We start from the raw sequence: 56739 nt of genomic DNA, 5'->3' as shown, positions 1-56739 counted from the left end.
CCACCCCGATGAAAGGGCAGGTTGGACAGGGTTGTGCTTCATGCACTGGCTTTTAACACACTGTTGAGTTCTCAAGAAACGGACGCGTACACCGTTGCCCGCAGACCCGCGTTCGCGGTGTCTCAGACTTCGGGGCGTTCCATTCCGTGTCACCATCTTATCGGATCTGCCGGGTTTGTGTCAACTTGTCGGCTTCCCGACCATCGACCCAGCCCCGCCGAATCCGCTAGGATTGCGGCCACCCTGTCTCCAGGGCAACCCCTCTAACTTACTCCAACATCCGACCGGTGTCCAATTCGTGCAGACACGCCCGATTTGCCAGATTTTCAGAGGGGGCTGCAGGACTTTGCCCTGCCTGAAGAACTCTAGCAGCCTCCTAGGGCCACCATGACCAACTTCCTGGTAACAACTAGGTCTTCCCTGGGACTCAAGCTCCCAAACACGAGAACCCGGAGTCAAAAGACTCCGGGTTCTCGGCTCGCCCCAACTTCCTGACCTGGGCTGTTCCCCTCCCAGCCACCGGCTGGAACTCCGGGTCAGGACTCTCGCACTGCTCTCGAACTCAGGCCATCGGCCAGTCAGCTCGCCGGCAACGCCGCCAGCTGAGCGAGCAACCGCGCGATGTCCTGGTCGGCCTGTGCGGCACGGGACCGCACCTTGGTCACCACATCGTCCGGCGCCTTGGCCATGAACTGCTCATTGCCGAGCTTGGCCGCGACCTGGGCCGCCTCCTTACGCGCCACCGCGAGATCCTTCTCCAGGCGCTTACGCTCGGCAGCCACATCGATCGTCCCCGCCGTGTCGATCTCCACGACAACCCCGCTCACATCGAGACGGGCGGTCGCGGCGAACGAATCGGACGGCTGGTCGAGCCGGAGCAACGACCGGATCGCCCCTTCGTGAGAGGCCAGAGCCGTACCGGCGAGCGAGAGCCGCGCGGCGACCCGCTGCCCTGGCTTGAGGCCCTGATCGGAACGGAACCTGCGCACCTCGGTGATCAGCCCCTGCACCGCGATGATCTCCTCCTCCGCCGAGGGATCACGCAATGACTCCTGGACCGTCGGCCATGGCGCGACCACGATCGACTCGTGCCCGGTGACCGCTCGCCACAGTTCCTCGGTGACGAACGGAACCAGCGGGTGGAGCAGACGGAGCAGCGAGTCGAAGACATGGCCCAGCACGAGCCGGGTGTGCTCCTGCCCGGAGGCGATCTGGATCTTGGCGAGTTCCACGTACCAGTCGCAGACCTCATCCCACGCGAAGTGGTAGAGCAGGTCAGAGACCTTGGCGAACTCGAAGTCCTCGAACGCGGCGTCCACCGACGCGACGATCTCCTGGAGTCTGGACAGGATCCACCTGTCGGCGGCGGTCAGTTCCTCAACCGGAAGCTCACCCGTCACGGCACCGTTCATCAGCGCGAAGCGAGTGGCGTTCCAGATCTTGTTACAGAAGTTGCGCGACCCTCCTGCCCATTCCTCGCTGATCGCCACGTCGGAGCCGGGGTTGGCTCCGCGTAGCAGCGTGAAACGGGTGGCGTCGGCGCCGAAGCGCTCGATCCAGTCAAGCGGGTCGACGACGTTGCCGAACGACTTCGACATCTTCTTGCCGTACTGGTCCCGGACCATGCCGTGCAGGGCCACGGTCCGGAACGGCGGCTCGCCGTCCATCGCGTAGATGCCGAACATCATCATCCGGGCGACCCAGAAGAACAGGATGTCGTAGCCGGTCACCAGGACGGAGGTCGGGTAGAACTTCGCCAGTTCAGGCGTCCTGTCCGGCCAGCCGAGAGTGGAGAACGGCCACAACCCGGAGGAGAACCAGGTGTCGAGGACATCGGGGTCCTGGACGTAGCCATCGGGTGCCTGCTCGTCGGGGCCGACGCAGACGACCTCACCATCGGGGCCGTACCAGACCGGGATGCGGTGCCCCCACCACAGCTGCCGGGAGATGCACCAGTCGTGCATGTCGTCGACCCAGTCGAAGTAGCGCTTGGCCAGCTCCGGCGGGTGGATCTTCGTCCGGCCGTCACGGACCGCGTCGCCCGCCGCCTTCGCCAGGGGCGAGACGTTGACGAACCACTGGAGTGAGAGCCGCGGCTCGACCACGGTCTTGCAGCGCGAGCAGTGCCCGACGGAGTGCAGGTAGGGGCGCTTCTCCGCCACGATCCGGCCATCGGCGCGTAGTGCGGCCACCACTGCGGGCCTGGCCTCGAAGCGGTCGAGCCCCTGGAACGGGCCGTGGGCCGTGACCACACCGCGCTCGTCCATGATCGTCAGGGACGGCAGCGAGTGGCGGCGTCCGATCTCGAAGTCGTTCGGGTCGTGCGCCGGGGTGACCTTGACCGCTCCGGTGCCGAAGGCCGGGTCGACGTGCTCGTCGGCGACGATCGGGATGAGGCGCCCGGTGAGCGGTAGCTCCACTTCCCTTCCGATCAGGTGCGCGTAGCGCTCGTCGGAGGGATGCACGGCCACGGCGGTGTCACCGAGCATCGTCTCGGCCCGGGTCGTGGCGACCACGATGGAGTCGTCGCCGTCGCCGTAGCGGATCGAGACGAGCTCGCCCTCGTCCTCGCTGTGCTCGACCTCGATGTCCGAGAGCGCGGTCAGGCAGCGCGGGCACCAGTTGATGATGCGCTCGGCGCGGTAGATGAGCCCGTCGTCGAAGAGCCTCTTGAAGATCGTCTGAACGGCGTGGGAGAGTCCGGGGTCCATCGTGAAGCGCTCGCGTGACCAGTCGACGCCATCGCCGAGCTTCTTCATCTGGCCGAGGATCCGGCCACCGGACTCCTCCTTCCACTGCCAGACCCGTTCGACGAACGCCTCTCGGCCGAGGTCGTGCCGGGACAGGCCCTCCTTGGCGAGCTCGCGTTCGACGACGTTCTGGGTGGCGATGCCGGCGTGGTCCATGCCTGGCAGCCAGAGCGTCTCCTGGCCGCGCATGCGAGCGCGCCTGGTCAGCGCGTCCTGGATCGAGTGGTCGAGTGCGTGGCCGATGTGCAGGACACCGGTCACGTTCGGCGGAGGCAGGACGATGCTGTAAGGCTCGCGCTCGCCGCTCGGATCAGCGGTGAAGTATCCCTCCGATACCCAGCGCTCGTAGCTCCGGGTCTCCACGTCGGCAGGTGTGTACTGGGTGGGCAGCTCTGGCGTCGTCACGATGCCCAAGTCTAGGGATGTCCGCGCACTCGATGTTCCCCAGCCGAAGAGTTGCGACATGTTCCCCCATCTCGCGAGCCCCGCCATGCCATCGGCCCCGCGGACCGGCTGCGGAAATCGTCCGGCGAATGCGCCACCGGCCGGCCCGGCGGAAACCGCCGGAAACGGCGACGCCCCCGCAGGATCTCCCTGCGGGGGCGTCAGCCGTGAAAACCGGTTTGTCCAGGCTGGATCACGCGGACTTCTCGCGCGGCGGCCGCTGCTGCTTGTTGAGCTGGTCACGCGGCACGAGCGTGGGGTTGACGTGTTCGAGAACCGACTCGCGGGTGATGACGACGCGCGCCACATCCTGCCGCGACGGCACCTCGTACATCACCGAGAGGAGAACCTCCTCCAGGATCGCTCGCAGGCCACGGGCGCCGGTGCCGCGCAGGATCGCCTGGTCCGCGATCGCCTCAAGTGCGTCGTCTGTGAACTCGAGTTCGACATTGTCCAGCTCGAACAGGCGCCGGTACTGCTTGACCAGGGCGTTGCGCGGCTCGGTGAGGATCTGGATGAGCGCCTCACGGTCAAGGTTGTGAACGCTCGTGATGACCGGAAGCCGGCCGACGAACTCGGGGATCATGCCGAACTTCAGCAGGTCCTCGGGCATGACGTCCCCGAAGATGTCGGAGCTGTCGATGTCTTCCTTGGAACGGATGATGGCGTTGAAACCGATGCCCTTGCGGCCGATCCGGGACTCGATGATCTTTTCGAGACCGGCGAAGGCCCCACCGCAGATGAACAGCACGTTGGTGGTGTCGATCTGGATGAACTCCTGGTGCGGGTGCTTACGGCCGCCCTGCGGCGGCACACTCGCGGTCGTGCCCTCCAGGATCTTCAGCAGGGCCTGCTGCACGCCCTCACCGGAGACGTCCCTGGTGATCGACGGGTTCTCGCTCTTACGAGCGATCTTGTCGACCTCGTCGATGTAGATGATGCCGGTCTCGGCCTTCTTGACGTCGTAGTCGGCGGCCTGGATCAGCTTGAGCAGTATGTTCTCGACGTCCTCGCCCACGTAGCCCGCCTCTGTCAGGGCTGTGGCGTCGGCGATGGCGAACGGAACGTTCAGCATCTTCGCCAACGTCTGGGCGAGCAGCGTCTTACCGGAACCGGTCGGGCCCAGGAGCAGGATGTTGGACTTGGCCAGTTCGATGCCGTCGTCACGCCCGCGCTCGCCGGACTGCACCCGCTTGTAGTGGTTGTAGACCGCTACGGAGAGAGCCTTCTTCGCCTGGTCCTGACCGATGACGTAGGCGTCGAGGAATTCGTAGATCTCCCTCGGCTTGGGAAGGCTGTCCCACTTGAGCTCAGAGGACTCGCTGAGCTCCTCCTCGATGATCTCGTTGCAGAGGTCGATGCACTCATCGCAGATGTATACGCCGGGTCCGGCGATGAGCTTTTTGACTTGCTTCTGGCTCTTTCCACAGAAAGAGCACTTCAGCAGGTCTCCCCCGTCGCCGATGCGTGCCACCCCAGATACTCCTTTGCGTGGGACCGCCCTGGCTGCCGCGGTCCGTTTCTTCCGACCGGCCCGATACCCGATCGAAAAGTCATCCCGCTTAGGTTTCGACGTTACCGTCTTCTGAGCCCTCAGTGAGCCCCCTAGCGGCGAGTCGCACCGGAACGTGCCCGATTCGGCACGGTTCCGGTGCGATATGCCTCGTTAGGAGGCTACGGCCTTCGCGAGCTTCTTGCGGGACGGGATGATGTCGTCGATCAGCCCGTATTCCTTGGCCTCCACGGCGTCAAGGATCTTGTCCCGCTCGATGTCCTTGCGGACCGCCTCCGGCGCCCTGCCCGAGTGCTGAGCGATGATGCTCTCCATCTGCGCGCGCATCCTGAGGATCTCACGCGCCTGGATCTCGATGTCGCTTCCCTGGCCACCCCCCTCGGTGGAGGGCTGGTGGATCAGCATGCGGGCGTTCGGCAGGGCGAAGCGCTTGCCGGGCGTGCCGCCCGCCAGCAGGACCGCCGCCGCCGATGCCGCCTGGCCCAGACAGACCGTCTGGATCTCCGGCCGGACGAACTGCATCGTGTCGTAGATCGCCGTCATGGCGGTGAAGGAACCGCCCGGCGAGTTGATGTAGATGCTGATGTCACGGTCGGGGTCGAGCGACTCCAGGGTCAGCAACTGCGCCATGACGTCATTGGCCGACGCGTCGTCCACCTGCACGCCGAGGAAGATGATGCGGTCCTCGAAGAGCTTGGCGTACGGGTTCATCTCCCGCACGCCGTAGGACGTGCGCTCACTGAAGGACGGAAGAACGTAACGGCCGTTGATGTCTCCCGGCCGGATCAACTCACTCACCTTGTGCCCCTTCAGGAGACGGCGCCCGTGGAGGGCACCTGTCGAGCGCTGCGCACGACCTGGTCGATGAAGCCGTAGTCCTTGGCCTCCTCGGCCGTGAACCAGCGGTCACGGTCGGAGTCGGCCTCGATCTGCTCCAGATTCTGACCGGTGTGGAACGCGATGCGCTCGGCGAGGGTCTTCTTGACATATAGCATCTGCTCAGCCTGGATGGCGATGTCGGCTGCGGTGCCGCCGATGCCGCCGGACGGCTGGTGCATCATGATGCGAGCGTGCGGCAGGGCGTAACGCTTGCCCCGCTCGCCGGCGCAGAGCAGGAACTGGCCCATGGAAGCGGCCAGACCCATCGCGACCGTGCACACATTGTTAGGCACGTATTCCATCATGTCGTAAATCGCCATCCCAGCGGTCACGGAACCGCCTGGCGAGTTGATGTAGAGCCAGATGTCGCGCTCTGAGTCGTCTGCGGCGAGCAGCAGCAGCTCTGCGCAGATTCGGTTGGCGATCTCGTCGTTGACCTGGGTGCCCAGCACGATGATGCGCTCACGCAGCAGCCGCTGGTAGAGCTGGTCTTCGAGCCTGAACGAGCCATTCGGCTGGCTCATCGACTCGGGCCCGGAGCCGGTCGGCTGGTAGAAGGTCGGCGGGCTGGTCACAGCGTCACCTTCCGATGCGTCGTAATCGATTGGCTTTGCTTGTGACCTTAACGCGCGTGGCCTACCGGACATGCCCCCTCAACGCACTGTTCGCTGACGGCGCATGCTGCCCGCCGCCTCCGCGCCGTGCCTGGAACCTCCCGCCGCGCGCCTCGGTAAAGGCTCGGAAACCAGAGCCTGTACGGCGTGTCGGAGCTCGCGGGATACGTGTGCGGACGCCGGAAGCGGCTCGCGGAGGACCGCTGAGAGGACTTCCGGCGCGAAAGAGCGGAGGATCGCGGCTCTCAGAGGGTCCAGGAGCCCGCGAACCCCTTGGAAGCCGGGGAGGAACCGGAGGGGTCCAGGAGAGCGCCAGGGCAGCGCTCTGCGGCGCGCTCACCCCCACATCGCCCTCGGTTCGGCCCCGGAGGAGCGGCCGAAGGCCCTGACCGGGACCCGGAGAGCGCGGACGCCCCCGTCACGCTGAGCGCGGCGGGGGCGTCCGGGGCACTCGACGGCACCCCCTCGCTTCTGCCTGGGGCTACTTCGCGGCGTCAGCCTCGGGAGCCTCGGTGGCCTCGGTGGCCTCCTCGGTCTCGGCGGACTCCTCACCGTTGATCTCGGTGTAGATGGCCTTGAGGTCGACCTCGTTGCCCGCCTCGTCGGTCACCTTCGCGGCATCGCCGATGACACTCTTGGCCTTGTCACGAACGATCTCGACCATGGCCAGCGTGAGCTGGTCGTTGTCGGCCAGGTGCTGGGCCAGCGTGTTGGGCGCGACGTTCATCTGCATGGCGCGGCGCACCACGAAGTTGGTCAGCTCCTGCTCGCTGACGCCGAGCTCCTCGCTCTTGACGATCTTGTCGAGGACGAAGCCCGTCTTGAGCGCCTTCGCGGCGCTCTCGTCGAACTCGGCGAGGCGCTCCTCCTCGGTGGTCTGGTAGAGGCGGAAGAACGCCTCCTTGCTCAGGCCACTGTCGGCGATCTGGTGCTCGAGGTTGTGCTTGCGGTTGTCGACCTCGACCTTGAGCGCGCTCTCCGGCAGCGGAATGTCGATCTTGCCGAGCAGGGCGTCGAGCGCGTTCTCACGGGCCTGGACGACCTGGTCGATCAGCTTGTTACGGCGGGCCTGCTCGCTGATGCTCGCCTTGAGCTCGTCAAGGGTGTCGAACTCGCTGGCGAGCTGGGCGAACTCGTCGTCGAGCTCGGGGAGGACCTTCTCCTTGACGCTCTTGACGGTGATGGTGACCACGGCCTCCTCGCCGGCGTTCTCGCCGCCGACCAGGTTGGTGGTGAACTCCTTGGTCTCCCCGGCGGACAGGCCGACCAGAGCGTCGTCCAGGCCCTGCAGCACCGAGCCGGCGCCGACCTCGTAGGAGACGTCGTTGGCCTGCTGCTCCTCGATGTTGACACCGTCGATCGAGGCGGCCAGGTCCATGACGACGAAGTCGCCTGCGGCGGCCGCGCGCTCGACGCCGGTCAGCGTGGCGAAACGCTGGCGCAGGCCGTCCAGCTGGGTGTCGATGTCGGAGTCGGAGACCTCGGAGACCGGGACGGTCACCTCGATGCCCTGGTAGTCGGGGACGTCGAACTCGGGACGGATGTCCACCTCGGCGGTGAACTCGACCTGCTGACCGTCCTCGATCTTGGTGACCTCGATCTCCGGCTGGCTGACCGGGAAGATCTCGCTCTCGTCGACGGCCTGGCCGTACAGCTTGGGCACCGCGTCATTGAGGGTCTCCTCCAGCACCACAGCGCGGCCGAACCGCTGCTCGATGATGCGGGCCGGAACCTTGCCGGGGCGGAACCCGGGGACGCGCACCTGCTGCGCGACCTTCTTGTACGCCGCCTGCAGGCTCTCACCGAGCTCCTCGAACGGCACCTCGACGGTAAGCCTTACCCGGGTCGGGCTGAGCTCCTCCACAGCGGTCTTCACGGGGTCGTCTCCTTGATCAAACTTCGAGTGATCGCGGGCGCGCCAAGTCGTAGCGGCTATCGCGGCAAGCTCTCGCGCCGCGCCCACATGAGTGGCACCTGGCACAGCCATCGAGACGCGCGAGATTAGGGCACGCTCCACTGCGGCGGGTGTTCAGCGCCGCAGGCCAGTCTAGGGCAGAGCGGCACCTTGGAGCGACCAATGGCCGCTCAGTCCTCCTTGATGATCCGCCTCAGGATGTCGTTCGTCTCACCGGGGGTGGTACTGACCGCGCACAGCCGTTCCATGACCTCGCTGTAGCGGTCGACATCCTCGCGCTTGTCCAGGTAGAGGGCGCTGGCCAGCTGCTCGACGTAGACCACGTCCGGGAGCTCGCTGTCGTTGAAGCGGAGCACGCTGAAGGCACCGCCCTCCGCGCTGTGACCGCCGAAGCTGAAGGGCATCACCTGGATTGTGATGTTCGGCTGCCGCATGAGGTCGAGCAGGTGCTCCAGCTGTGCCCGCATGACGTCCGCACCACCGATGGGACGTCGCAGCGCGGCCTCGTCGATGACGGCCCAGAAGAACGGGCCGTCGGGCCGCCTGAGCACCTGCTGGCGCTCCATCCGCAGGTCGACCCGGCGGGTGATCTCGTCGGGCGCTATGCCGGCGCTCCCCGCGGTGATGACCGCCCTGGCGTACTCCTTCGTCTGCAGCAGGCCCGGCACGAACTGCACCTCGTACGTACGGATCCGGGAGGCTGCCTCCTCCAGGCCGACGTACGTCTGGAACCATGAGGGCAGCAGGTCGTTGAACCGGTGCCACCAGCCGGGTTCGTTGGCTCTGAGCAGCAGATCCATGATCGCCGACCGGGCGCGATCGTCCTCCACCCCGTAGAAGGTGAGCAGATCCGCCACATCGCGCTCTCTCAGGCCAACCCGGCCGAGCTCCATCCTACTGATCTTGGATTCGGATCCGCGGATCAGATGGCCTGCCTCCTCTCGCGAGAGCCCCTTGGCCTCGCGCAGACGACGCAGTTGGGAGCCTAAGAGGATACGCAGAGCTGTGGGACCTGATCCCGGTTGAACCTGCGCCACTTCGCCTCCCTCTCTACTTGGGCCAGCGCACACAGTGTCACTACTTCCGGCCGCTATGACAAGGTCTCAAGTCACTGCCCAATTCGCCAAGTCGCCGACCTAACCGTCCATGCTGCTGCACATTGCAACTGCACGTGCATTTGGGTCTTGCAGCAGACGTTCCAGTGACCCATGATGGCTTAGTGCATATTGGGCTTATGGTGCACAAGCTCTGAAAACTCTCACGTGGTACGGAGACTCACGATGACAGCGGGAGGTACCGGCAGGATGGTGGAGGAGCCAAAATCGGCTGCCGACTACCTGCAGGCGACCCGCGAGGTGAGCTTTGACGAGCTGCTCGAGGCCAACCAGTCCGACGCCACTGCATGCCCTCTGCCCAGCCAGGCCGACTCGGTGAAGACCGCCCGGGACGTGACACGCTCGACCCTCCGCGACTGGGGACTGGCGGAGCTCAGCGATGACGCAGCGCTAGTGGTTTCGGAACTCGTCACCAACGCGGTCCGTTACGCGCTGTGTCCGCCCGGCCAGCCGGGAATCACCCCGATCACGCTCGTCCTGCTGCGTCTCTCGCCCCACGTGCTCCTGGCCGTGATGGACCCCAGCAACGAGGTTCCGACCCCCAAGGAGCCGGACTTCATCTCGGAGAACGGCCGGGGCCTCTACATCGTGGAGACCTACAGCCAGGGCTGGGGCTGGGACTACCTCAACTGCGGCGGCAAGGCCGTCTGGGCCCTCTTCAGCGCCCACCGCTGACGTTCCGCACCGCGCTCCCACGCCCACGAGGCGATCTTCCAGACATGCGTCATCCACGTGCCCTGCCTGCCTCGCCTGGCCGAGAACTCGCACCCCTGTACAACGAGAAACCGGGCACCGGTCGGAACCGATGCCCGGCATGCGTCGGGGTGACAGGATTTGAACCTGCGGCCCCCTGCTCCCAAAGCAGGTGCGCTACCAAACTGCGCCACACCCCGGTAGGTCGAGTGCGCGCACGCTCCGGAACTCCGGTACGCTTACGCCCTGACGAACGGATGAAGTCTAGACCAGACTGAAGCCGCTTCGCGCGGACGTAGCTCAATGGTAGAGCCCCAGTCTTCCAAACTGGCTACGCGGGTTCGATTCCCGTCGTCCGCTCCGAATGGCTTAGGGCCAGCTCAGACCCCTTGTGGGCGAGCTGGCCCTACCGCTTTCCCGGGGCTTTTTCCCGCTTTCAGAGTCGTTATATGAATGATGGTTTCTCCGCGTGGCGGGCGTGTTCAGGGGCGCGGATTCGCTCGCCGGAAACCGATCGGGCCGTCGCGGCCTCGGTGGCGCGGGTGTCGCGAGGAACCGGGACGTCGCGCGCGGGCTGAACTACGGTGGGTGATGAGAACGGCACTGAGTGGATCCGACACGTGGAGGCACCCGATGACCGAAGCCACCCGAATCCTGCTCGACGAGTCCCGTATCCCCCACAACTGGTACAACATCGTGGCCGACCTCCCGGTCCCGCCGCCACCGATCCTGCATCCGGCCACCTCGCGGCCCGTCGAGCCGGACGATCTCATGCCGCTGTTCCCGGTGGAGCTGATCGACCAGGAGGCGAGCGCCGAACGGTTCGTCCCGATCCCGGCGAGCGTCCGCGACGTCTACCGGCTCTGGCGGCCCACCCCGCTGATCCGGGCCCGCAGGCTCGAACGTGCCCTCGGCACCCCCGCGAGGATCTACTACAAGTACGAGGGCGGCTCACCCGCCGGCTCGCACAAGCCGAACACCGCCGTCCCGCAGGCCTACTACAACGCGCGCCAGGGGGTCGGGAAGCTGGTCACGGAGACCGGGGCGGGCCAGTGGGGCTCGGCACTGGCGTTCGCCTGCGCGCAGTACGGCCTGGAGTGCGAGGTGTGGATGGTCCGCGTCTCGTACGACGGGAAACCCGGCCGCAGGAGCCTGATGCGGGCCTACGGCGCGACCGTGCACCCGAGCCCGTCCCCGCTGACGGCGTACGGCGCCGAGGCGCTGGCCCACGACCCCGACTCGCCGGGCAGCCTCGGCATCGCGATCAGTGAGGCCGTCGAGGCCGCGGGGGCCGAACCGGGCACCCGGTACGCGCTGGGCAGCCTGCTGAACCATGTGCTGCTGCACCAGACGGTGATCGGCGAGGAGGCGATCGAGCAGATGGCCGCGTTCGGCGAGGCACCGGACATGGTCGTGGGGTGCACCGGAGGCGGTTCCAACTTCTCCGGGCTGGCCTTTCCGTTCCTGCGGGAGAAGCTGGCCGGGCGGATGGCCCCGGTGATCCGGGCGGTCGAGCCGGCGGCCTGCCCGTCCCTCACCAGGGGCGTCTACGCCTACGACTTCGGCGACGCCGCGGGGCTGACCCCGCTGCTGAAGATGCACACCCTGGGCCACGGCTTCGTCCCCGATCCCATCCACGCGGGCGGGCTGCGCTACCACGGCATGTCCCCGCTGCTGTCGCACCTGTACGAGTTGGGGATGTTCGAGGCGGTGGCCATGGGCCAGAACGACTGCTTCGAGGCGGGGCTGCGCTTCGCCAGGTCCGAGGGGGTCGTCCCCGCCCCCGAGGCGGCCCACGCGCTGGCCGAGGTCGTCGCCGAGGCACTGCGGTGCAGGGAGACGGGTGAGGAGAAGGTCCTGCTGACCGCGGTGTGCGGGCACGGGCACTTCGACCTGGACGGCTACGACCGCTATCTGTCGGGGCGGCTTGAGGATCTCTCGCTGCCGCAGGACCGGATCGACACGGCCCTGGCCGGGCTGCCCTCCCTGTAACCCGGCACGCACCGGGAACTCAGGGAGTTCCCGGTGCGGCCTGGTGTGGCCACTTCGTCGGCTAAGCCCCACTAAGTCCTAGTCCATGTGGAAATATCTACGAATCTCTGTTAAACACAGGGTTCGCATATAGATCATTCTTTACAATCCTCCATACCAGCAGTCAGAGTGCCCTGGAGGGAACGTGTCGGAGTTCGACGGCGTCATCGTGGGCGGAGGCCACAACGGCCTCACGTGTGCCGCCTACCTCGCGAAGGCGGGGTTGTCGGTCGCGGTCGTCGAGCGCAACGACGTCGCCGGTGGTGGTTGCAGCACCCAGGAGCTCACCCTCCCGGGGTTTCGGCACAACACCCACAGCAGCTACCACTTCCTGGAGGAGGGCCCGGTCCCCGCCGACCTGGAACTCCAGCGGTACGGCCTGAGCTACGTCTATCCCGAGACCCAGCACGCCACGATCTTCCGGGACGGCCGGGCGATCACCGTCTACACCGACCCCAAACGCACCGCCGACTCCTTCGCCCGGTTCTCCAAGGCCGACGCCGAGCGCTGGCTGGAGCTGCACGAGCGCTACGCCGAGGCGGCCAGGGAGCTGATGAACGGGTTCCTGTACTCCAGCCCGCTACCACCCCCTGTGCTCGCCGAGCGGCTCAAGGGCGACCTGGGCCGCGACCTGATGAGCTACATGCCGCTCTCGCTGTACGAGGCCGTCGACAGGAACTTCGAGAGCGACCAGGTCAGGGTCCTGTTCAAATCCTTCCTGCACGCCATCTCCATCGAGGACGTGCCGGGCACCGGCGGATTCTTCCCCCGGCTGCTGTCGCGCATCGCCCGGCTCGGCGTGCCCGTGGGCGGTGCCGGGAACGTCGCGAGCGCGCTGCGCGCCGTCATCGAGGAGCACGGCGGCACCGTGGTGACCGGCGCCCATGTCGAGCGGATCCTCGTCGGTGACGGGCGGGCCACCGGGGTGGAGCTGGCAGGCGGCGACGTTCTCACCGCCCGCCGGTTCGTGGCCAGCGCGGTGGACGCCCCGCAGACCGTCCGGCTGGCGGGCCCGGAGAACTTCGGCCCGGAGATCGCGGCCAAGGTCGAGGACTACAAGTGGGCCGGGCACAGCCTCGTCACCCTCCACCTGGCGCTCGACGAGGCGCCGCGCTATCGGGCCGCCGAGTTCGAGCCCGACGTGGACCGGGCCTTCCTCGTCGTGCTCGGCGCCGACGACAGCGAGCAGCTCGGCCGCACCTTCGACCAGATCCATCAGGGACAGCTGCCCGACCGGCTGGCCGGCAACGGCGCATGCCCCTCGCTGTTCGACCCCTCGTACGCGCCGGACGGTAAACACGTGGCCTTCTGGTGGCCATGGGCCCCGTACGACCTCGGTGGCGATGCGGCGAACTGGGACCGTCGGCGCGAGGAGGTCGGTGAGCGGCTGCTCGCCGAGTGGGCTGAGTACGCCCCCAACCTCGCGGGAGGCGCCGTCCTCGGCAGGCGGGTCTTCTCACCGCTCGACATCGAGCGGCACTGCGTCAACATGGTGCGAGGCAGCCACCACGTGGGGGCCTACGAGCCGTCCCAGCTGGGCGGCAACCGGCCGGTCCCCGAGATGGGCCGGTACCGCACCCCCATCGACGGCCTCTATCTCTGTGGCGCCAGCAGCCACCCCGGCGGCTCGGTCTCCGCGGCCCCCGGATACAACGGCGCCAACGCCATCGCAGAAGATCTCGAACTGGCAACCTGGTGGACGCCGGTTCCCGCACCCCGGTGGAGCGAGTGAAGTCCCGTTTCGTCACCAAAGATCCAGCGACGCCAGGGTTCAGGATGGGCAGTCCCGCATCCATGCACGAGCAGCTGTCCCTGCTCAACGCGGCCAGCAAACGCATCGGCAGCACACTGGACATGTTCGAGACCGGCAGGGAACTCATGGACGTCGCCGTGCCGCGCTTCGCGGACGCGGCCGGCATCCTGGTACAGGACCGGTTGGTGACCGAGGGGGAGTTCCCCCAGCAGACCACCGACGGCTCGGCGCTGGTGCGGCGGATCGCGGTCGGCGTGGCCGATCCCGCCCCCGGCGTGTACGCCACCGCGTTCCCGGTGGACGAGGTGGCCGTCTACGAGTCGTGGACCCCCTACGCCCGGTGCATGGCCACCGGCAACCCGATCCTCTACCCCCGCCTGGGGCGCCGGACCGCCGAGGAGATCGGGCGGTTCTGGAAGCGCGACTCGGTGTCGAAGGTGCTGGAGGACAGCTCGTTCCTGGTGGTGCCGCTGAAGGCGCGCGGCCGGGTACTCGGTTTCGTCATCTTCACCCGCCGTCCCACCAGCCAGCCCTTCGACGAGCAGGACGTCAACCTGGCCGAGGAACTGGCGGCCAGGACCGGGGTGTGCCTCGACAACTCCAGGCTCTACAACCGTGAGCGCCGTACCGCGCTGACCCTGCAGAGCAGTCTGCTGCCCGTCGACCTCACCCAGCCGCTGGGCCTGACGATCGCCTCCCGCTACCTGCCCGCCAGCGATCTGGTCGGGGTGGGCGGCGACTGGTACGACGTGATCCCGCTGCCCGGCTGCCGGGTCGCCCTCGTCGTCGGCGACGTGATGGGGCACGGCATCAGGGCCGCCGCCACCATGGGCCAGCTCCGCACGGCCGCCCGCACGCTGGCCAGCCTGGACCTGAGCCCGGCCGACGTGCTGTTCCGGCTCAACCTGATGAGCCAGGACCTGGACGCCAGCCAGATCGCCACGTGCGTGTACGCCACCTACGATCCGGTCACGCGGCGGTGCGCGATAGCCTGCGCGGGTCACGTTCCGCCGATCCTGGTGCGCCCTGGCGGCGAGACCGAGCTGCTGGAGCTGCCGCCGGGACTGCCCCTGGGCATCGGCAACGAGCCCGCCGAGATGCGGGAGTTCACGCTTCCCGACGGCAGCGTGCTCGCCTTCTACACCGATGGCCTGGTGGAGAGCCGCGACCGGGACATCGAGGAGGGCATCAGCGCGCTGCGCGGCCTGCTCTCCGGCCGGGACCAGGACCTGGAGGAGGTCTGCGACCTCACGATCGGCGCCCAGCGGCCGGGGCACGAGCGCGACGACATCGCCCTGCTGCTGGCCAGGGTGTCCGAGCTGACGGAGAAGGAGTTCGTCGAGACGTCGCTGCCCGCCGACCGCCGCTCCGCCGCGCAGGCCCGCCGCTTCGTCCGGGCCACACTCGGAGGCTGGGGACTCGACTCCCTGTGCGACAACACCGAACTGATGGTCAGCGAGCTGGTCGCCAACGCGGTCGAGCACGGCCAGGGCGAGGTCGAGCTACGCCTGCTGCGCGGGCCCACGCTGGTCTGCGAGGTGTCCGACAGCTCCGCGTCCGAGCCGGTGATGCGGGAGGCGTCCACCACCAGCGACACCGGTCGCGGCCTGCACCTCATCAACTGGCTCGCCCACCGCTGGGGCTCCCGCCTCACCCCGAAGGGCAAGATCGTCTGGATCGAGCAGCGGCTGCGTTGACATCCTCTCCACCCTGCCGCGGGTGCGGCTTCGGGTGGATCGCCGCTTCGCCGCACGGTGCCGGGATCACTCCCGGTCCTGCCCGCGCCCCACGGTCGTCCGGTCAGACCGGCAACGTCACCGGCCTGTTCCCGTGCCGTTGACGTGCTCGGCGTGGGAACAGGCCGGTCGGTGTGCGGCGTGTCTTCGCGGCCGCGCGGCTCAGCGAACCTCGTAGATCGCGGTGGTGCCGCTGACCTCGTTGCCCACCACCAGGAGCGCGTGGCGGGTCGGGCTGTCGGAGGCGGAGATGAACAGTACGCCCTCGGGGCCTACGTCCCCGGCGGTGCCGTCCGCGACCGAGCCGGCGAAGTCGCGGGTGTTGAGGTATCCGGCCAGGCTCGGCGCCCGGGGATTGTCGATGTCGTAGGCGACGATCCCGCCGACCCGCTCCAGCCCGGCGAAGGCGTAGGTGCGGCCGCGCACCTCACCGACCGTGACCCCCTCGGGCTCGGGGCCCTTGTTGTCGCTGCGGCTGTCGAAGGAGTCGTTCGCCTCGTGGTCGGCGTTGAACGCCTCGGGCAGTTCCTTGGCGACGAGCCGCTCCAGCTCGTCGCCGGAGTCCCAGACGAGCTCTCCGGAGGCGGACCTGATCGAGATCGAACGGGCGCCGAACGCGTGCAGCTCGGTGTAGGCGCCGCTCGCGTTCCTGGGCGAGTCGACGGCCACGTTCAGCCGGCCGAGCTCGCCGTCCTTCTTGAGGTTCTCCGCGTCGGGCATCGCGAGGTTCAGCGACTTCACCCTGACCTCGTCGGCGTGGCAGCCCCAGTCACGCCCGTCGCCCTCGTTCGCGGTGACCAGGTAGGTGCGCCCGCGGTCGCGGAAGTGCGCGATCCCGTCGGGCTGGTAGAGGCCCTTCACCGGCCTGGGCCTGATGTCGATCTTCCCGTCCCTGTCCGAGGCGTCGAAACCGCTCTTCGACCAGTCCTTCAGGCCCAGCGGGACGACGTCGCGGACCTCCACCCGCTTCAGGTCGACGATCGCGAGCGCGTTGTTCTCCTGGAGGGTGACGTAGGCGGTGTCACCGTCGACCGTGACGTACTCGGGTTCCAGGTCCTGGGCGGCGGTGGCCCCGGGACCGGTGATCCGCACCCCCTTGGCCCGCAGCCGCTCGGCGTCGAACTTCTGGAACCCCGCGGTCCGCACCGTCCAGCGCTTCAGATCGACGACGCTCACCGAGCCCTCGGGGTCGACCTTCTCCCCCTCGCAGTAGGAGGACGGCTCGCCCTCGTTGGCCACGACCACCCGGTGCCCGTCGGGGGTGAAGGTCACCATGTCGGGCAGCGCGCCGACGGTCACCTGCTTGAGCTTCTTCCCGCTCCGGGCGTCGAAGAAGGCGACGGTGCCCGGGTCGGTCTTGACCGCGGCCTGCTGGGCGACGGCGACCAGACCGTCGCGTACCGCGACGCTGTTGGCCCCGGGGGTGGCCAGGGTGGCGACCTTGCGAGGCTTGCGCGGGTCGCGGATGTCGAGCACGTCAACGGTGCCGGCCTGCGCGTTCACGACGAACACCCGGCGGGTCTTGGCGTCGTACGCGGTGATCTCCGAGGCACCGGCGGCGACGGTGCCGGTGGTGTAGCGGCCGAGGAAGGTCAGTTCGATGCCTCGGGGGCCGGATTCGGCGGCGGCCGGGGCCACGGCCGCGGGCAGCAGGATCAGGCCGGTGGCCGCGGCGACGGCCGCTCGGGTGAAGGTCGTGGTGCGCATAGGAGAGATCCTCACGACATACCGTGACTCTTCCCTGACGCCGAGATGACCGGGAGATGAAGCCGTCCGGTCGGATGCGCTCCCGGACGTGCCGGTCATGTCCATTGACGCGATGACTACTGGCGGGCCAGGGGTTACGGTCAAGATGAGGGCCGGGAGAGAACCCGGGAGGGCATCGGGAGGGCATGATGACCATCGACGTACCCGAGGCTTACCGTCGCGCGCTGGACGACTTCGGCGCTCTCGTCCACCGGATCGGCCCCGACCAGTGGGAGAATCCGACACCGTGCGTCGACTGGGACGTGCGCTCCCTCGTCAACCACGTGGTCGGCGAGAACCTGTGGGCTCCCGAGTTGCTGGCCGGGCGGGCCCACGCGGAGATCGGCGACGCCTTCGAGGGCGACCTGCTCGGCGACGACCCCATCAAGGCGTTCGACACCTCGGCCGTGCCCGCCATCCAGGCGGCGATCGATCACCGGGTCCTCGACCGCGTCGTCCACCTGCCCTTCGGCGACGTGCCCGGCCGGGAGTACATCACCGAACTGTTCGCCGACGCCCTCATCCACACCTGGGACCTGGCCCGCGCCATCGGCGCCGACGAGCGGCTCGACCCGGAGTTGGTCGCGGCCTGCGCCACCTGGTTCGCCGATGCGGAACCCGGCTACCGGCAGACCGCGGCGGTCGGGGAGCACCAGGCCGGAGAGCACCGGAAGGTGCCCTCCGACACCGACGCGCAGACCCGGCTGCTGGCCTCCTGGGGCCGCCGCGCGTGACCGCCCGTCCCCGTGTCCGCTCCCGTGTACTCGGCCTCTGTGATCCGTACGGCTAGCGAGCGGTCGGCCGCTTGCCGTGGTTGGCCTTGTGCTTCTTGCGGGCCTTGCCCTTACGCGATCTTCTGGCCATGCCGACCACCCCTTCCCTGAGGTCCTTCCAGGTCCCGCGAGTGCCGGCCTGCGTGATTCCGGACCCGTGATTCCTGAGGTCCTTCCAGGTCCCGCGAGTGCCGGTCTCCGTAATTCCGGACCCGTGATTCCGGACCCGTACGGGACTCGATGTCACCGGTTCAGACCTTCACGTTCCTCCTGCGACGCCCGGCGCACAAGGCCCGAACCGCGATCCGCCCCGCTCCGGTGGGTGCGTTGCCCCAACCTTGACGATCAGCGCCTCCCGCACCTGAGGGTCCTCTCCTCCGGCCAGGTTCTAGGCTCGCCCTCATGCGCGAGAAGCTGATGGCCCGCTGGCTGTCCCTGTCCGGCCTCGAGGCCGAACCCCTCGGCCGTGAACTGATCACCCGGTACGACGAGCCGCACCGCAGGTATCACACCACCACCCACCTGGAGGCCGTGCTCGCCCACATCGACACCCTGGCCTCTCATGCCGAGCATCCGGACCTGGTACGGCTGGCGGCCTGGTTCCACGACGCCGTCTATGACCCGCGGCGCGGCGACAACGAGGAGCGGAGCGCCATCCTGGCCGAGCGCGCACTGCCGGAGATGGGGCTCTCCCCCGAGGCGGTGGCCACGGTCGCCCGGCTGGTCAGGCTGACCGTCACACACGCCCCCGCACCGGGCGACGCGGACGGGGCCGTGCTGTCCGACGCCGACCTGGCGATCCTGGGCGCGTCGCCGGAGGTCTACGCCGCCTACGCGACCGCCGTGCGCGAGGAGTACGCCTTCGTGCCCGACGACGCTTTCAGGTCCGGCAGGGCCGCGGTGCTGCGCTCGCTGCTCGACCTTGCGGCGATCTTCCACATCGCCGATCTGGAGGAGGCGGCGCGGGCGAACATCATGGCGGAGCTTGAGCGGCTGTGAGCAGGTGACCACCATAATTCAACAGTATTTCCCGATACTCGCCGTGGTATTTTGGTGGAATCTGGTGAATTAAAGGGAGTGAGTCAATGCTCGCCCAGCAGCGGCAGCAGGCGATCCTGGAGAGGGTGCGGAGCAGGGGCGGGGTCAGGGTCGCCGATCTCGTCCGGGAGCTCGGCGTGTCCGACATGACGATCCGGCGCGACCTTGAGGTGCTCTCCGAGCGCGGGCTGGTGGAGAAGGTCCACGGTGGCGCCACCGCCACCGGGTCCGGCTCGACCGAGGAACCGGGCTTCGCCGCCAAGTCGGCGCGCCAGCAGGCGGAGAAGGAGACGATCGCCCAGCAGGCCGCCCGGCTCGTCCGGCCCGCCACCGCCATCGCACTCTCCGCGGGAACCACGACCTGGACACTCGCCCACCACGTGACCGACGTGCCCGAGCTGACCGTGATCACCAACTCGATCCGGATCGCCGATGTCTTCCACCGCTCCCCCAGGGCCGATCGCACGGTCGTGCTCACCGGCGGGGTCCGCACCCCCTCCGACGCGCTGGTCGGCCCGGTCGCGGTCACGGCGATCCGGGGACTCCACGTCGACACCCTCTTCCTCGGCGTGCACGGGATGAGCGCCCGAGCCGGGTTCACCACGCCCAACCTGCTGGAGGCCGAGACCAACCGCGAGCTGGTCGCCTCCGCGCACCGCCTGGTGGTGCTCGCCGACCACACCAAGTGGGGCACGGTCGGCATCAGCACGATCGCCGAGCTGGCCCAGGCCCACATCGTGGTCACCGACTCCGGCCTGACCGAGGAGGCCCGCGAGGAGCTCGCCGCCTCGGTGGGAGAGCTGATCATCACAGAGCCACAGCAGGAGAGCGAGAGCGTCGGCCGATGAAGCGTACGATCACCCACCTGGCCGACGGCCGGGAGCTGTTCTACTTCGACCGCCGCGACGACGCCGACCGCGGAGCGGTCGACAGCCGCGACCTGCCGCCCCGCCCCACCGCCTCCGAGTTGCGTTACGACCCGCTGACCGAGGAGTGGATCGCGGTGGCCGGACACCGCCAGGGCCGCACCTTCCTACCCCCGGCCAGCGAGTGCCCGCTCTGCCCTTCCACCTCCGGCAACCTCACCGAGATCCCCTCCGCGGCCTACGACGTGGCGGTCTTCGAGAACAGGTTCCCCTCGTTCTCCACCTATCTGGGCGACTATCAGCAGGTCGGCGGGTTGAGTGAGGTCCGCCCCGGGATCGGCCGCTGTGAGGTGGTCTGTTTCACCGCCGAGCACGACTCCTCATTCGCGATGCTCCCCCCCGAGCAGGTGGAGCTGGTCATGGAGGCCTGGATCGACCGTACGGCGGAGTTGTCGGCGATGCCGGGCGTGGAGCAGGTGTTCTGTTTCGAGAACCGGGGAGCCGAGATCGGCATCACCCTGGCCCACCCGCACGGCCAGATCTACGCGTACCCCTACGTGACCCCGCGCACCAAGCTGACCCTCGGGGCGGCCGGGCGCCACCGGGAGCGGACCGGCGGCAACCTGTTCGCCGACGTGCTCGCCGCGGAGCGGGAGGCCGGGGTCCGGGTGGTGGCCTCGAACGAGCACTGGACGGCGTTCGTCCCGGCCGCGGCGCGCTGGCCGGTGGAGGTTCACCTCTACCCCCACCGGCAGGTCCCCGACCTGGTCGGGCTGGAGCCCGCGGAGCGCGCGGCGTTCGGACCGCTCTACACCGACGTGCTCCGCCGCCTCGACGGGCTGTTCGGCGTGCCGATGCCCTACATCGCGGCCTGGCACCAGGCGCCGGTCAACACCGGTCGCGACCTGTCGTACGCGCACATGGAGCTGTTCAGCATCCGCCGCGCGCCGAACAAGCTGAAATATCTCGCCGGCTCCGAGTCGGCCATGGGTGCCTTCGTGAACGACGTGCTGCCCGAGGAGGCAGCACATCTTCTGCGCTCTGTTGTCACGAACTAATCACCAATTGGTCTCGTCTTGAAGTCGCGTGACCCTGTGTTTACCACTACTATCCTTCCCACATCGGCTGCAACAGCCGATATGCCTAATCCCAGGCGCATCGCCCGGGAGCCGGGGAACCACCGCACCTGGGGTGAAACCACTTCGGTGGAAGGGCGTTCTCCAGCCCGAACCCGTCAGCTAACCCGGTAGGCGGAAGGAGAGGAGAGTTCGTGGCGGCCCCGTCCCCCACGTTCCGTCGGCATGCGGCTCTGGCCCTTTGTTTGAGCCTGGTCGCCACGTTCACCCTCGGTGCCCCCACCGCGGGAAGCGCGGAGCCCAAGCCGACCGAGGCCAAGCTCCGCGCCGAGCTGGCCAAGCTCGGTAAGAAGGTCGACGGGCTGATCGAGGCATACGCGGCCAAGCGCGAGTCCCTCAAGAAGGCACAGAAGGCCGAGGCCGTCGCCAAGCAGAACCTGGCCAGGGCCTCCGACCTCTACGCCAGGGCGGAAAAGCAGGTCGACTCCATAGTCCAGCTCCGCTACCAGAGCAGCATCGGAGGGCTGCCCGCGCTGCTGTTCGCCGACGACATGGGTGGAGCAGCGGTGATGGAGCAGCTCACCGCCCAGCAGAGCGCGCACCTGCAGGGCTTCGCCGAGAGCTTCGAACGTAGGAAGAGGGCGACCGAGACGGCCGCCAGGCTCACCGACGAAATCGGTGAGGAGGCCAAGGAGATGCAGACCCAGCGTGACGAGGTCGAAGATCTGATCAAGGACATCAAGAACAGGCTCGACCAGCTCGCCCCCGTCGGCTCCGGGCGCCGCTCCGACGGCAGCTGGGCCCCGCAACTCCCCACCGGCGCCGACAACATCACCGACCGGACCCGGATCATGCGTGAGGCCGTCAAGAGACGCTTCGCCCTCCCGTACGCCGTCGGTTGCTACCGGTCCGCGAACGACGGCGGCGAGCACCCCCTCGGCCGCGCCTGCGACTTCATGATGAGCACCGGCGGCACGATGCCCTCAGCCGCCAACCTCGCGCTCGGCGACGAGATCGCCGCCTGGGCCATCAAGAACAAGGCCAAGCTCGGAGTGAAGTACGTGATCTGGCGCCAGCGCATCAACCACGGCTCCGGCTGGAGAACCATGTCCAACCGCGGCGGCATCACCGCCAACCACTACGACCACCCGCACATCTCGATGTACTAAAGGGATGCGTATTGCATCTGATGCCGCATGTCCACGAGCTGAAATGATGTTCGTGTCGGTAGGTGCTCACGCAGAGGCAGGCCGCCGGTTCGGGAAGGCCTGACCGCGGCCGGGGCCGGCGAGCTTGGTGATCATTGCGGCGACGGGTTGACGAGTCTGCCTTCGTAGGCGGCGATGACGAGCTGAGCCCGGTCCCGGGCGTGCAGTTTGGCCAGGATTCAGCCGATGTGGGTCTTGACCGTGCCGACGGTGAGGTGCAGGTGCTCGGCGATCTCGGAGTTGGACATTCCCCTGCCGATGAGGGTGAGCACCTCGCGCTCGCGCTGGGTGATGTCGTCGAGGTCTCGCACGGCCGGGGCGGGGTGGGGGCGTCGCAGGAATTCGGCGATGAGCCGACGGGTGACGGTGGGCGCGAACAGCGCTTTGCCGGCGACGACGACTTTGATGGCGGCCAGGAGCTCGGTCGCCGTGGCGTGCTTGAGGAGGAAGCCGCTCGCACCTGCCCGTAGCAACGCGTAGACGTATTCGTCCTGATCGAACGTGGTGAGAATCAGTACGCGGATGCCGACGCCGGACGGGTCTGCACAGATACGCCGTGTCGCCCCGATGCCATCCATGTCCGGCATCTTCACGTCCATGAGGACGGCGAGACGGGCACGCACTACCCCGGTGGGCGGCCGTAAGCAGGTCAGTTGCGGCCGGTGGAGTCCTCGGGTGGGGCGGGGGCGGTGGAACCGCGTACCACCAGTTCGGTGGCGAGTTCGACGTGGTGGGAGTCGACTCGTTCGCCTGCCGCCAGGCGCAGGGCCGTGCGTACGGCGACGCCGCCCATCTCTCGCAGCGGCTGGCGCACGGTGGTCAGCGGGGGCGAGGCCATGCAGGCGACCTGGGTGTCGTCGAAGCCGACGATGCTGAGGTCCTCGGGCACGCGCAACCCTCGCGCCCTGGCCGCCTCCAGCACGCCGAGCGCGATGTCGTCGCAGCCGGTGAAGATGGCAGTGGGGACCTCGGGCAGGTCGAACAGGGCCGCGCCGCCCGTCACACCCTCCTGGTAGCGGAAGTGCCCCGCCCGTACGTAACCCGGAGGAACCGAAGCGCCTGCGGCCTCCATGGCGGCGCGGTAGCCGTGTAGCCGAGCCTGGTTGCAGGCGGCGGTGGCCGGGCCGCCGAGGTAGGCGATGCGCCGATGTCCGAGCGCGAGCAGGTGCTGCGTCGCGGCCAGGCCTCCGGCGAAGTTCGTCGAGCCGACACTGGTGACCCCCCTGGTCTGCGGCAGGTTCAGCGGGTCGATCACGACCAGTGGCAACCGCACGCGGGACAGGGCGGCGAGCTGCCCGGCGGTCAACTCGCTGGTGATGGCGATCAGGGCCCGCCGTCCGGCCGTGACCAGGCCGCGCGCCCAGGCTCCGGCGCGGTCGGCGTTCGTCCGGATGCTCACCACGATCGCCGCGTCGACCTCGGCCCCGGCCTGCACAGCGCCCTGGACGATCTCGGTCGAGTACGCGTTGAGATCGGCGTCCAGCTCCACTTCGATCGTGTCCAGCACGGCCGCGTCGCCCCGGCGGCGCTGCGGCGGCGCGACGTAGTCGTGCTGCTCCAGCAACGACTCCACGAGGGAGCGGGTCACCGGGGAGACGTCACCTCGGCCGTTGAGCACCTTCGACACGGTCGCGACCGACACGCCCGCCGAGGCCGCGACCGTGGCCAGCGTGGCCCGTTTAGGACTGGCCGGCATCTGTTCCTCCCTGCTGTGTGGCGGAAGAGCCCGGTGTCGGTTCCACATCCACGCGGGTGACCAGTCGGCGGCCCAGGCCGACGTGACGCAGCGGGCCGGTCAATCGTATGTGACCCCGGCAGGGCAGGTCGGACGCCGACGTGCCCACGAGCACCTCAAGGTCCCCCGGTTCGACGATACGCCGCAGGTCGCGCCCGGTGAACGCGGTCCGGTCGGCGGGCACGGTGAAGGTCGCCAGAGCGCTCGCGCCGGGCTCCAGCCGGACCCGGGCGAACCCGGTGAGCTGCCGCACCGGTCGGGTGACCTGGGCGACCACATCGTACAGGAAGAGCTGGACGACCTCCTCGCCCGCCCGGCCCCCGGTGTTGCGTACCCGCACCGACACGGTGAACTCGCCGTCGGTGGGCACCTCGGCGTCGCTGATCCTCAAGGAGTCGATCTCGAAGGTGGTGTACGAGGCGCCGTACCCGAACGGGAACAGCGGGGTCGGGTCGAGATTGCTGATGCCTTGGCTGTTGGAGCCCAGCGGCGGCTGCAGGTAGGTGCCCGGCTGCCCGCCCGGGCCGCGTGGGATCTGCACCGGCAGCTTTCCGCTGGGCTGCACCCTGCCGGACAGGACCCCGGCGACGGCCGCCCCGCCCTCCTCGCCGGGCATGAACGCCTGGACGAGCGCGGCGGCCGTCCCGGACACCCGGCCCAGCGCGTATGGACGGCCCGAGACGACGACCACCACGACCGGCGTGCCGGTGGCGGCCAGCTCGGCCAGCAGGTCCTCCTGCACGCCGGGCAGCCGCAGGTCTTCGGCGTCGCAGCCTTCGCCCGACGTACCCAGCCCGAACATCCCCGCCAGGTCGCCGACGACGGCCACGCACACGTCGGACTCACGGGCCGCCTGGAGTGCGGCGGCGAAGCCGGAGCGGTCGTCGCCCCGCACGTCGCAGCCTGGCTCGTGGATCAGCTCGGCATCGGGCAGCTCGGCCCGCAGCGCGTCGAGCAGGCTGGGTGCGGCCACGCCGAGCCCGAGCCCCGGATGACGGGGCAGCACGTGGTTGGGGAAGGCGTAGCAGCCCATGAACGTGTGCGGGTCGTCGGCGCAGGGGCCGACCACGGCCACCCGGCGCGGCCCCGGACGCCCCTCGCCGAGCAACGGCAGCGCGGTGCCCGCGTCGAGCAGCACGATCGACCGCTCGGCCAGTTCCCGGGCCAGTGCCCGGTTGGCCGGCGAGTCCAGGTCCACGGCCCGTGCCCCGGCCACCGACTTCTCCGGCGTCCAGTCCGGGTCCAGCAGTCCGAGCTGCACCTTCTGCGTGAGCAGGCGCCGGGCGGCCCGGTCGACCAGGGACTCCGGCAGCTCGCCCCGCCGCACCCGCCCGGCGAGGTGCTGGCCGAAGCCGAGCGTGTCGGGCAGCTCGACGTCGATGCCCGCGGTCAGCGCCTGCACCCCGGCCTCGTCGGTGTCCGCGGCGACCTGGTGCGTCGTCGCGAGGAACGGGATCGCCCAGTAGTCCGACACCACCGTCCCGGTGAACCCCCACTCGTCGCGCAGCAGGTCGGTCAGCAGCCACGAGTCGGCCGCGGCGGGAACGCCGTCCACGTCGGAGTACGAGTTCATGACCGAACGCGCGCCGCCCTCGACGATGGCGGTCTCGAACGTCGGCAGGATCATGTCCATCAGCTCGCGCCGGCCCATCGGCACCGGGCCGTGGTTGCGGGCCGCCCGGGAGGCGGAGTAGCCGGCGAAGTGCTTGAGCGTGGCGATGATCCCGGCGCTCTCGAGGCCGCGCACGTAGGCCGCGCCGAGCATCGCGACGAGGTACGGATCTTCACCCATGGTCTCCTCGACCCGGCCCCAGCGGTAGTCGCGCACCACGTCCAGCACCGGCGACAGGCCCTGGTGGACGCCCACGGCGCGCATGTCCCGCCCGATGGCGGCGGCCATCCGCTCTACCAGGTCCGGGTCGAACGTCGCGCCCCAGGCGATGGCCGCCGGGTAGACGGTCGCGCCGTAAGTGGTGAAACCGGTCAGGCACTCCTCGTGGACCAGCGCCGGGATGCCGAGCCGGGAATGCTTCACCACCTCGGACTGCAGCCGTACCACCTCCGCGGCGCCCTCCGCCGCGGTCACCGGAGCACTGCCGAACACCCGCGTCAGGTGGCCGAGCCCGTGGCGGATCGCCTCCTCGAAGGGCACCCTCCCCGAGGCCGCGAAGACGTCCTGCATCGGGGCCACGTTCGCCGGGCCTTCGGCCTCCTCCTCGTGCTCCCCGCCCTGGTCGGCCTGCATGTCGTTGCCGAGCCACCGGCTGCCGAGCTGGCCGATCTTCTCCTCCAGGGTCATCTCCTCAAGGAGGGCGTCGACCCGGTCGGCCACGGGGAGTGCCGGGTCCTGCCACGGACGGAGGATCCGGCCCGCCGCGGAGGCCCCATCTAGCGCCGTCATCTGCTCTCTCCTCAAGAAAAACTCATCCGCACAACTTTCCGAAACTTTTCGGTGTGTTGCGGTAGCCCTGCTCGAATCCTGGCGCATCTGAGATGACCAGGAAAAGCCCCAGATGAGAGTACCTTACGTACCTTACATACGAAGCTCATGCCGATATGAGGCCACCCCTTGACAGGCAAGTATCGGAAATCTAAATTTGCGTGCCACGCGGCCTGTTTCGGAAATGTTTCGACATGCTGGGCTCAAGAAGAGCGGATGCCTGGCAGCGGAGGTGCTGATCCACGACCGACGACCACCGCCACTGATGTTTCACATGGAGCCGCGCCCAGCTCGGCATTCGACATACGGAGATCAGCGTGGAGTCAACGACACCATCTCGCCGCACCTTCCTCACCCTCTCCATGGGCATCCCCCTGGGAGCCGCGCTGGCGGCCTGTGGCACTTCCGGCCCCACCGCGGCGGGCGGCGGAGGCGGCGGCGGCGGGACCAAGGCCACTTACTGGTACCTGGCGGTCCAGCCACAGGAGGGCGTGCGCACCCGGGCCGTGGAGCGGTTCAACAAGGCCAACCCCAACGGGCAGATCACCGGGACGATCCTCCAGAACGACGCGTACAAGACGAAGATCAAGACGGCGATCGGGGCGGGCCAGGCCCCCACCATCATCTGGGGTTGGGGCGGCGGGACCCTGCGCACGTACGTGCAGGCCGGCCAGGTGGAGGACCTCACCTCGTGGTTCGCCCAGAACGCCGCCGTGAAGGACCGGCTGTTCCCCTCCTCCTTCGGGGCGGCCACGATCGACGGCAAGATCTACGCGATGCCGTGCGAGACCATGCAGCCCATCGTCCTGTACTACAACAAGAAAATCTTCGACCAGGTCGGCGTGCAGCCGCCGGAGTCGTGGGGCGACATCATGGCCCTGGTCCCCAAGTTCAACGCCGCCGGCATCGCCCCGTTCTCCCTTGGCGGCCAGTCCCGCTGGACGAACATGATGTGGCTGGAGTTCCTCTTCGACCGCATCGGCGGCCCCGAGGTGTTCCAGGCCGTGTTCGACGGCAAGAAGGACGCCTGGTCCCACCCCGCCGCCCTCGACGCCCTGACCAAGCTGCAGGACCTCGTCAAGGCGGACGGGTTCATCAAGGGCTTCTCCTCGATCACGGCCGACTCCAACGCCGACCAGGCCCTGCTGTACACCGGCAAGGCCGCGATGATGCTGCACGGCGGCTGGACGTACGGCAGCATGTCGACCGACGGCGGTGACTTCGTCTCCGGCGGCCACCTCGGCTACATGAACTTCCCGCCGGTCGAGGGTGGCAAGGGCGACCCCAGCAACACCGTCGGCAACCCGGGCCAATACCTGTCGATCTCGTCCAATGCGACCGCCGAGCAGAAGGAGATCGCCAAGAAGTTCTTCGCCACCGCCGTGCTCAGTGACGAGGAGGTCAAGGAATGGGCCGGCACCGGCGCGGTGCCGATCGTCAACGGCGCCGACAGCGCGTTCGCCACCGCCAAGGACGCGGACTTCCTGAAGTTCGTCTACGGCATCGCCAGCAACGCCAAGTCGTTCGCCCAGTCCTGGGACCAGGCGCTCAGCCCCACCGCAGCCGAGGTGCTGCTGGACAACATCGCCAAGCTGTTCCAGCTGTCGATCACGCCGCAGCAGTTCGTGTCCAACATGAACGCGGTCATCGGCAGTTGAGCGCGTTCGCCACCCCCGCCCGGAGGGGGACGCCGCCGGCCGCCACGCGAGAGGCCCGAGGCGGCGTCCTCCCGTGGCTGGCCGTGCCGGCTCTGGCGGTGTTCGTCGCCTTCGGGGTAATTCCACTGGTCGGGGTCCTGTTCCTCAGCTTCACGTCCTGGGACGGGCTCGGCGACATCCAGATGTCCGGGCTCACCAGCTGGTGGGCCGTGCTCAGCGACCCCGGCCTCCTGCACGCGCTGTGGGTGACGTTGCTGGTGATGGCCGCCTCCTGGGCGGTTCAGACGCCGATCAGCATCCTGATCGGGGTGTTCCTGGCCGGGCACCAGCGCTATCGCGCGCTGCTGGCCGTGCTGTACTTCATCCCACTGCTGCTCAGCTCGGCCGCCGTCGCCATCGCCTACAAGGCACTGCTCGATCCGAACTTCGGGCTCGGTGCCGGGCTGCACATCGGGCTGCTCGCACAGGACTGGCTCGGCGAGCCCTTCCTCGCCTTCAGCGTCGTGATCTTCGTGGTGTCGTGGCAGTTCATCCCCTTCCACTCGCTGATCTACCAGGGCGGCGTACGGCAGATCCCGCGCTCCATGTACGAGGCCGCCGAACTGGACGGCGCGGGCCGCGTCCGCAAGTTCTTCAGCATCACGCTGCCGCAGCTCAAGTACACGATCATCACGTCCTCCACCCTCATGGTCGTCGGGTCCCTGACCTTCTTCGACCTGATCTTCGTGCTGACCGCGGGCGGTCCCGGCGACGCCACCCGGGTGCTCGCCCTGGACATGTACAAGCGCGGGTTCCAGGCCAACCTCATGGGACCGGCCAGTGCCATCGCCGTCATCCTCGTCCTCGTGGGCCTCGCCCTGGCGTTGCTCCTGCGCCGGCTCGGCGGCGGCGACGCAGGAGCCAGCCAGATGGAAGGGGCCTGACCATGGGCTTGACCCACACGACCGGGCTCAAGCGGACCCCGGCGGCCGAAACGGGACCGCGCCGGCGCCGACCGCGTCCAGGCGGCGAACGCCCCAACTGGCTGGGCGGGGCCGCGGGCTGGCTGTGGCTGGCGATCGTGATCGTGCCGATCTACTGGATCCTCATCACCAGCTTCAAGGCACAGAGCACCTACTACGCCACCAACCCGCTGGCGCCGCCTACCGAGCCGACCCTCGGCAACTACAAGATGGTCATCGAGTCCGACTTCCCGCTGTACTTCCTCAACAGCCTCATCGTGACCGTCGGCGCGGTCGTCCCGGCGGTCACGGTCGCGTTCATGGCGGCGTACGCGATCGTCCGGGGCGGCGCCCACCGCTTCCTGCGCGGGGTGAACTCGCTCTTTCTCATGGGGCTGGCCATCCCGCTGCAGGCGACCATCATCCCGATCTACCTGATCATCATCCGGCTGCGCCTCTACGACTCGCTGACGGCGCTGATCCTCCCGTCCATCGCCTTCGCGATCCCGCTGTCGGTGCTGGTCCTGGCCAACTTCATCCGTGACGTGCCCAAAGAGCTGTTCGAGTCGATGCGGCTGGACGGCGCGGGCGAGATGACGACGCTCTGGCGCCTGGCCCTACCGCTCACCCTGCCGGCCGTGGTGACGGTGACGATCTACAACGCGCTGACGATCTGGAACGGATTCCTGCTACCGCTGATCCTCACCCAGAGCCCCGACAAGCGCACGCTGCCGCTCGCGCTGTGGACCTTCCAGGGACAGTACAGCGTGAACGTGCCCGCCGTACTCGCCTCCGTCGTGCTGACCACGCTCCCCCTCCTGATCCTGTACGTGGTCGGCCGCCGTCAGCTGCTCAGCGGCCTGACGGCCGGTTTCAGCAAGTGACCTTTCCCTGGCGGTACGTGGGCTTATGACGGATCAGATCTCGACGTACCAGCGCTCCGAGCCGCGGGCCGTCGCTCTCGCCTGACCGCAGGGCTCGCGGAGGTCCGGCCGGGCCGAGCCGGTTCTCCCTCGCATGGGTGGCCAAGCACGCCCCGATGTGCTTGGCCACCCATGCCAGGCCGAGAAGGAAACGAGGTCGGACGCGGCCCCTTCCGTTCCTTTGCCCGACGTCCTGCCCCGAGCCACAGACCGGCCGCCGTGACGGATCGGATCTCGACGCACCGACGCACCGATGCGCCGGACAGGGCTCGGATCACCGCTTGGCGTCGAAGACGATCTCCACCCGCCGGTTCTTCGCCTGGTTCTCCTTCACCGGCCGTCCCTGGACGGCGTTGGGCACCCTGGGCCGTCTCTCGCCGAAGCCCACGGCCTGAAAGGTCACGTGTGACAGCTGCTGCGCAAGGACCTGCCGCACGGCCTGCGCCCGCCGCAGGGACAGCGCGTCGTTGTAGGCGTCGGTCCCCTGGTCGTCGGTGTGCCCCTCGATCCTGACCATCCCGCCCGCGGAGTCGGCCTGGATCCGCTCGGCGACCCGCCGCAGCCGCTGTTGCGCCTGCGGCGTCAGCGCGGCCTTGTCAAGCGCGAACAGCACGTCACTGGTGAGCGCCACGGTGACCTGATCACCCTGCTTGGACTCGCTCTCGGCGCCGTCGAGCGACTCCACCTCGGCGATGACGTCCTCGACGGGGGCGACGATGTCCTCCACTCCGGCCACGGCGTCCTCCGGATCCGCCCACGCGACCGCGGCCGGGCCCGCCACCAGGGTGAGCGCGAGCGTGAGGACCGCGAGACGCTCAGGAGATCGGGACATCGGTGAACACGCCCAGCACCTTGAGGTCCACATTGATCTTCGTGACGTCCGGCGGCGGGGCGGCGAACGTGGCGTGCAGCGGCAGCACCTCGCCCGGCTCGGTGAACACGTCGTAGTCGGAGCACAGGCACTTGGCCCTGGGGTACTTGCCCGTGCGCGCGACGGTGTACCGCTTGCCGTTGACCGGGTCGACCAGGCTGATCCCCGCCACGGTCAGGCCGAGGCCACCGGGGGTGTCCCCCATGTCGCTGTTCATCTGCCAGCGCTCGTCGCCCTTGTTGGTGACCGTCCAGGTCAGCGTGGAGAGCCGGCCCTGCCGCTTGAGACCGGTGATCTGCACGGTCAGGTCGGCACCACCGGCTTTGACCTCCCTATCGGCGATCACCTCGCCCTGCTCGGCGGGCGCGGCCTGCTGCTCGGCGGCCCCGGCGGCTTCGGAAGGCTCGGCGGACCCGGAAGGCTCTGCGGAGTCGGTGGATTCGACGGGCTCGGTGGAGCCGGTGGCCTGCTTCTCCTCGCCACCACCGCCGCGCTGCTGCCCGGGAAGCACCCCGCAACCGGCCAGCACGATCGCCAGCACGGACGCGGCCACCGCCGGCGTGATTCCTCTTCTCAACGCGTCCCACCTCTAGCCGTCATGGATCGAATCGAACCCGACCGTAGGCAGGACACCTTCAGGATCCGCATAGTGCGCTAAAGGCGCAGGCCGCGGCGGCGCCGTACCTCGCCGGCGAGTTCTTCTGCCCCGGCGAGGCCATGCCGGTCGCCGAGAACGTCAAACTCTCCCATAGAGCTTGTTATCGCACCAACTGCACCATCTATCTCATCAAGGTCCAAAAGAGCTGCGGCCAGGGTCAGTAGCGCCTGCGCGGCCCCCCTGCGGTCCGCGTGCTCGCGGAACGTACCGAGCGCCTCCTCCGCGGCCCCGCGGGCGACGTCGGGCCGGCCCTCCGCCATGGCCACCCTGGCCAGGATCACCAGCCCCGCGGCCTCGGGCAGCCGATCCCCCAGCCGCCTGAGCAGACCGAGACCGCGTTCGGCCCGCTCACGCGCCTCGATGGGGCGCCGCTGGTCCAGATGGAGCCCGGCGAGGTCGAGCGAGACGGCCGCCTCGCCGCGCGGATCACCCAGCTCGCGATAGGCCGCGAGGCTCCTGACGAGCAGGTCCTCCGCACGCCGCAACCCGCCGAGGGCGCGCAACGCATCGGCCCTGCCGCGCTGGTCGCCCGCGGCCGAGAACGCGGTCAGGCAGGCCACAAAACACGCCTCCGCCTCCTGCTGCCGCCCCCTGGCAAGGTGGACCAGGCCGAGCCGGTGCCGGGTACGTGCCACCTCTCCCGCCTCCGCCAGCGGAAGCGCCCGCTGGAGGGCCTCGGCCGCCGCCACCAGGTGGCCCCGCACCCGGTGCAGGTCTGCCGTGGACCGCAACAGCAGCGCCTCGCCGTGGCGGTGGCCCATCCGCCTCGCGGCCCGCAGGCCGATCTCCGCGGCCATGTGCCAGTCCTCGTGGTGCGCGCCGAGCTCGAAGAAGGGCGTCAGGTAGAAGGCCAGCCGCCAGGCCGCCTCGTCCAGGCCGGTCCGATGGAAGTCGGCGACCGTCGCGACCAGGAACCCCCGCTCGGCGGCCAGCCAGCGGGCCGACTCCCTGAACTGCGTGGTCGCAAGGGCCATGACCTGCTCCGCCGGATGGGCCAGGGTCTGGCCCGAGCCTGGCTCCGCGGGCAGGAGCAGTGCCCTGGCCCGCCGGGTGCGGTCAAGGATCTCCCGTCCGGCCACGGCGAGGACCTGCCCGGGTTCGCCCTCCTCCCCGTCCAGGCGCTCGGCGGCATAAAGCCTGGTCAGATCGTGCCAGCCGTATCTCTCCTGGCCGGTCGCGTCGAGCCCGCGCACCTGCAGCAGGCCCGCCTCGGCCAGCGCCTCCAGCAACCGGTCGGCGGGCGCGCCGAGGACCGCCGAGGCCGCCCACGGGGCGAAGTCGGGCGCGGACAGCGCACCGAGGCGGCGCAGCAGCAGGCGTTCCCGATCCGAGAGCGCGTGGTAGCCGAGCGCCAGGCTGCTCCGTACCGCCAGATCGCCCGCGCTGAGCTCGTCGAGGCGGCCGCGCTCGTCCTCAAGTCGTCCCGCCAGGTGCTTCAGCGTCCAGTCCGGCCGCCGCGCCAACCTGGACCCGGCGATCCTGAGCGCCAGCGGCAGCCCGCCGCACAGCGCCGCGATCCGCGCCGCCGCCTGCGGCTCGGCCCGCACGCGCTGCTCGCCCACCACCCTGGCCAGCATCGCCACGGACTCGCCGGGATCGAACACGTCAAGCTCGCAGGCGCGCGCCGCCTCCAGGCCGAGCAACGGCGAGCGGCTGGTCACCAGCGTCAGGCAGCCGGGCCCGGTGGGCAGCAGCGGGCGCACCTGTGCCTCGTCGACCGCGTCGTCCAGCACCACCAGCAGCCGCCGCCCGCTCACCATGCTGCGGTAGAGACGGGCCCGCTCGGCCGGCTCGGTGGGCACGGCCCCCTGCGGGCAGCCGAGCGAGCGCAGCAGGTCCTCCAGCACCGCGCCCGGCGTCCTGGCCCTGAGCGAGGCGTAAAGCCGTCCGTCGGGAAAATCGAGCGCGGTGGCCGCGTGGATCGCCATCGCGGACTTGCCCGCTCCCGCCGGGCCGTGCAGCACCAGGTGGACGGGCGCGCTACCGGCCGTGGGCACCGCCCCGCGGATCCAGTCCAGCACGCGCTCTCGCCCGGCGAAATCGACGACGTCCGGCGGCATCTCGTTCGGCACGGCTCTCGGAGACGCGTCCTTGGCCAGTACCCGCTCGTGCGCCTCCCGCAGCTCGGCACCGGGTTCCAGGCCGAGCTCGTCGACCAGCAGCCGCCGCGCCTCCTGGTAGGCGCTCAGCGCCTCCGGCCTGCGTCCCGCCTGGTTGAGCGCCAGCATGAGCTGCCCCCATGCCCGCTCCCGCAGCGGGTACGCGGCCACGAGCGCGCGCAGCTCCCCGGTCAGCTCCGCACCGCGGCCGAGCGCCAGGTCCAGCTCGACACGCTCTTCGAGCGCGGTGAGCCGCAACTCCTCCAGCGGTACGGCATAGGCCAGCCGCAGCGGCCCCGAGTCGATGCCGGCCAGCGCGGGTCCCCGCCAGAGCGCCAGGGCGGCGCGCAGCTCGTCGGCCGCCTCGGCGATCCTGCCCGCGTCCCTGGCCCGCCTGCCGGCGCTCACCAGGCGCTCGAACCTGTGCGCGTCCACCTGGTCGGGGTCGACGTCGAGGAGATAGCCTCCGGGCACGGTCCGGATTCCGTCCACCACCTTGCGCAGCGCGCTCACGTACACCCGCAGCACCGGCTCGGCCGAAGCCGGCGGCTCCTCGCCCCACACCTCGGCGATCAACCGGTCGACGGTCAGCACCCGCCCTCGCCGCAGCAGCAGCGCGGCCAGCAGCGCCCGATGCTTGGCGGGTCCGGGCGTGAGGTCACGGTCGCCGTCAAGGACCCGCAGCGGTCCCAGCACGCCGAACCGCACCGCTCAGCCCTTCGCCGGGCGAAGCTCGAACGAGCGGAACCTGACCTGGACGGGCTCGGCCGTGTCCGGCGCCGCGTAGACGCCGGTGTCCCCCGGGCCATAGGGGTTCCGCGTGTCGGCGGCCTCGCTCACCAGTTCGTCGTTGAGCCACATGCTCAGGGCGACCCGGTCCCCCCGCTGCTCGCACTGGGCGACGATCCGGTTGTCGGCTGACTTCTTCACCCGTACGGGCCCGTGCAGGACCGTGCTCTGCCCGCCGTGCCGTTTGGTGATCGAGGCGCTGCCCGAACCGGTGACCGCGAAGTCGTAGCGGTCACCGGTACTCGCGTCGCCGTGGCACCAGACGCCGAACTCCCCCGAGCCCCGCTCCAGCCGGATCCTGGAGCTGACCACGATGCCCTCGGCGGGCTCGGCGGAGAAGGGCGCCGACTTCCACAGCCGCCAGCCGGGATTCGCGGTCAGCAGGTAGGACCCGCCGTCCTGCTCGGCCCTGCCACCGTCGGACACGCCGACGGCCCAGGATTCGGCGAAGTCCGCACGGTAGGGCAGCGCCGGTGTGCCGAGGCCGGCGTAGGCGGTCCATCCGCCTGCCAGGAGCGCCACGAGCGCGATGGCGCCCGCGATCCACGGCCACCGCCGGGTGCCCCTTCCGGGCCGTGTCTCTGCGGTGACCGGTCCCTCGGGTGCGCCCGGCGCACCGGTGACGGCCCAGGCACGCTCGACCACCTGGCTTGCCGTCGCCGGGGTCGGCCGGCCGCCGATCAGCTCGTCCAGCAACTGCTGGGCGCTCGGCCGCCGCGCGGGATCCCTGGCCATGGCCCGCTCGACGACGGCGCGCATGCGTTCGTCGAGGCCATCGAGATTCGGCCCCTCGTTGAGGATCCGGTAGAGGACCTCCGGCGGCGGGCCGCCGCCGAACGGCAACCGTCCCGTGCCGGCGAACGCGATCATCCCGCCCCACGCGTAGACGTCGATCGCGGGCGTCAGCGGCTCGCCGCGCACCTGCTCGGGGGCCATGAAGGCGGGCGTACCCATGATCGTCTGGCTGGTCAGGCTCTGGTGGTCGACGAGCTGGGCGATACCGAAGTCGATCACGCGCGGGCCGAGCGGCGACAGCAGCACGTTCGACGGCTTGAGATCGCGATGGATCACCCCCGCCCCGTGGATGGCGTGCAGCGCCGTGGCGATCCCGACCGCGAGCGCCTCCAGGTTGGCGCCGGTCAGCGGCCCCTGCTCGCGTACGGCCTGCGCCAGGTCGGGTCCCCTCACATACTCCGTGACGAGGTAGGCGGCACCTTCCTCGATCCCGGCGTCGAGCACGGGAGCGGTGCAGAACCTGGCCACGCTGCGCGCCGCCGTGACCTCGCGGTCGAAGCGCCGCCGGAAGGCCGGGTCGCCGGCCAGCTCCGGGTGGATCACCTTCACCGCGGCCAGGCCACCGGTCGGGGTGGTGGCGAGGTGCACCACCCCCATACCGCCCCGGCCCAGCTCACGCCTGAGCTCGTATCCCCCGATCACCTTCACCGGAGTCACCTTACGATTAAACGATTACATCCGGGACAAGCCCTCCCCCTCGTCACGACTCGTCGCCGGCACCTTCGCGGACCCGGCGTGCGCCCGCCTGGCTGCGAAAAACTCATGACAACGGCCACCTGCGGCGAAAGGATTGGGCCCCATGACCGACACGCGCGTTGACGCCCCCTTCATCGCCGACGAGAGCACCATGCTGCACTCCTGGCTGGACTGGCACCGGGAGACCCTGGCGGTGAAATGCGCCGGGCTGTCGGACGAGCAGCTTCGCCTGCGCTCCGCCGAGCCGTCCACGCTCTCCCTGCTGGGTCTGGTCCGCCACATGACCGAGGTCGAGCGCAACTGGTTCCGCAACGTCCTCAACGGTGAGGACATCGGCCCGTTCTACTATTCCGACGACGATCCCGACGGCGACTTCGACACCCTGGAGACGACCACGACGGAGCAGGCCTTCGCCCGCTGGCGGGAGGAGATCGCCCACTCTCGCGAGGTGTCCGCCGGGCTCCCCATCGACACCGTGGGCAAGGCACAACGCCACGGCCATGACGTGTCACTGCGCTGGATCCTCGTCCACATGATCGAGGAGTACGCCCGGCACAACGGCCACGCCGACATCATTCGCGAGCGGATCGACGGGGTCGCCGGGGAGTAGGCAGGGCCTGCCGGAAACCAGGCGGACAGGCAGCGGGCGGCTCAGCTGGGGGCGGGGGTCTCCGCCAGCGTCTCGGCGATCAGCCGGTCGAGGTTGGCCGGGCTCGCCGGACGGGCGATGGCGGCATCGGCGAAACGGGCCAGGAGCCGGGCGAAGACCTCGCGGTCCTGCTCGTCCCAGTCGGCCATCAGGCCGTCCAGGTAGGTGCGCCGGTGGCGGACCACCACCTCCAGCACGCGGCGGCCCCGCTCGCTCAGCACGAGCCTGGCCCGCCTGGCGTCCACGGCCGACTCCTCGCGCTCCACGAGCCCCGCGCCGATCGCGTCGTTGACCAGCCTGCTGGCGGTGGAGGGATCGACGTCCAACTGCTCGGCCACGGCACCCACGGTCACCTCGGGCACGTCCAGGCTCAGCTTGTGCACGGCATGCACGACCATGACGTTCGACATGTGCACCGGCCGCTGCGGCTCTTCGGCCCTGCGCGCGCGCAGTGGCCGCGACCAGATCCGGCGGAGCCGAAACAGGGCCACATCGATCACCGCTCCGGGCGTCCCCTCGTTCACGGCGCCACCCTAACGCCTGCGGGGGGCGACGGGCGCCCCCCGGCAGAAGACGGTCAGCCGGCCAGGCGGACCGGGTTGACCAGATCGGCGTACATCAGCAGGCCCGCCATGATGACCATCAGGAAGGCGATCGCGTACGTGAGCGGAAGCGCCTTGGCGATGTCGACGTGGCCGGGGGTGGGGCGGCGGGCGACGCGCGCGAAGCCGCGCTTGAGACCCTCCCAGAGGCCACCGGCGATGTGGCCGCCGTCCAGCGGGAGCAGCGGGATCAGGTTGAACAGGCCGATCGCCAGGTTGAAGCCCGCCAGCAGGTTGATGAAGACGACGATCTTGTTCTCCAGCGGGATCGCGGAGGCGGCGATCTCACCGCCGATGCGGCTGACGCCGATGACGCCGATCGGGCCGTTCTTGTCACGCTCGTCACCGGAGAAGGCGGCGTTCCAGACGCCCACCATCTTCTCAGGGAGCCTGAGCAGCGCGGAGGCGGTGGCCGAGGTGAGGTCCCACATGTGCTCGGTCACGGCGCCGAAGTTCTGCTGCTCTATGGCGATCTTCGGACTGACCCCGAGGTATCCGACGCCCTTTTCGATCTTGCCGGGCTCGTCGAGCGACTCGCGGTCCTGGGCGATGAGGGTGGCGTTGACGGTCAGCTCCTGCCCCCCGCGCCTGATACCGATCGCGATCGGCCCCGCGCCGTGGTCGCGGATGGCCCGCGTCGCGGCGTCCCAGCTCGCGGCGGGCCTGCCCGCCACGGCCACGATGACGTCCCCCGGCCTCAGCCCTGCCACGCTGGCCGGGCTGGGCCTGTCGGCCGCGGTGCACTCCTGGTTCTTGGCGTAGTCGGCCGCGGTCTTCACGCACTGCGGGATCGAGGCGATCTCGGTCTTCTGCACGGGGATGCCGAACCCCATGAGCACGACGCCGAACAGGATGAACGCCAGCACGAAGTTCATCGCCGGACCGCCGGACATGATGATGACCTTCTGCCACCAGGGCTTGCGGTAGAACACCCGGTTCTCGTCGCCCGGCTGCACGTCCTCCAGGGCCACGTCACGCGCGTTCTCGATCAGGCCCTGCCACGGCCCGGTGGAGACCGAGCGCACCTTGCCCGGGGCGTCGGTGGGCCGGGGCGGCAGCATGCCGATCATCCGGATGTAGCCGCCGAGCGGGAGCCACTTGATCCCGTACTCGGTCTCGCCCTTGCGGCGCGACCACATCGTCGGGCCGAAACCGACCATGTACTGGGTGACCTTGACGCCGAACAGCTTGGCCGGCACCAGGTGGCCGATCTCGTGCAGCCCGATCGACACCATCAGTCCCACCAGGAACACAACGACTCCGACCACGGAGAGCCAGCTCACAGGTTCATACTCCCATCGCGGTTTCACCGACAATGCCCCATAAGAGATTAGCCGAAGTATCCGGCCTTCACGGCCCCGTTCCTCATCGAGTCACGTGCGGGCACTTTGCCGATCGGCCACATTTCATTGACATTAAGCGATCACACAATCACTCTTTGATGATGGTGAGGACGAGAGATCGGAGCGTTTTGATCGGAATTTTGGTTGCCGAACACCTACCCCTGATACGGCGCGGGCTGGTGGCCTCGCTGGAGGGCGAGAGCGACATGCGGGTGGTGGCCGACGTGGCCGACGGCGAGGAGGTCGTCCCCGCCGTGCTGCGGCACGCGCCCGAGGCCGCGGTCATCGACCTCGACCTGCCGGGGGCCGACGGTTTCACCACCGCCCTCCGGCTGTATGAGGAGGCTCCCCGCTGCAGTGTCCTGCTGCTCTCCCGCGCCCCGAACCCGGGCCAGGTCCGCCGCGCCTTCGCCGCCCACGCGCTCGGTTTCATGAGCCTGGAGGCCGACCCCGGGCAGCTGGCCGACGGCGTCCGCCGGGTCGCGGCCGGCCGCCGCGCGGTCGACTCCGAACTCGCGGTGGCGGCCCTGAGGTCGGCGGACAACCCCCTGACCCGCCGGGAGCTCGACGTGCTCCGGCTGGTCGCGCGGGGCGCCAGGTCCGGCGAGGTCGCCGACCAGCTGTTCCTCTCCGTGGGAACGGTCCGCAACCACCTGTCACGGATCATGTGCAAGACCCAGGCCCGCAACCGTCTCGACGCCGTGCGCATCGCCGCCGACTCCGGTTGGCTCTGACGCCTCTCACACCTCAGGGGCGCCAGATGAGGATGAGGGCGCAGTCATCGTTGTGCCCCGCCGACATGGAGGTGACCAGGTTACGGGCACCATCGCGGAACCCGGAGGGCACCAGACGCTCGGCCTCTCCCAGCAGGCGGTCGAGGCCCGCGTCGATGTCGCGCCCCGGCTGCTCGATCAGGCCGTCGGTGTAGAGCATGAGCGCGTCGCCCTTGCGGAGCATCCCCTGGTCCGCCTCGCAGTGCAGGTCGGGCACGACACCGAGAACGACGCCCTTGGCCGTGGAGACCCGCCACGTTCCCGCGCCCGACTCGTACTTGACCACCGGGGGATGACCGGCCGAGGTGATGACGTACTCGCCCGTCGCGAGGTTGAGCCGCAGGTGGACCGCGGTGACGAAGCCCTCGGCCTCGCGCTGGCGGTGCAGGTAGGTGTTGCAGGCGGGCAGGAAGTCGTCGACCGAGCCGAGCAGCCCGCCGAAGGTGCCCGACAGCAGCAGTGCCCGGGTGCCCGCGTCGACGCCCTTGCCCGACACGTCGACCAGGGCGAGCTCCATCGTGTCGCCCTCGCGGATGGAGACCAGGAAGTCACCGCCGAAGGAGGAGCCTCCGGCCTGCTTGAGCACCACCTTGGAGCCCCACTCCTTGGGCAGCGAGGGCAGGTCGCTCTGGCTCTTGAGACGGTCGCGCAGTTCCAGCAGCATCGCGTCGCCGCGCAGGCCCTGCACGCCGAGCTTGCCCCGGGTACGGGCCATCAGCGCGGCCAGCACGGCGGTGAAACCGAAGGTGACCAGCAGGCCGGGGCCGATGTAGTCCACCCCTCGCACCACGGCCACGTAGACCAGCGAGGCCGCGACCGCGCACAGCAGCTTGACAAGGCTGTTCAGCCGGAGCTGAAGCCCGGCCACCAGAGTGATCGGGATCATGAGCGCCGGGGAGAACCACTCCATGGAGACCCTCGCGGCCAGCACACCGATCAACAGGGTCAGCAGGATCAGCGTGATGAGCAGGTTTCTGTCGCGTGCCAGAGGGCCCCGGCGCAGCAGACGCACGATGGGGACGAGAAGCGGGATGCGGACCAGGAACGCGCGGAGCGCCGGGGGAAGCAGCGGCACCGGACGGGAACTCATGATGCGCCTGACTGTATCTGGCTATCCCCCATTTGGGCAGCCGACTTGACCAATGCCTTGATCACTAAGCGCGGATATTAGCTGGCCGGAACTGTTTGTCCCATCTACCGTGTGAAAAATGACTCTTAGCCTGCGTCCGATCACCGAAGCCGAGTGGTCAGGTTGGATAACCGTCGACGAGGAGGCGTTCGGCGCTCCCGTCCCCCCGCACCGGGCGGAGCTGTACAGAGGTGTCACCGAGTTCGACCGCTCGCTCGGGGTGTTCGACGGCGATCTGCTGGTGGGCACCACGGCGGTGTGCAGTTTCACCATGACCGTGCCCGGCGGCCCGATCCCGGTCGGCGGCATCACCGCCGTCGGCGTGCTGCCCTCCCATCGCCGCCGGGGAGTCCTCTCCTCGTTGATGACCCGCCAGCTGTCCGACCTGCACGAGCGGGGTGAGGCGGTCGCCGCGCTCTACGCCTCCGAGGCCGCGATCTACGGACGTTACGGCTACGGCAGGGCCGCGGACAGCCTGGTCTTCCGGATCCCCACGGCGAAGACGGCCTTCACCCGGCACGCCCCCGTCGATCCGGGCCTGCGGCTGCGCGTCGTCAGGCCCGCGGAGGCCAGGGCCACCTTCGAGAAGGTCTACGAGTCGGCGCTCGACGAGCGTCCGGGACTGTACGCCCGCACCCCCGGGCGCTGGGACTCGGCGCTGACCGACCACGAGGCCGACCAGGGCGGCGCCGGACCGCTGCGCGCCGTGATCGTCGAGGACGACGCCGGTCCGCGGGGCTACGCGCTCTTCAGGATCAGGCAGAGCTGGACCGAGGACGACGTCCCCGACGGCGAACTGCAGATCAAGGAGCTGTTCGGTCTCGATCCCGCCGCCTACGCACTGCTCTGGCGGCACGTCCTGGACCGCGACCTGGTCTCGCACGTCACCGCCAGGAACCGTCCCTCGGACGACCCGCTGATCCACCTGCTGGCCGAACCCCGCATGCTCCACGCGCGCTGGCTGGACGAGCTGTGGATCCGCGTCGTGGACGTCGAGCGGGCCCTTCCGGCCCGCCGCTACTCCGCGCCCGTGGACGTGGTGATCGACGTCGAGGACGACGTCTGCCCATGGAACGCGCGCCGCTGGCGGCTGACCGCCGACACCTCCGCCGCCCGCTGCGTGCCCTGCGACGATCCGGCCGACCTGGCACTGCCGGTCTCCGTGCTGGGCGCGGCCTACCTGGGCGGGCGCCCGCTGGCGGCCCTGCTGGCGGCGGGGGTGGTACGCGAGTCGCGCGCGGGGGCCCTGCGGGAGCTGTCCACCGCGATGTCGTGGGGTCCCGCCCCCTGGGGCGGCACGATCTTCTGACCACGGCCACGGCCGCCCGGCCCGCCGATCAGGCCGGGCCCGGAGTGGACCCGCCCGGACGGGCCGGGCGGGTTATGGTTGCGGCATGGCACTGCAGAGCTTGCAGATCAACGCGATCACCGCGATGCGGGCGCGAGACGTCTCGCGCCCGACACAGGAGCAGCAGGACAGCGCGGACCGCCGCCCGCTGCGCGACGAGGCGCCCCGCAAGGAGCCCACGCGCAGGCGGTGAGGACTACGGCAGCGGCGGGAGCTGGCCGATGGTCTCGTACGAGGTGAGCTGTGCGATCCGGCGGTTGTGGCGCTCGGCCCCGGAGTACGAGGTGTTGAGGAAGACCTCGACGAACCGGGTCGCCTCCTCCTCCGGGTGCATCCGCGCGCCGACGCTGACCACGTTGGCGTTGTTGTGCTCGCGGGCGAGCCTGGCGGTCTCCTCGCTCCAGGCCAGGGCGGCGCGGATGCCGCGCACCTTGTTGGCCGCGATCTGCTCGCCGTTGCCCGAGCCACCGATGACGACCCCCAGGCTGCCCGGGTCGTCCACGACGCCCTGGGCCGCGCGCAGCACGAACGGCGGGTAGTCGTCCTCCGCGTCGTAGACGAAGGGACCGCAGTCCACGACATCGTGGCCGTGCTCCTTCAACCAGGAGACGATGTGGTTTTTGAGCTCATAGCCGGCATGGTCGGCACCGATGTAGACGCGCACCCACCCAGTTTCGCAGGTGTGCGCGGGCGGCTTTACCCGGCCCCGGCTAGAGTAATAGTCCCTATACTCACTCAACCCTTACAAGAGAGAAATCCACATGCGTGACATCCGAGTGGTCGGTGACCCCGTCCTGCGCACGCCCGCCGAGCCGATCACCGAGTTCGACCGCGACCTGCGGCGCATGATCGACGAGATGTTCGACGTGATGTACGCCGCGCAGGGCGTCGGCCTGGCGGGCCCGCAGATCGGCGTGTCGAAAAGGATCTTCGTCTACGACTGCAGCAACCGCAAGGGGCACGTGATCAACCCTGAGCTGACCGTGGACGACGACTCCGAGGTCCTCGACGAGGAGGGCTGCCTGTCCGTTCCCAGCCGCGAGACCGGCACCCCGCTCTACGCCAGAACGCCCCGGGCCGCCGGCGTGACGGTAAGCGGCCTGGACCGGCTGGGGCGGCCGATCCGGCTCAGGGCCCGTGGCCTGCTGGCACGCTGCTTCCAGCACGAGACCGACCACCTCGACGGCATGCTCTACGTGGACCGGCTGGCCAAGGACGCCGCCAGGAAGGTCCTGCTCCAGGCGCCCTGATCCGGCGGGGCCCGCCGGGCGCGGACAGCCGCGCCCGGCGCCCTCAGAGCTGGATCGCCTTGATCTCCAGATACTCCTCAAGGCCGAACTCGCCCAGCTCGCGGCCGAGGCCCGACTGCTTGTAGCCGCCGAAGGGGGCTCGCGGATTGAACTGACCGCCGTTGATCGCCACCTGGCCGGTGCGCAGCCGTCGCGCGACCTCGACCGCGTGCTGCTCGCCACCCGCCCACACCGCACCGGCCAGGCCGTACGGGGTGCCGTTGGCGATGGCGACGGCCTCGTCCTCACCCCGGGTGTAGGGAATGATCGTGAGGACCGGGCCGAAGATCTCCTCCTGCTCGATCACCATCCCCGGCTCCACCCCGGCGAACACCGTGGGCTCCACGTAGAAACCGCGCTCCATCGGCCGGTCGGTGCCTCCGGTGACCAGCCGGGCACCTTCCTCCTGGCCTCGGTTGATGTAGCGGATCACCCGGTCACGCTGGGCCGCCGACACGAGCGGGCCGAGCCGGGTCGCCTCGTCGAAGGGATCGCCGACCGTGTACTTCCGCGCGGCGTCGACGACGAGACGGACCACCTCGTCGTACTGGTCCCGGTGGACGATCATGCGGGTCCAGGCGGAGCAGGTCTGGCCGGAGTTGAGGAAGGCGTTGGCCACCGTCGCCTTGGCCGCCGCCGGAAGATCCGCGTCCGGCAGGACCAGGCTGGCGGACTTGCCACCGAGCTCCAGGGCCACCCGCTTGATCGTCTCGGCCGCGAGCGAGGCGACCCGGCGCCCGGCCCCGGTGGAACCGGTGAACGACACCATGTCCACCTCCGGGTGGGTGACCAGGGCCTCACCCACCACCGGGCCGTAACCGCTGAGCATGTTGAAGACCCCGGCTGGCAACCCGACCTCGTCGAAGATCCCGGCGAGCGCGAAGGCCGCCAGCGGAGCCACCTCGCTGGGCTTCAGCACGACGGTGCAGCCCGCGGCGAGCGCGGCGCCCACCTTGCAGACGACCTGGTGGAGGGGGTAGTTCCAGGGGGTGATGGCGGCGACCACCCCGGCCGGCTCCCTGAAGACGCGGGAGTTGCCGACCTGCCCGCCCTCGAAGTCGTAGGTCTCGGCCAGCTGGGCGTAGGAGGCCAGCACCCCGGCCGGCATCAGCGTCTGCACCCTCATCGCCACGCCGTACGGCGCGCCCATGTCCGTGGCGATGATCCTGGCTATCTGGTCGGAGCGTTCTCGTATCAGCCCGGCGGCGGCGGCGAGGATCCGGCCTCGCTCGGCGGGAGCCGTCGCCGACCAGGAGGGAAAGGCCTCGCGGGCGGCGGCCACGGCGACCTCGACGTCGGCGGGCGTCCCGGCGGGCACCCTGTCGATCAGCTCCTCGGTCGCCGGGTTGATCACGTCAATGCTCTCGCCCGACGTGGAGGGCTGCCAGGCTCCATCCAGATAAAGGTGACGCATGCCCCTCATCTTTGCGCGCGTGCCCCTGTTTCGCGAGGGCGCGGCGGGTACCGCGATCACACAGAGATCATCGTTGTACGGGGACACAACCGCGATTCCATCGGCCCGCCGCGATCACTCCCGGCGGGCCTGAGGAAAGGACGGAGCCGCGGATCAGTCGAAGATCGGACGCCGGTCCCTGGACCGCTTGAGCTCGAAGAAGCCGTCGGTGGCCGCGACCAGCCGTACCCCGTCCCAGAGCTTGCCCGCGTCCTCGCCCTTGGGCGCGGGCGAGATGACCGGGCCGAAGAAGGCGACGCCCTCGACCGAGATCACCGGGGTGCCGACCTCCTGGCCGACCCGGTCGATGCCGTCGTTGTGCGAGGCGCGCAGTGCCTCGTCGAACTCCGTCGAGTCCATCGCGTCGGCGAACGCGCGGTCGAGCCCGGCGGCCTCCAGGGCCTCCTCGACGGTCTCGCGGAGCGTGTCGAGCTCCTTGACCCTGCCCTGGTTGTGAAAGCGGGTGCCAAGCTCGGTGTAGAGGCGGCCCACCGTCTCGGAGTCGTACTTCTCCTGCACCGCGGTGACCACTCGGACCGGGCCGATGGCCTTGGCGATCATCTCGCGGTAGCTGTCCGGGACCTCCTTGTCCTCGTTCAGCACGTTGAGGCTCATGATGTGCCAGCGCGGCTCGATCGGCCGCACCTTCTCCACTTCCAGCAGCCAGCGAGAGGTCATCCACGCGAACGGGCAGAAGGGGTCAAACCAGAGGTCAACGGGGACTCGCTCAGTCATCTTCTCGGCTTCCTGGTCGTAAGACTTCGTCGACAGCGACAACCCGGACAGCTGAGTTCCCTATTCCATGGGTGGATTAATACCTTTACATGTGGCTTTATTCTCAAATTTAATGATCAGCCCACAGGTTGTGCCAACGCCGCGCGTCGCGGCCTTACATGGCAGGATTCAGTCACCCCCTAGCAACGGAGCGGGGGAAGTTGTGAAGAGGGAGCGGTAGTGGCAGGCAATCTGACCCGTGATGAGGCGCGCGAGCGCGCACGGCTGCTCAGTGTGCAGTCCTATGCGGTGGAGCTCGACCTGACCGAGGGTGAGGAGCGCTTCGAGAGCGTCACCACGGTCCGCTTCACCAGCACCCGCCCGGGTGCCGAGACGTTCGTCGACCTGGCCGGCGCGAAGGTGCGCAAGGCGGTCCTGAACGGCGTCGAGCTGGACGTGAGCGGCTATGACCTGGAGACCGGGCGGCTGCCGCTGCCGGGTCTGGCCGAGACCAACGAGCTGCGCGTGGACGCCGACTGTTCCTACACCCGTACCGGCGAGGGCCTGCACCGCTTCGTCGATCCGGTCGACAAGAGCGTCTATCTGTACAGCCAGTTCGAGACGGCCGACGCGCACCGGATGTACGCGTGCTTCGACCAGCCCGACCTGAAGGCCACCTTCGAGCTGACCGTGCTCGCGCCGTCCCACTGGGAGGTCATCTCCAACGCGGCGCCCGACTCGGCCGAGGAGCTGGCGGAGCACCATGGCAAGCACGGTGCGCTCCAGGCGGCCAAGCGCTGGCACTTCCCGCCCACCCCGGTGATGTCGACCTACATCACCGCGCTGTGCGCCGGGCCGTACCACAAGGTGACCTCCGAGCACGACGGCATCCCGCTGGGCCTGTACTGCCGGGCCTCGCTCGCCGAGCACCTCGACCCGGAGAACCTCTTCGAGGTGACCAGGCAGGGCTTCGACTTCTTCCACGAGATCTTCGGCGTCCGCTACCCGTTCGGGAAGTACGACCAGCTCTTCGTCCCCGAGTTCAACGCCGGGGCGATGGAGAACGCGGGCTGCGTGACCTTCCTGGAGGACTACGTCTTCCGTTCGCGCGTCACCGACGCGATGATCGAGCGCCGCGCCGAGACGATCCTGCACGAGATGGCGCACATGTGGTTCGGTGACCTGGTCACCATGCGCTGGTGGGACGACCTGTGGCTGAACGAGTCGTTCGCCACCTACGCCTCGGTGCTCTGCCAGGCCGAGGCCACCCGCTGGGGCCAGGGCGCCTGGACCACCTTCGCCAACGTCGAGAAGTCCTGGGCCTACCGCCAGGACCAGCTGCCCTCGACCCACCCGATCGCCGCCGACATCGTCGACATGCACGCGGTCGAGGTCAACTTCGACGGGATCACGTACGCCAAGGGCGCCTCGGTCCTCAAGCAGCTCGTCGCCTACGTGGGGCTGGACAACTTCCTGGCCGGGGTACGCGACTACTTCCGCGAGCATGCCTGGGGTAACACCACGCTCGCGGACCTGCTCGGCGCGCTGGAGCGCACCTCGGGGCGCGACCTGTCCTCCTGGTCGAAGGAGTGGCTGGAGACCTCCTGGGTCAACACGCTGCGCCCGTCGTTCACCACCGACCCCGAGGGCCGTTTCATCGAGTTCGACGTGCTCCAGGAGGCCCCCGCCGACTACCCGACGCTGCGCTCGCACCGCGTGGCCATCGGCCTGTACTCCCTGCGGGACGACAGGCTGGTCCGGGTGAGGCGAGTCGAGCTGGACGTGGTCGGCGCGCGCACCGCGGTGGCCGAGCTGGTCGGCGAGGTACAGCCGGATCTGATCCTGATCAACGACGACGACCTGACCTACGCCAAGGTCAGGCTCGACGAGCGGTCGCTGCAGACCGTGGTGAACGGCGGCATCGGCAAGTTCACCGAGTCCCTGCCCCGTGCGCTGTGCTGGTCGGCCGCCTGGGACATGACCAGGGACGCCGAGATGTCCGCCCGCGACTATCTCGCCCTGGCCGTCTCCGGGATCAAGTCGATCACCGACATCACGGTCGCCCAGACCGTGCTCCGCCAGACCCGCCTGGCCCTCCAGCAGTACGCCGACCCCGCCTGGCGCGCCCAGGGCATGGCCCGGCTGGCCTCCGCGCTGCGCGACCTGGTCACCGGTGCCGCCCCCGGCTCCGACTACCAGCTCGCCTACCTGAACGCGCTGGCCGCCACCGTCACCTCAACCGAGGACCTGGCGTTCCTGAAGGGACTGCTGGACGGTGAGACCGTGCTCGACGGCCTCACCGTCGACGCCGACCTGCGCTGGACACTGACCGTCGCCCTGGTCTCCGGCGGTCTGCTCGGCGAGGAGGACATCGCTCAGGAGCTGCTGCGCGACGCCACCGCGACGGGCGAGCGTTCCGCCGCGCTCTCCCGTGCCTCGATCCCGACGGTCCAGGGCAAGGCGAACGCCTGGGCCTCGATCATCGAGGGCAAGCTGAGCGGCGCGCTGCTCCGCTCGACGATCGTCGGCTTCATGGACCCGCGCCACCCGGAGCTGCTGGAGCCGTACGCGGCGAAGTACTTCGAGGAGATCGGCAGGATCTGGAAGTCCTGGACCTCCGACAGCGCTCAGAACTTCGCCAACGGCTGCTACCCGGCTCTGGTCATCTCCCCCGAGACGGTCGCCAGGACCCAGGACTTCATCTCGGCCGACCAGCCGCCGCACGCCCTGCGGCGCCTGCTGCTCGAGGGCGCCGACAGTATCGGCCGCGCCCTGCGTGCCCAGGCCAAGGACGCCGCCACCGGCTGACCTCGCCGCTGAGACCGGACGGACACTCCCCGCCAGACGGGCGGGGGGTGTCCGTCCGGTGCGCCGTCACGGGCCGCTGAGGCCAGGCGGCCCTGAGCACCTCGGGGCGAACACTGGTAGAGATAGGTGTCAATCGCAAGAAACACCCCATGTCCGGCTCCGTCCGGTCATCGAGATCTCGCCGGGGGTGAGGACTCCGGGCTCCGGCCCCGGAAAGCGAAGTCAAGAGAGGGCAACCCCGTGGAATCGGCACGTGATCTGCTCATCTCCCTGGCCAGGAGGTACGCCTTTGGTGATGTCGGAGCCCTCGCCTCCGGTGTCGTGGAGAAGGCGGGCGACATCGAGGCGGCGTGCGAGTTCGGCCAGCGGCTGCTCTCGCTCGACGCGGAGGACTTCGCCGCCGAGGCGCGGGCCGTACCGAGTGACCTGCGGCGGCGGGCTCGGGCCTGCACGATGCCGCAGACACCCCGCGAGCAGCCACGCGGCGCGCTGGAGTCGCTGCGGCCCGCGTACGGGCTGCTGCTGGAGGTCATCGCGGTCAGGTGGCACCGTCGCGAGCTGAGCCCCATGGTCGCCGCCATCCACATCGCCAGCGAGTATCTCCCGCTGCTCGCATTCGAGCCGGTACTCGGCAACGCCGGTGATCCCGCGCGCTGGCCGGCGGGCCTGACCGCGCCGGACAGCAGGTTCGGGGTGATCGGCGACCGCGAGTGCGATCACACGAAGGCCGAGCAGTCGGCGGTCAACCGGACACTGCGCGTGGCGGGAGAGCCCGCCGAGGGGTGGCGCGCCTACTTCGACCGCCAGCACAGCCAGGTCGCCGGGGCGCTGGCCACCTGCGTGGCCGACTGCCGCAACCCCTGCACCGCGATGGACTGGGTGCGAGCGGACCGCCGCGACGACCTCGCCCTGCGTGCCGGTGTGGCGCTGGCCTTCGCCGAGACCCCGCTGGTGCGGCTGCGGCACGCCGCTCCGGTGGGCCACGGGTTCGGCGTGCCCTCTCCCGAGGAGGTCATCGAGGCCTGGGAGCGCAGCCGGACCATCCTGGCCAAGAACGAGGTGGGCGCCGAGGCGTCCGGTGACGACGGCTTCCCCCTGCCGGGGCTGCCGGCCCTGTTCTCCGCCGTCGCGAGCGCCCCGGTGACGCCCTCGACGCTGCTGACGGACATCAGCAGCCACCTGGTGCGGCTTCTCCAGTCCTGAACCGGCCCTGAACCGACGCTGATGGCGGGGTGGATCAGAGCAACCGGCTGACGAACACCGACAGCGCGCAGCAGGTGATGGAGAGCAGCATCAGCCAGACGCCCCGGCGGATGTAGCGCTGCTTGGCGTCTCCGACGGCGCTGAGCCTCCTGATCTCCAGGACGAGCAGGTCGACCCTGTCGCCGGGCCTCGATCCCGGCCGTACCTCGCCGCCGAACCCCCCGGGATAGAACCGGCGTCTCTCCAGCGTCCTGCCCGCCAGCCTCGCGGTACGGCGGTAGAGGGCTCCGACGAGCATGAGGATCCCCATCAGCCAGAAGAACATGCCGGTCCACCAGAGCCATTCGATCTTGCTGGACAGCTCGCCGGGCCTCCAGTACCCGTTCAGCAGCCCGACGACGACGGCACCGGCTGCCGCGCCCGTCGTGACCAGCAGGATGACCGCCGTCTCATCCTCCCTGCGGACCCTCGCCCGGACATCGGCGAATGCCTCCTGCACGTAGCCGATGATCATGTCGGGCTCCCGCGCCGCCGTGAACCCCCCGGAAGAGCGACCCAGCAGCGCGTCCCACCTGATCCTCAGCACGAGCCGATTATCCGGGAAAATCATCTTCGCTCAGCGCGAACGGATCATCCGCGCCGCGCCGCCCGGTCCGCCAGCAGCAGGACTCCGGTGACCACCCCGCCCACCAGGTCGCCCAGACCGAGGATCGCGGCCATCGACATCGCGGCCGCGCGGCATTCGGCGTCGGGCAGCCATGCCCTGGCCCGCGGACCTGTGACGATCTCCAGCGCCCTCCCGCGATGGTCCACGAAGACGAGCACCGCCCTGTCGGCCTCCTCTCCCAGCGCGGCGTGCAGCCGCTCCGAGAAGTGGCGGCGCGGGCCGATCGCCGGCCCGAGGTAGGCGGCGAAGCGCAGTCCGGTGAGCCGCTCCGCGGTGCGCAGGGCCCCGCGGACGTCGTCCCCCTCTGTCGAGGTCAGGGTCAGCATCTCCGTACCTCGCCTTCGCCGGCCCTCGCCGGCCCTCGCCGGGCCTCACCAGGCCGCCGACGCTCCACCGGTGTGCCGCCCCGGCTCGGCGGTCTCCGCGAGCGAGACCCAGTCTGCCTCAGGCGCCGCAGGCAGGCTCGGACGCCGCTCCGTCAGCACCAGGACGGCGTCGCTGACCCCGCGCTCGCTGCCGAACGGTCCCCCCAGCCAGACCGCACCCGCCGATGTGCTCCTCGCGGCCCTGTCGCGCATCCTGCCGGGCATCGTCACAAGCAGGACGATGAGCAGGAACAGGCCACCGGAGACCCCGATGAGAAAGCCCAGGACCTCGATCGCGCTGTCCATGTCTCAAAAGTAACCCCGGGTCGGCGGCCCGTCGAGGACTACCAGGTGGTGGGCCTGCGCTCCCCCCAGAAACCCCCGCGAGCGGCCTCGATCTGCGACGACACGGAGATCAGGGTGCCCTCGCCGCCGAACCTGCCGGCCAGCATCACGCCGATCGGGAGGCCGTCCGCGCTCCAGTGCAGCGGCAGGTTGACCGCGGGCTGGCCGCTGACGTTGTAGACGGCGGGGAAGGCGGCGAACCGCTTCATCCGCTCGAAGGTCTCCTCGGGGCCCTCGACGTCCTCGAACCAGCCCACGGGCCTGGGCGGTTGCGTCACGGTCGGGGTGAGCACCGCGTCGTATGGGTCGGTCGCCAGCAGGCCGAACCGGGTGGCGAGCTGCAGCGCCGACTGGGCCTGCAGGAAGTCGGGGGCCGGGGTGGCGAAGCCGCGCTCGCGCAGCCAGGCGGTCAGCGGCCGGAGCCTGTCCTGCTTGGTCAGATCGACCGGGTGCATGCACGAGAACGCGTACCAGAGCGTCACGAACTGCGGCACCGTGTCCGGCCCGAACGGCGGGGCGATGTCGACCACCTCGTGTCCGAGCGCCGCCAGCTCCGCCGAGGCGTGCTCGTAGGCGGCGAGCACCTCGGGGTCCACCACGACGCCGGGGACCAGCGGCTCGGCGTAGCGGGCGATCCGCAGGCGACCGGGGTCGCGGCCCACGTACGCGTGGAAGGAGCCGAGTTCCGGCGGCGGCGCGTGATAGAGGTCGCCGGGGTTGTGGTGGGCCATCACGTCGAGCAGCGCGGCGGCGTCGGCGACGGTTCTGGTGATCGGGCCGTTGGTCGACAGGCCGGCCAGGTCGGGAACTATCGGTGCGAAGCTGATCCTGCCCCGGGAGGGCTTGATACCGAACAGCCCGCAGACCGAGGCGGGGATGCGGATCGACCCGGCGCCGTCGCTGCCCTGCGCGGCGGGGGCCAGGCCCGCGGCGACCGCCGCCGCCGCGCCGCCGCTGGACCCGCCGGCCGACCGGGAGAGATCCCACGGGGTGCGGCTGGGCGCCGAGACGGCGGTCTCGGTGTAGCACGGCAGCCCGAACTCGGGCGTCGCGGTCTTGCCGAGCATGATCGTCCCGGCGTCCCTGAGCCGCTCGACCACGCTGTCGTCCACCGGCGCGACGAAGTCCTCGTAGGTGGCCGAGCCGAAGTGGATCGGCACGCCCTTGACGAGGTTGAGGTCCTTGATCGGGATCGGCACCCCGGCCAGGGGCGAGGGATCGTCTCCGGCGAGCACCCTCGCCTCGACCTTGTGCGCCTGCTCCAGGGCGAGTTCGGGGGTCACCGTTACGTACGCGCCGATCTGGGGGTCCAGGCGGGCGATCCGGTCGAGGTAGTGCTCGGTGATCTCGACGGGCGAGACCTCCCTGCGCCGCACGGCTGCCGCCTGCTCCAGAGCGTTAAGATCGTGAATGTGAGCCACGCCCCGCACAGTAGGCGCAGAGCGCGCGGTTATCCAGAGTGGAAGCCCGTAGATACCCGGTTCATAGCAGCGCCAAGCGGGTGACGGCGGTCACAAAAGTATGAGAAACGCAATACTAGGCACCCCCCGGGGACGTCAGCTACCGTGAGTTACGTGGATTCCGGTCAGGTACCAGAAGACGGTAACACTACGTCACCGATTTGGGTCAGTGACCGACAGGCCGAGGACCGGCCGACGTCTCGACCCGCCGCACCAGCGTCTACGTACGCACCCGTCGAGCGCGCCGCGCTGCGCAGCCTGCTCGATCACCCCAAGTACCGCCACCTGCGCCGACGCGTTCTCGTCGCGGTCGGTGTGGGCGTGCTCGCGGCCATCCTGCTGGCCAGCTGGCAGCTGGGCTTCACCGCCGCCGTGGTGGCCGCGATCGTCGACACGGTGCTTCACTCCCGTTCCAACTCGTCGGTGCCCGCCTGGCGGCGCTCCTCGGTCGCGGAACGGCGGACGGAGATGCAGTTGAAACGGCTGGAGCGCGGGGGCTACCGCACCCTGCACGCCCGCGCGATCCCCGGCAGCGAGGCCCAGATCGACCACCTGGTCGTGGGTCCCACCGGCGTCTACGCGGTCGACTCCGAGAAGTGGGACAAGCGGCTTCCCGTCCGCGTCCAGTCGCACCGCAAGCTGTTCCACGGCCCGTTCAACCAGAAGCCCCGTCTCGACGAGGCGCGCTGGGAGGCGTCCCAGGCCGCCGAGCTGATCGCTGCGGAGCTCGGCCGTGAGATCGCGATCGTGCCGTCCCTGGCGATCTACGGCCCGGCCATCCCCTGGAAGGTCCTCAACGTCCGCGAGGTCGACGTATTCGACGGCAGTCGTGTCCGTAAATGGATCACCAAGCGGGAGCGCTCACTCACCGACACCGAGATCGACAGGATCTACGAGGTCGCCGCGCAGGTCCTGCCCGCGCGCTACCCGGAGAACTGACCTCGGCCGTCCTCACCGGCTCTCCCACACGGTGTCCGCGAAGCGGCGGTGTTCGCGGAACCTGTGGTCACGAACCCGATGTCTCATGGCATGGGCAGTCGTCTCACGCGCTGAGCGGTGGCCGTACCATTCATAGACCACGGTTTCGATGATGGGAGAAGCCTCATGCCCGCCCTCAGGTCTCGTACGGTCACTCACGGCAGGAACATGGCCGGGGCCCGGGCCCTACTCCGGGCGACGGGCGTGGCCGGCGAGGACTTCGGGAAACCGATCATCGCCGTGGCCAACAGCTTCACCCAGTTCGTCCCCGGGCACGTCCACCTGCGCGAGGTCGGCGACGTCGTGGCCGGCGCGATCCGCGAGGCGGGGGCGATCCCTCGCGAGTTCAACACGATCGCGGTCGACGACGGCATCGCGATGGGTCACGGCGGCATGCTGTACTCGCTGCCCAGCCGCGAACTGATCGCGGACGCGGTCGAGTACATGGTCAACGCGCACTGTGCCGACGCGCTGATCTGCGTCTCCAACTGCGACAAGATCACTCCGGGCATGCTGCTCGCCGCCTTCCGGCTGAACATCCCCACGGTCTTCGTCTCCGGCGGTCCGATGGAGGCGGGCAAGACCCCCAACGGGAAGCTCGACCTGATCGACCCGATGATCGCCGCGGCCAACGACGCCGTCTCCGACGCGGAGCTGCTGGAGATGGAGGAGAACGCCTGCCCGACCTGTGGTTCGTGCAGCGGCATGTTCACCGCCAACTCGATGAACTGCCTCGCCGAGGCCATCGGCCTCGCGCTCCCGGGCAACGGCACGATCCTGGCCACGCACAAGGCACGCAGGAAGCTGTTCGAGGACGCCGGACGCCAGCTCGTGGAGATCACCCGCCGCTACTACGAGCAGGACGACGAGACGGTCCTGCCGCGCGCCATCGCGACCAAGGACGCGTTCGAGAACGCCATGGCGCTGGACGTGGCGATGGGCGGCTCGACCAACACGATCCTGCACATCCTCGCCGCGGCCCGCGAGGCCCAGGTCGACTTCGGGCTGAAGGAGATCAACGAGATCTCGCTGCGGGTGCCCTGCCTGTGCAAGGTCGCCCCCGCCACCGCGAAGTACCACGTCGAGGACGTCCACCGCGCCGGCGGCATCCCGGCGATCCTGGGCGAGCTCGACCGGGGCGGTCTGCTCCACCGCGACGCCTACACGGTCAACGGCGGCACCCTGGGCGACTACCTCGACGCCTGGGACCCGCAGTCGCCGCGTGCACTGCCCGAGGCCCTTGAGCTGTGGCACGCGGGCCCCGGCAACGCCCGCACCGTGAAGCCCTTCTCCCAGGGCGCCCGCTGGGAGGAGCTGGACCTCGACCGGTCCGAGGGCTGCGTGCGTGACATCGAGCACGCCTACACCCGCGACGGCGGCCTGGCCGTCCTCTACGGCAACATCGCCACCGAGGGCTGCATCGTCAAGACCGCCGGGGTCGACGAGTCGATCTGGAGGTTCGAGGGCCCCGCGGTGGTCTTCGAGTCGCAGGACGACGCGGTCGAGGGCATCCTCAACAACAAGGTCAAGGCCGGCGACGTCGTGGTGATCCGCTACGAGGGGCCGAAGGGCGGGCCCGGCATGCAGGAGATGCTGTACCCCACCTCGTTCCTCAAGGGCAAGGGGTTGGGCAAGGACTGCGCGCTGGTCACCGACGGCCGCTTCTCCGGCGGCACGAGCGGACTGTCCATCGGTCACGCCTCCCCCGAGGCGGCCGAGGGCGGCATCATCGCGCTCGTCGAGAACGGCGACCTCGTCACGATCGACATCCCTGGCCGCTCGATCGAGCTGAAGGTCTCCGCGGAGGAACTGGCCGCCCGCCGGGAGAAGCTCCTGGCCGACCTGGGCGGTTACCGGCCGCGGACGCGCCAGCGCCCGGTGAGCGCCGCGCTGCAGGCGTACGCCGCGCTTACCACCTCCGCCTCCACCGGTGCCTCGCGCGACCTGTCACAGCTGTCACGCTGACCTGGGCCTCCTATCGGGTAGAGATGCCTTACCCGATAGGAGGTTCGAAAAAATGTCAGTGCTCGGACGTATTATCTGGGTATGACTAGCGTCATGAAGCTCACCACCCCGCTGACGGCCGCCGAGATCGCCGCCCTCGCCCTGTCGATGGCGCATCTGGGGTCGAGTCCGCAGGCAGGCGCCGCTCGCAGCGGCCTGCGTCATGCGTTCGAGCAGATGGAGATCGACGACGACGTCGTCGCCACCACCCTGACGACCCTCACCGAGCCGATGCCCGCCCCGATCGCCGACCGCGCCCGGACGATCGCCAACGCCATCACCTCAGGCCTCGTCATCCGCCTCCACTACCGTGACGTCTCCGGACGGATCACAGTCCGTGACGTCGACCCGGTGACCTGCATGGTCCACCGCGAATACTGGTATCTCGTCGGCATGTGCCGCATGCGCCACGCGATCCGGGCGTTCCGGTTCGACCGGATCGTCGCCACCGAACCCACCTTCGTGCCGGCCCGCCCGCACCGAGCCGAGGGATTCCTGCCCTTCCAGGGCAAGCGCGCCGCATAACCGGTCGCGGTCAGGTCATCTCGAGCTGCCACCCCGGGCCGGTCCGGGCCGGTCCGGGTGGCAGACTCCCGATGTGGTCAGCCGCAGCAGCCGCCGCCGCAACACCCGCCACCGCCGCCGGAGGGCCGGGGCGCGGCCGAGGAACTCGCGGAGCCGCCGGTCACCGCGACGGTGGACAGCAGCTTGACCGTGTCGTCGTGGCCGTCGGGGCAGAGCGCCGGCTCACCGGAGCGTGCCATCGGACGGGAGATCTCAAAGGTGGACCCGCAGGCGCGGCAGCGGAAGTCGTATCGGGGCATGACCCCAAGGTTACCCGGCTCGCTCGCCGCACACCCGTGCCACCGACGTCCTGTCTCTTCCCGCGGGGCCTCCCCGGGCGGGCGGGAGACGCGCGCCGAGAAAGGTCAGGCGAAGGTGATGGAGGCGTAGTCGGCCACCGGCCGGTAGCCGATCGCCTGGTAGATCGAGTTGGACGTGGGGTTGGACAGGTCCGTGAAGAGCAGCACCTCCTCGGCGCCCTCGGTGAGCACCTTGGCGCTCACCGCGTGCGAGAGCGCGGTGCCGTAGCCCTTCCGGCGAAACTCCGCGGGCGTGTAGACGGGGCCGACCCGGGACATCCCGCCGATGGGCGAGGAGGCCCCGGCGAACGCGACGGGCCGCCCGCCCGCCTCCCACACGAGCAGTTCCCGTCTGGCGATCCGGCTGGCCACCAGCGGGGTCAGATCGACGGGGCCGACGGCCTCGGCCTCGGCCTGGAACTCCTCGCCCCACCGGACCAGGAGATCGAGATCGTCGGCGACGGCCACCCGCGAGGACCCTTGCGGAGCGGGGTCCGGGCCAAGCAGCACGTCGAGCCGGTAGAGGCGTTCCGCGCGGCGCTTGGCCTCGGGCCGCCACCAGGAGGCGGCGAACGCCTCGGCCAGCGGGAGCGGCCCGGTCACGCCGGGGATCGCCCTCTCCTTCTCGATCAGGTCGGTGGCGAGGCCGAGCACGGTGTCGGCGGGGATATCGGGGAGCAGCAGGGGGTGCGGAGGCGTCTGGATCGCGGTCGCCACGATCCGGTCGTCACGATCCAGCCTGCCCAGCAGCACGTCATCGCCCCACAGACCGCTCCGTACGGCGCGCAGGACCGTGAGAGGGACGGTGTTGCGGACCGGATCCCGCAGCAGCCACGGCTCCGCCATCCCCGCGTACGCCTCGATGTCGGAGGTGAAGATCCATGTCATGACCATGATTGTGCCCATCGGAGATCACCGGCGCCAACGGGCACCCAAACCATCGCATGGTCGTGGATGGTAGGGCTTGATCGCATCAAGTGTGATCAGGACA

The 56739-nt window shown here is 69.3% G+C and carries 48 protein-coding genes, 2 tRNA genes and 1 riboswitch; of the genes, 23 read left to right on the top strand and 27 right to left on the bottom strand.

The annotated features are described in order from the left end of the window. Nucleotides 1–578 precede the first annotated feature (578 nt). The 6 genes from ABZ260_RS03765 to ABZ260_RS03740 all read right to left on the bottom strand — a co-directional run bounded on the left by ABZ260_RS03765 (nt 579) and on the right by ABZ260_RS03740 (nt 9152). On the bottom strand, nt 579–3215 hold the full coding sequence (locus tag ABZ260_RS03765) for a valine--tRNA ligase (RefSeq protein ID WP_355612535.1): 2637 nt from the start codon (nt 3213–3215) through the stop codon (nt 579–581). A 172-nt stretch (nt 3216–3387) separates the two neighbouring features. Further along, the gene (gene clpX, locus ABZ260_RS03760; protein WP_030917736.1) at nt 3388–4668 is read right to left on the bottom strand and encodes an ATP-dependent Clp protease ATP-binding subunit ClpX; all 1281 of its coding nucleotides are present in this window, start codon (nt 4666–4668) and stop codon (nt 3388–3390) included. 192 nt (nt 4669–4860) lie between these two features. Continuing rightward, complete coding sequence (locus ABZ260_RS03755; RefSeq protein WP_030917740.1) at nt 4861–5505, bottom strand: ATP-dependent Clp protease proteolytic subunit; 645 nt, start codon at nt 5503–5505, stop codon at nt 4861–4863. A gap of 11 nt (nt 5506–5516) precedes the next feature. Then, complete coding sequence (locus ABZ260_RS03750; RefSeq protein WP_051752985.1) at nt 5517–6110, bottom strand: ATP-dependent Clp protease proteolytic subunit; 594 nt, start codon at nt 6108–6110, stop codon at nt 5517–5519. 571 nt (nt 6111–6681) lie between these two features. Next, nucleotides 6682–8076 (bottom strand): trigger factor, encoded by a 1395-nt coding sequence (gene tig / locus ABZ260_RS03745; protein ID WP_355612532.1) that lies wholly within the window; start codon nt 8074–8076, stop codon nt 6682–6684. Between the two features lie 209 nt (nt 8077–8285). Beyond that, nucleotides 8286–9152: a helix-turn-helix transcriptional regulator gene (locus tag ABZ260_RS03740; protein ID WP_030917746.1), complete on the bottom strand. Its 867-nt coding sequence runs from the start codon at nt 9150–9152 to the stop codon at nt 8286–8288. Nucleotides 9153–9395: 243 nt separating this feature from the next. Here ABZ260_RS03740 and ABZ260_RS03735 point away from each other — a divergent pair, with 243 nt between their 5' ends. Continuing rightward, nucleotides 9396–9905, top strand: a complete 510-nt coding sequence (locus ABZ260_RS03735; protein ID WP_245651726.1) for an ATP-binding protein — start codon at nt 9396–9398, stop codon at nt 9903–9905. A 144-nt stretch (nt 9906–10049) separates the two neighbouring features. Here the strand turns inward: ABZ260_RS03735 and ABZ260_RS03730 are convergent. After that, a tRNA-Pro gene (locus ABZ260_RS03730) sits at nt 10050–10123 on the bottom strand. A gap of 89 nt (nt 10124–10212) precedes the next feature. On the opposite strand from ABZ260_RS03730, the gene ABZ260_RS03725 reads away from it, so the two are divergent. The 4 genes from ABZ260_RS03725 (at nt 10213) to ABZ260_RS03710 (ending at nt 15404) form a co-directional block, all read left to right on the top strand. Then, a tRNA-Gly gene (locus tag ABZ260_RS03725) sits at nt 10213–10283 on the top strand. A gap of 273 nt (nt 10284–10556) precedes the next feature. Next, nucleotides 10557–11915 (top strand): TrpB-like pyridoxal phosphate-dependent enzyme, encoded by a 1359-nt coding sequence (locus tag ABZ260_RS03720; RefSeq protein WP_355612528.1) that lies wholly within the window; start codon nt 10557–10559, stop codon nt 11913–11915. Nucleotides 11916–12099: 184 nt separating this feature from the next. Further along, nucleotides 12100–13686, top strand: coding sequence for an NAD(P)/FAD-dependent oxidoreductase (locus tag ABZ260_RS03715; protein ID WP_355612525.1), 1587 nt, complete (start codon nt 12100–12102; stop codon nt 13684–13686). 62 nt (nt 13687–13748) lie between these two features. Next, nucleotides 13749–15404, top strand: coding sequence for a SpoIIE family protein phosphatase (locus ABZ260_RS03710; RefSeq protein ID WP_355612522.1), 1656 nt, complete (start codon nt 13749–13751; stop codon nt 15402–15404). 201 nt (nt 15405–15605) lie between these two features. Here the strand turns inward: ABZ260_RS03710 and ABZ260_RS03705 are convergent, their stop codons facing one another. Further along, nucleotides 15606–17150 (bottom strand): choice-of-anchor I family protein, encoded by a 1545-nt coding sequence (locus ABZ260_RS03705; protein WP_355612519.1) that lies wholly within the window; start codon nt 17148–17150, stop codon nt 15606–15608. A 185-nt stretch (nt 17151–17335) separates the two neighbouring features. Here ABZ260_RS03705 and ABZ260_RS03700 point away from each other — a divergent pair, with 185 nt between their 5' ends. The 5 genes from ABZ260_RS03700 to ABZ260_RS03680 all read left to right on the top strand — a co-directional run bounded on the left by ABZ260_RS03700 (nt 17336) and on the right by ABZ260_RS03680 (nt 22111). Continuing rightward, on the top strand, nt 17336–17923 hold the full coding sequence (locus tag ABZ260_RS03700; protein ID WP_355554643.1) for a TIGR03086 family metal-binding protein: 588 nt from the start codon (nt 17336–17338) through the stop codon (nt 17921–17923). A 441-nt stretch (nt 17924–18364) separates the two neighbouring features. Beyond that, nucleotides 18365–18961: a metal-dependent phosphohydrolase gene (locus ABZ260_RS03695; protein ID WP_355612516.1), complete on the top strand. Its 597-nt coding sequence runs from the start codon at nt 18365–18367 to the stop codon at nt 18959–18961. Between the two features lie 86 nt (nt 18962–19047). Next, nucleotides 19048–19848, top strand: a complete 801-nt coding sequence (locus ABZ260_RS03690) for a DeoR/GlpR family DNA-binding transcription regulator (protein ID WP_355612513.1) — start codon at nt 19048–19050, stop codon at nt 19846–19848. Then, nucleotides 19845–20924: a galactose-1-phosphate uridylyltransferase gene (gene galT, locus ABZ260_RS03685; RefSeq protein WP_355612510.1), complete on the top strand. Its 1080-nt coding sequence runs from the start codon at nt 19845–19847 to the stop codon at nt 20922–20924. Before ABZ260_RS03690 ends, galT begins: the two co-directional genes overlap by 4 nt. A 72-nt stretch (nt 20925–20996) precedes the next feature. Beyond that, nucleotides 20997–21133: riboswitch (cyclic di-AMP (ydaO/yuaA leader) on the top strand. A gap of 54 nt (nt 21134–21187) precedes the next feature. Then, nucleotides 21188–22111, top strand: coding sequence for a hypothetical protein (locus ABZ260_RS03680; protein WP_355612507.1), 924 nt, complete (start codon nt 21188–21190; stop codon nt 22109–22111). Nucleotides 22112–22329: 218 nt separating this feature from the next. On the opposite strand, the gene ABZ260_RS03675 is transcribed toward ABZ260_RS03680, so the two are convergent. The 3 genes from ABZ260_RS03675 to ABZ260_RS03665 are packed head-to-tail and all read right to left on the bottom strand — an operon-like array spanning nt 22330 to nt 26286. Continuing rightward, entirely contained in the window at nt 22330–22749 is a 420-nt protein-coding gene (locus ABZ260_RS03675; protein ID WP_355612504.1) for a response regulator transcription factor, read from the bottom strand. Between the two features lie 50 nt (nt 22750–22799). Beyond that, entirely contained in the window at nt 22800–23846 is a 1047-nt protein-coding gene (locus ABZ260_RS03670; RefSeq protein WP_355612501.1) for a LacI family DNA-binding transcriptional regulator, read from the bottom strand. Beyond that, the gene (locus tag ABZ260_RS03665; protein WP_355612498.1) at nt 23830–26286 is read right to left on the bottom strand and encodes a glycoside hydrolase family 3 N-terminal domain-containing protein; all 2457 of its coding nucleotides are present in this window, start codon (nt 26284–26286) and stop codon (nt 23830–23832) included. Before ABZ260_RS03665 ends, ABZ260_RS03670 begins: the two co-directional genes overlap by 17 nt. A gap of 356 nt (nt 26287–26642) precedes the next feature. On the opposite strand from ABZ260_RS03665, the gene ABZ260_RS03660 reads away from it, so the two are divergent. Genes ABZ260_RS03660 through ABZ260_RS03650 form a run of 3 tightly spaced genes read left to right on the top strand, consistent with a single transcriptional unit; the run spans nt 26643 to nt 29808 of the window. Further along, nucleotides 26643–27983, top strand: a complete 1341-nt coding sequence (locus ABZ260_RS03660; RefSeq protein ID WP_355612495.1) for an extracellular solute-binding protein — start codon at nt 26643–26645, stop codon at nt 27981–27983. Continuing rightward, nucleotides 27980–28906, top strand: coding sequence for a sugar ABC transporter permease (locus ABZ260_RS03655; RefSeq protein ID WP_355612492.1), 927 nt, complete (start codon nt 27980–27982; stop codon nt 28904–28906). Before ABZ260_RS03660 ends, ABZ260_RS03655 begins: the two co-directional genes overlap by 4 nt. A gap of 2 nt (nt 28907–28908) precedes the next feature. Continuing rightward, on the top strand, nt 28909–29808 hold the full coding sequence (locus tag ABZ260_RS03650; protein ID WP_355612489.1) for a carbohydrate ABC transporter permease: 900 nt from the start codon (nt 28909–28911) through the stop codon (nt 29806–29808). 313 nt (nt 29809–30121) lie between these two features. Here ABZ260_RS03650 and ABZ260_RS03645 read toward each other — a convergent pair whose 3' ends face one another. The 4 genes from ABZ260_RS03645 to ABZ260_RS03630 all read right to left on the bottom strand — a co-directional run bounded on the left by ABZ260_RS03645 (nt 30122) and on the right by ABZ260_RS03630 (nt 35707). Beyond that, nucleotides 30122–30679 carry an OmpA family protein gene (locus ABZ260_RS03645; protein ID WP_355612486.1) on the bottom strand — a complete coding sequence of 186 codons (558 nt, stop codon included), beginning with the start codon at nt 30677–30679 and terminating at the stop codon, nt 30122–30124. Continuing rightward, nucleotides 30663–31295, bottom strand: coding sequence for a hypothetical protein (locus ABZ260_RS03640; RefSeq protein ID WP_355612483.1), 633 nt, complete (start codon nt 31293–31295; stop codon nt 30663–30665). The genes ABZ260_RS03645 and ABZ260_RS03640 overlap by 17 nt, the downstream gene beginning before the upstream one ends. Nucleotides 31296–31372: 77 nt before the next feature. After that, nucleotides 31373–34183: a BTAD domain-containing putative transcriptional regulator gene (locus ABZ260_RS03635; RefSeq protein ID WP_355612480.1), complete on the bottom strand. Its 2811-nt coding sequence runs from the start codon at nt 34181–34183 to the stop codon at nt 31373–31375. Nucleotides 34184–34186: 3 nt separating this feature from the next. Then, complete coding sequence (locus tag ABZ260_RS03630; protein WP_355612477.1) at nt 34187–35707, bottom strand: protein kinase; 1521 nt, start codon at nt 35705–35707, stop codon at nt 34187–34189. A 151-nt stretch (nt 35708–35858) separates the two neighbouring features. Here ABZ260_RS03630 and ABZ260_RS03625 point away from each other — a divergent pair, with 151 nt between their 5' ends. Continuing rightward, nucleotides 35859–36365, top strand: a complete 507-nt coding sequence (locus ABZ260_RS03625; RefSeq protein WP_355612475.1) for a DinB family protein — start codon at nt 35859–35861, stop codon at nt 36363–36365. 41 nt (nt 36366–36406) lie between these two features. On the opposite strand, the gene ABZ260_RS03620 is transcribed toward ABZ260_RS03625, so the two are convergent. Both ABZ260_RS03620 and ABZ260_RS03615 read right to left on the bottom strand, forming a co-directional pair. After that, nucleotides 36407–36928, bottom strand: coding sequence for a MarR family winged helix-turn-helix transcriptional regulator (locus ABZ260_RS03620; RefSeq protein ID WP_355554673.1), 522 nt, complete (start codon nt 36926–36928; stop codon nt 36407–36409). A gap of 53 nt (nt 36929–36981) precedes the next feature. Continuing rightward, nucleotides 36982–38289, bottom strand: coding sequence for a M50 family metallopeptidase (locus ABZ260_RS03615; RefSeq protein ID WP_355612472.1), 1308 nt, complete (start codon nt 38287–38289; stop codon nt 36982–36984). A 200-nt stretch (nt 38290–38489) separates the two neighbouring features. Here ABZ260_RS03615 and ABZ260_RS03610 point away from each other — a divergent pair, with 200 nt between their 5' ends. Further along, nucleotides 38490–39083, top strand: coding sequence for a response regulator transcription factor (locus ABZ260_RS03610; RefSeq protein ID WP_355554677.1), 594 nt, complete (start codon nt 38490–38492; stop codon nt 39081–39083). Nucleotides 39084–39096: 13 nt separating this feature from the next. On the opposite strand, the gene ABZ260_RS03605 is transcribed toward ABZ260_RS03610, so the two are convergent. After that, a complete protein-coding gene (locus ABZ260_RS03605; RefSeq protein ID WP_355612469.1) occupies nt 39097–40212 on the bottom strand; it encodes a PP2C family protein-serine/threonine phosphatase in 1116 nt (371 codons plus the stop codon). A 118-nt stretch (nt 40213–40330) separates the two neighbouring features. Between ABZ260_RS03605 and ABZ260_RS03600 the strand changes: the two genes are divergently transcribed. Further along, nucleotides 40331–41560, top strand: coding sequence for a GNAT family N-acetyltransferase (locus ABZ260_RS03600; protein ID WP_355612466.1), 1230 nt, complete (start codon nt 40331–40333; stop codon nt 41558–41560). A gap of 85 nt (nt 41561–41645) precedes the next feature. Then, on the top strand, nt 41646–41792 hold the full coding sequence (locus ABZ260_RS03595) for a hypothetical protein (RefSeq protein WP_350964245.1): 147 nt from the start codon (nt 41646–41648) through the stop codon (nt 41790–41792). A 3-nt stretch (nt 41793–41795) separates the two neighbouring features. On the opposite strand, the gene ABZ260_RS03590 is transcribed toward ABZ260_RS03595, so the two are convergent. Next, on the bottom strand, nt 41796–42263 hold the full coding sequence (locus ABZ260_RS03590) for a ribose-5-phosphate isomerase (protein WP_350929718.1): 468 nt from the start codon (nt 42261–42263) through the stop codon (nt 41796–41798). 97 nt (nt 42264–42360) lie between these two features. On the opposite strand from ABZ260_RS03590, the gene def reads away from it, so the two are divergent. Next, nucleotides 42361–42849: a peptide deformylase gene (def, locus tag ABZ260_RS03585; RefSeq protein ID WP_350929719.1), complete on the top strand. Its 489-nt coding sequence runs from the start codon at nt 42361–42363 to the stop codon at nt 42847–42849. A gap of 43 nt (nt 42850–42892) precedes the next feature. On the opposite strand, the gene ABZ260_RS03580 is transcribed toward def, so the two are convergent. Then, the gene (locus tag ABZ260_RS03580; RefSeq protein WP_355612463.1) at nt 42893–44302 is read right to left on the bottom strand and encodes an aldehyde dehydrogenase family protein; all 1410 of its coding nucleotides are present in this window, start codon (nt 44300–44302) and stop codon (nt 42893–42895) included. Nucleotides 44303–44455: 153 nt separating this feature from the next. Continuing rightward, the gene (locus ABZ260_RS03575) at nt 44456–45076 is read right to left on the bottom strand and encodes a disulfide bond formation protein DsbA (RefSeq protein WP_355612460.1); all 621 of its coding nucleotides are present in this window, start codon (nt 45074–45076) and stop codon (nt 44456–44458) included. A 219-nt stretch (nt 45077–45295) separates the two neighbouring features. Between ABZ260_RS03575 and pepN the strand changes: the two genes are divergently transcribed. Continuing rightward, nucleotides 45296–47863 carry an aminopeptidase N gene (gene pepN, locus ABZ260_RS03570; protein WP_355612457.1) on the top strand — a complete coding sequence of 856 codons (2568 nt, stop codon included), beginning with the start codon at nt 45296–45298 and terminating at the stop codon, nt 47861–47863. Nucleotides 47864–48103: 240 nt separating this feature from the next. Then, on the top strand, nt 48104–49066 hold the full coding sequence (locus ABZ260_RS03565; protein WP_355612454.1) for a hypothetical protein: 963 nt from the start codon (nt 48104–48106) through the stop codon (nt 49064–49066). Nucleotides 49067–49100: 34 nt separating this feature from the next. Here ABZ260_RS03565 and ABZ260_RS03560 read toward each other — a convergent pair whose 3' ends face one another. From ABZ260_RS03560 to ABZ260_RS03545, 4 genes are read right to left on the bottom strand one after another with little or no spacing between them, the layout of a single operon-like run. Continuing rightward, the gene (locus tag ABZ260_RS03560) at nt 49101–49652 is read right to left on the bottom strand and encodes a hypothetical protein (protein ID WP_355612451.1); all 552 of its coding nucleotides are present in this window, start codon (nt 49650–49652) and stop codon (nt 49101–49103) included. Between the two features lie 44 nt (nt 49653–49696). After that, nucleotides 49697–50059: a DUF5130 family protein gene (locus ABZ260_RS03555; RefSeq protein ID WP_355612448.1), complete on the bottom strand. Its 363-nt coding sequence runs from the start codon at nt 50057–50059 to the stop codon at nt 49697–49699. Nucleotides 50060–50104: 45 nt separating this feature from the next. After that, on the bottom strand, nt 50105–50404 hold the full coding sequence (locus ABZ260_RS03550) for a hypothetical protein (RefSeq protein WP_350929726.1): 300 nt from the start codon (nt 50402–50404) through the stop codon (nt 50105–50107). 38 nt (nt 50405–50442) lie between these two features. After that, the gene (locus tag ABZ260_RS03545; RefSeq protein WP_355612445.1) at nt 50443–51864 is read right to left on the bottom strand and encodes an amidase; all 1422 of its coding nucleotides are present in this window, start codon (nt 51862–51864) and stop codon (nt 50443–50445) included. 153 nt (nt 51865–52017) lie between these two features. On the opposite strand from ABZ260_RS03545, the gene ABZ260_RS03540 reads away from it, so the two are divergent. From ABZ260_RS03540 to ABZ260_RS03530, 3 genes are all read left to right on the top strand, one after another. Further along, nucleotides 52018–52842 (top strand): nuclease-related domain-containing protein, encoded by an 825-nt coding sequence (locus ABZ260_RS03540; protein WP_355612442.1) that lies wholly within the window; start codon nt 52018–52020, stop codon nt 52840–52842. A 165-nt stretch (nt 52843–53007) separates the two neighbouring features. Then, nucleotides 53008–54846, top strand: a complete 1839-nt coding sequence (gene ilvD / locus ABZ260_RS03535) for a dihydroxy-acid dehydratase (protein WP_355612439.1) — start codon at nt 53008–53010, stop codon at nt 54844–54846. 81 nt (nt 54847–54927) lie between these two features. Continuing rightward, a complete protein-coding gene (locus ABZ260_RS03530; RefSeq protein ID WP_350929730.1) occupies nt 54928–55410 on the top strand; it encodes a WYL domain-containing protein in 483 nt (160 codons plus the stop codon). Nucleotides 55411–55487: 77 nt separating this feature from the next. On the opposite strand, the gene ABZ260_RS03525 is transcribed toward ABZ260_RS03530, so the two are convergent. Both ABZ260_RS03525 and ABZ260_RS03520 read right to left on the bottom strand, forming a co-directional pair. Further along, nucleotides 55488–55709: a zinc ribbon domain-containing protein gene (locus tag ABZ260_RS03525; RefSeq protein ID WP_350929731.1), complete on the bottom strand. Its 222-nt coding sequence runs from the start codon at nt 55707–55709 to the stop codon at nt 55488–55490. 105 nt (nt 55710–55814) lie between these two features. Beyond that, complete coding sequence (locus tag ABZ260_RS03520; RefSeq protein WP_355612435.1) at nt 55815–56636, bottom strand: GNAT family N-acetyltransferase; 822 nt, start codon at nt 56634–56636, stop codon at nt 55815–55817. Between the last annotated feature and the right edge of the window lie 103 nt (nt 56637–56739).

The sequence above is a fragment of the Streptosporangium sp. NPDC006013 genome (genome assembly GCF_040614275.1).
Lineage (GTDB): Bacteria > Actinomycetota > Actinomycetes > Streptosporangiales > Streptosporangiaceae > Streptosporangium.
Note: the sequence above shows the minus strand (reverse complement) of the source record. Positions and strands in the feature narration are given on the sequence as shown.

Bases quoted from the DNA above. Each gene is read 5' to 3' on its own strand.
- ABZ260_RS03765 (WP_355612535.1), bottom strand. From the start codon at position 3,215: ATGTCGCAACTCTTCGGCTGGGGAACATCGAGTGCGCGGACATCCCTA.
- ABZ260_RS03750 (WP_051752985.1), bottom strand. From the start codon at position 6,110: ATGAGCCAGCCGAATGGCTCGTTCAGGCTCGAAGACCAGCTCTACCAG.
- ABZ260_RS03735 (WP_245651726.1), top strand. From the start codon at position 9,396: ATGACAGCGGGAGGTACCGGCAGGATGGTGGAGGAGCCAAAATCGGCT.
- ABZ260_RS03720 (WP_355612528.1), top strand. From the start codon at position 10,557: ATGACCGAAGCCACCCGAATCCTGCTCGACGAGTCCCGTATCCCCCAC.
- ABZ260_RS03710 (WP_355612522.1), top strand. From the start codon at position 13,749: ATGCACGAGCAGCTGTCCCTGCTCAACGCGGCCAGCAAACGCATCGGC.
- ABZ260_RS03705 (WP_355612519.1), bottom strand. From the start codon at position 17,150: ATGCGCACCACGACCTTCACCCGAGCGGCCGTCGCCGCGGCCACCGGC.
- ABZ260_RS03700 (WP_355554643.1), top strand. From the start codon at position 17,336: ATGATGACCATCGACGTACCCGAGGCTTACCGTCGCGCGCTGGACGAC.
- ABZ260_RS03695 (WP_355612516.1), top strand. From the start codon at position 18,365: ATGCGCGAGAAGCTGATGGCCCGCTGGCTGTCCCTGTCCGGCCTCGAG.
- ABZ260_RS03690 (WP_355612513.1), top strand. From the start codon at position 19,048: ATGCTCGCCCAGCAGCGGCAGCAGGCGATCCTGGAGAGGGTGCGGAGC.
- galT (WP_355612510.1), top strand. From the start codon at position 19,845: ATGAAGCGTACGATCACCCACCTGGCCGACGGCCGGGAGCTGTTCTAC.
- ABZ260_RS03675 (WP_355612504.1), bottom strand. From the start codon at position 22,749: ATGGACGTGAAGATGCCGGACATGGATGGCATCGGGGCGACACGGCGT.
- ABZ260_RS03670 (WP_355612501.1), bottom strand. From the start codon at position 23,846: ATGCCGGCCAGTCCTAAACGGGCCACGCTGGCCACGGTCGCGGCCTCG.
- ABZ260_RS03665 (WP_355612498.1), bottom strand. From the start codon at position 26,286: ATGACGGCGCTAGATGGGGCCTCCGCGGCGGGCCGGATCCTCCGTCCG.
- ABZ260_RS03650 (WP_355612489.1), top strand. From the start codon at position 28,909: ATGGGCTTGACCCACACGACCGGGCTCAAGCGGACCCCGGCGGCCGAA.
- ABZ260_RS03645 (WP_355612486.1), bottom strand. From the start codon at position 30,679: ATGTCCCGATCTCCTGAGCGTCTCGCGGTCCTCACGCTCGCGCTCACC.
- ABZ260_RS03625 (WP_355612475.1), top strand. From the start codon at position 35,859: ATGACCGACACGCGCGTTGACGCCCCCTTCATCGCCGACGAGAGCACC.
- ABZ260_RS03605 (WP_355612469.1), bottom strand. From the start codon at position 40,212: ATGAGTTCCCGTCCGGTGCCGCTGCTTCCCCCGGCGCTCCGCGCGTTC.
- ABZ260_RS03600 (WP_355612466.1), top strand. From the start codon at position 40,331: ATGACTCTTAGCCTGCGTCCGATCACCGAAGCCGAGTGGTCAGGTTGG.
- ABZ260_RS03595 (WP_350964245.1), top strand. From the start codon at position 41,646: ATGGCACTGCAGAGCTTGCAGATCAACGCGATCACCGCGATGCGGGCG.
- def (WP_350929719.1), top strand. From the start codon at position 42,361: ATGCGTGACATCCGAGTGGTCGGTGACCCCGTCCTGCGCACGCCCGCC.
- ABZ260_RS03580 (WP_355612463.1), bottom strand. From the start codon at position 44,302: ATGCGTCACCTTTATCTGGATGGAGCCTGGCAGCCCTCCACGTCGGGC.
- ABZ260_RS03575 (WP_355612460.1), bottom strand. From the start codon at position 45,076: ATGACTGAGCGAGTCCCCGTTGACCTCTGGTTTGACCCCTTCTGCCCG.
- ABZ260_RS03555 (WP_355612448.1), bottom strand. From the start codon at position 50,059: ATGCTGACCCTGACCTCGACAGAGGGGGACGACGTCCGCGGGGCCCTG.
- ABZ260_RS03550 (WP_350929726.1), bottom strand. From the start codon at position 50,404: ATGGACAGCGCGATCGAGGTCCTGGGCTTTCTCATCGGGGTCTCCGGT.
- ilvD (WP_355612439.1), top strand. From the start codon at position 53,008: ATGCCCGCCCTCAGGTCTCGTACGGTCACTCACGGCAGGAACATGGCC.
- ABZ260_RS03530 (WP_350929730.1), top strand. From the start codon at position 54,928: ATGACTAGCGTCATGAAGCTCACCACCCCGCTGACGGCCGCCGAGATC.
- ABZ260_RS03525 (WP_350929731.1), bottom strand. From the start codon at position 55,709: ATGCCCCGATACGACTTCCGCTGCCGCGCCTGCGGGTCCACCTTTGAG.
- ABZ260_RS03520 (WP_355612435.1), bottom strand. From the start codon at position 56,636: ATGACATGGATCTTCACCTCCGACATCGAGGCGTACGCGGGGATGGCG.